At 73.4% G+C, this 56,823-nt stretch carries 54 protein-coding genes (2 of these 54 only partly in view); 29 read left to right on the top strand and 25 right to left on the bottom strand.

Annotated elements, in window-relative coordinates; translation table 11 throughout:
* The 5 genes from AB0J33_RS20005 to AB0J33_RS19985 all read right to left on the bottom strand — a co-directional run.
* Positions 1–874 carry the 5' portion of a bifunctional diguanylate cyclase/phosphodiesterase gene (locus tag AB0J33_RS20005; protein WP_363615576.1) on the bottom strand. Its footprint begins 785 nt before the window's first position, so the window shows 874 of its 1,659 coding nt (coding positions 1–874); the start codon lies at positions 872–874; the stop codon falls past the left edge of the window.
* A 79-nt stretch (positions 875–953) separates the two neighbouring features.
* Positions 954–1,763, bottom strand: coding sequence for an SAM-dependent methyltransferase (locus tag AB0J33_RS20000; RefSeq protein ID WP_363615494.1), 810 nt, complete (start codon positions 1,761–1,763; stop codon positions 954–956).
* Between the two features lie 186 nt (positions 1,764–1,949).
* Positions 1,950–2,618, bottom strand: coding sequence for a response regulator transcription factor (locus AB0J33_RS19995; protein ID WP_030337723.1), 669 nt, complete (start codon positions 2,616–2,618; stop codon positions 1,950–1,952).
* Between the two features lie 7 nt (positions 2,619–2,625).
* Positions 2,626–4,317: a GAF domain-containing sensor histidine kinase gene (locus tag AB0J33_RS19990; protein WP_363615493.1), complete on the bottom strand. Its 1,692-nt coding sequence runs from the start codon at positions 4,315–4,317 to the stop codon at positions 2,626–2,628.
* Positions 4,318–4,331: 14 nt separating this feature from the next.
* Positions 4,332–6,146, bottom strand: a complete 1,815-nt coding sequence (locus AB0J33_RS19985) for a long-chain fatty acid--CoA ligase (protein WP_363615492.1) — start codon at positions 6,144–6,146, stop codon at positions 4,332–4,334.
* Positions 6,147–6,271: 125 nt separating this feature from the next.
* Here AB0J33_RS19985 and AB0J33_RS19980 point away from each other — a divergent pair, with 125 nt between their 5' ends.
* The 6 genes from AB0J33_RS19980 (at position 6,272) to AB0J33_RS19955 (ending at position 11,575) form a co-directional block, all read left to right on the top strand.
* Positions 6,272–6,727, top strand: a complete 456-nt coding sequence (locus AB0J33_RS19980) for an SRPBCC family protein (RefSeq protein WP_363615491.1) — start codon at positions 6,272–6,274, stop codon at positions 6,725–6,727.
* 31 nt (positions 6,728–6,758) lie between these two features.
* Complete coding sequence (locus tag AB0J33_RS19975) at positions 6,759–7,463, top strand: hypothetical protein (protein WP_363615490.1); 705 nt, start codon at positions 6,759–6,761, stop codon at positions 7,461–7,463.
* 75 nt (positions 7,464–7,538) lie between these two features.
* Positions 7,539–8,486: an ROK family glucokinase gene (locus tag AB0J33_RS19970; protein WP_363615489.1), complete on the top strand. Its 948-nt coding sequence runs from the start codon at positions 7,539–7,541 to the stop codon at positions 8,484–8,486.
* Positions 8,483–9,190 carry an endonuclease/exonuclease/phosphatase family protein gene (locus AB0J33_RS19965; protein WP_363615575.1) on the top strand — a complete coding sequence of 236 codons (708 nt, stop codon included), beginning with the start codon at positions 8,483–8,485 and terminating at the stop codon, positions 9,188–9,190. The genes AB0J33_RS19970 and AB0J33_RS19965 overlap by 4 nt, the downstream gene beginning before the upstream one ends.
* Before the next feature lie 117 nt (positions 9,191–9,307).
* Entirely contained in the window at positions 9,308–10,714 is a 1,407-nt protein-coding gene (locus AB0J33_RS19960) for an NAD(P)-binding domain-containing protein (protein WP_363615488.1), read from the top strand.
* 66 nt (positions 10,715–10,780) lie between these two features.
* Positions 10,781–11,575, top strand: coding sequence for an alpha/beta fold hydrolase (locus AB0J33_RS19955; RefSeq protein ID WP_363615574.1), 795 nt, complete (start codon positions 10,781–10,783; stop codon positions 11,573–11,575).
* A gap of 23 nt (positions 11,576–11,598) precedes the next feature.
* Here AB0J33_RS19955 and AB0J33_RS19950 read toward each other — a convergent pair whose 3' ends face one another.
* Positions 11,599–13,095, bottom strand: a complete 1,497-nt coding sequence (locus tag AB0J33_RS19950; RefSeq protein ID WP_363615487.1) for a trehalose-6-phosphate synthase — start codon at positions 13,093–13,095, stop codon at positions 11,599–11,601.
* Between the two features lie 158 nt (positions 13,096–13,253).
* Complete coding sequence (locus AB0J33_RS19945) at positions 13,254–14,105, bottom strand: DUF308 domain-containing protein (protein WP_363615486.1); 852 nt, start codon at positions 14,103–14,105, stop codon at positions 13,254–13,256.
* 385 nt (positions 14,106–14,490) lie between these two features.
* On the opposite strand from AB0J33_RS19945, the gene AB0J33_RS19940 reads away from it, so the two are divergent.
* Positions 14,491–15,183, top strand: a complete 693-nt coding sequence (locus AB0J33_RS19940; protein WP_363615485.1) for a lysophospholipid acyltransferase family protein — start codon at positions 14,491–14,493, stop codon at positions 15,181–15,183.
* Between the two features lie 23 nt (positions 15,184–15,206).
* On the opposite strand, the gene AB0J33_RS19935 is transcribed toward AB0J33_RS19940, so the two are convergent.
* Positions 15,207–18,689: an adenylate/guanylate cyclase domain-containing protein gene (locus tag AB0J33_RS19935; RefSeq protein WP_363615573.1), complete on the bottom strand. Its 3,483-nt coding sequence runs from the start codon at positions 18,687–18,689 to the stop codon at positions 15,207–15,209.
* 137 nt (positions 18,690–18,826) lie between these two features.
* Here AB0J33_RS19935 and AB0J33_RS19930 point away from each other — a divergent pair, with 137 nt between their 5' ends.
* Positions 18,827–19,084 carry a hypothetical protein gene (locus AB0J33_RS19930; RefSeq protein WP_363615484.1) on the top strand — a complete coding sequence of 86 codons (258 nt, stop codon included), beginning with the start codon at positions 18,827–18,829 and terminating at the stop codon, positions 19,082–19,084.
* A gap of 188 nt (positions 19,085–19,272) precedes the next feature.
* Here AB0J33_RS19930 and AB0J33_RS19925 read toward each other — a convergent pair whose 3' ends face one another.
* The gene (locus AB0J33_RS19925) at positions 19,273–19,965 is read right to left on the bottom strand and encodes a Crp/Fnr family transcriptional regulator (RefSeq protein ID WP_091407574.1); all 693 of its coding nucleotides are present in this window, start codon (positions 19,963–19,965) and stop codon (positions 19,273–19,275) included.
* 266 nt (positions 19,966–20,231) lie between these two features.
* On the opposite strand from AB0J33_RS19925, the gene AB0J33_RS19920 reads away from it, so the two are divergent.
* The 5 genes from AB0J33_RS19920 (at position 20,232) to AB0J33_RS19900 (ending at position 23,789) form a co-directional block, all read left to right on the top strand.
* Positions 20,232–20,729: a polyadenylate-specific 3'-exoribonuclease AS gene (locus tag AB0J33_RS19920; protein ID WP_363615572.1), complete on the top strand. Its 498-nt coding sequence runs from the start codon at positions 20,232–20,234 to the stop codon at positions 20,727–20,729.
* A 77-nt stretch (positions 20,730–20,806) separates the two neighbouring features.
* Positions 20,807–21,310, top strand: coding sequence for a pyridoxamine 5'-phosphate oxidase family protein (locus AB0J33_RS19915; protein WP_363615483.1), 504 nt, complete (start codon positions 20,807–20,809; stop codon positions 21,308–21,310).
* 162 nt (positions 21,311–21,472) lie between these two features.
* Entirely contained in the window at positions 21,473–22,501 is a 1,029-nt protein-coding gene (locus tag AB0J33_RS19910) for a 6-phosphofructokinase (protein ID WP_110564192.1), read from the top strand.
* A 72-nt stretch (positions 22,502–22,573) separates the two neighbouring features.
* Complete coding sequence (gene proC / locus AB0J33_RS19905; RefSeq protein ID WP_363615482.1) at positions 22,574–23,392, top strand: pyrroline-5-carboxylate reductase; 819 nt, start codon at positions 22,574–22,576, stop codon at positions 23,390–23,392.
* Between the two features lie 46 nt (positions 23,393–23,438).
* Positions 23,439–23,789 carry a DUF2203 domain-containing protein gene (locus tag AB0J33_RS19900; protein WP_279518144.1) on the top strand — a complete coding sequence of 117 codons (351 nt, stop codon included), beginning with the start codon at positions 23,439–23,441 and terminating at the stop codon, positions 23,787–23,789.
* A 130-nt stretch (positions 23,790–23,919) separates the two neighbouring features.
* On the opposite strand, the gene AB0J33_RS19895 is transcribed toward AB0J33_RS19900, so the two are convergent.
* From AB0J33_RS19895 to AB0J33_RS19875, 5 genes are all read right to left on the bottom strand, one after another.
* Positions 23,920–24,597 carry a class F sortase gene (locus AB0J33_RS19895; protein ID WP_363615481.1) on the bottom strand — a complete coding sequence of 226 codons (678 nt, stop codon included), beginning with the start codon at positions 24,595–24,597 and terminating at the stop codon, positions 23,920–23,922.
* Complete coding sequence (locus AB0J33_RS19890; protein WP_363615480.1) at positions 24,594–25,463, bottom strand: DUF4397 domain-containing protein; 870 nt, start codon at positions 25,461–25,463, stop codon at positions 24,594–24,596. The genes AB0J33_RS19895 and AB0J33_RS19890 overlap by 4 nt, the downstream gene beginning before the upstream one ends.
* A 234-nt stretch (positions 25,464–25,697) precedes the next feature.
* Positions 25,698–26,372, bottom strand: coding sequence for an NADPH-dependent F420 reductase (locus tag AB0J33_RS19885; protein WP_363615479.1), 675 nt, complete (start codon positions 26,370–26,372; stop codon positions 25,698–25,700).
* Positions 26,373–26,433: 61 nt separating this feature from the next.
* Positions 26,434–26,664 carry a hypothetical protein gene (locus AB0J33_RS19880; RefSeq protein ID WP_363615478.1) on the bottom strand — a complete coding sequence of 77 codons (231 nt, stop codon included), beginning with the start codon at positions 26,662–26,664 and terminating at the stop codon, positions 26,434–26,436.
* A 128-nt stretch (positions 26,665–26,792) separates the two neighbouring features.
* Positions 26,793–27,287 (bottom strand): glutathione peroxidase, encoded by a 495-nt coding sequence (locus AB0J33_RS19875; RefSeq protein WP_363615477.1) that lies wholly within the window; start codon positions 27,285–27,287, stop codon positions 26,793–26,795.
* Between the two features lie 167 nt (positions 27,288–27,454).
* On the opposite strand from AB0J33_RS19875, the gene AB0J33_RS19870 reads away from it, so the two are divergent.
* From AB0J33_RS19870 to AB0J33_RS19855, 4 genes are all read left to right on the top strand, one after another.
* Positions 27,455–29,080, top strand: coding sequence for a glycosyl hydrolase family 18 protein (locus tag AB0J33_RS19870; RefSeq protein WP_363615476.1), 1,626 nt, complete (start codon positions 27,455–27,457; stop codon positions 29,078–29,080).
* 181 nt (positions 29,081–29,261) lie between these two features.
* Entirely contained in the window at positions 29,262–29,771 is a 510-nt protein-coding gene (locus AB0J33_RS19865) for a nuclear transport factor 2 family protein (protein WP_363615475.1), read from the top strand.
* A gap of 87 nt (positions 29,772–29,858) precedes the next feature.
* Entirely contained in the window at positions 29,859–31,265 is a 1,407-nt protein-coding gene (locus AB0J33_RS19860; protein WP_363615474.1) for a class II 3-deoxy-7-phosphoheptulonate synthase, read from the top strand.
* Between the two features lie 106 nt (positions 31,266–31,371).
* Positions 31,372–32,412 (top strand): GntG family PLP-dependent aldolase, encoded by a 1,041-nt coding sequence (locus AB0J33_RS19855; RefSeq protein WP_363615473.1) that lies wholly within the window; start codon positions 31,372–31,374, stop codon positions 32,410–32,412.
* A 53-nt stretch (positions 32,413–32,465) separates the two neighbouring features.
* Here AB0J33_RS19855 and AB0J33_RS19850 read toward each other — a convergent pair whose 3' ends face one another.
* Positions 32,466–33,335, bottom strand: coding sequence for a deoxyribonuclease IV (locus AB0J33_RS19850; protein WP_363615472.1), 870 nt, complete (start codon positions 33,333–33,335; stop codon positions 32,466–32,468).
* On the bottom strand, positions 33,335–35,323 hold the full coding sequence (gene pknB / locus AB0J33_RS19845) for a Stk1 family PASTA domain-containing Ser/Thr kinase (RefSeq protein ID WP_363615471.1): 1,989 nt from the start codon (positions 35,321–35,323) through the stop codon (positions 33,335–33,337). The genes AB0J33_RS19850 and pknB overlap by 1 nt, the downstream gene beginning before the upstream one ends.
* A gap of 188 nt (positions 35,324–35,511) precedes the next feature.
* Between pknB and AB0J33_RS19840 the strand changes: the two genes are divergently transcribed.
* Complete coding sequence (locus tag AB0J33_RS19840) at positions 35,512–35,901, top strand: Rv2175c family DNA-binding protein (RefSeq protein WP_363615470.1); 390 nt, start codon at positions 35,512–35,514, stop codon at positions 35,899–35,901.
* A 45-nt stretch (positions 35,902–35,946) separates the two neighbouring features.
* Here AB0J33_RS19840 and AB0J33_RS19835 read toward each other — a convergent pair whose 3' ends face one another.
* Together AB0J33_RS19835 and AB0J33_RS19830 are read right to left on the bottom strand one after the other, a co-directional pair.
* A complete protein-coding gene (locus AB0J33_RS19835; protein ID WP_363615469.1) occupies positions 35,947–37,029 on the bottom strand; it encodes a polyprenyl synthetase family protein in 1,083 nt (360 codons plus the stop codon).
* A 9-nt stretch (positions 37,030–37,038) separates the two neighbouring features.
* Positions 37,039–37,428 carry a helix-turn-helix transcriptional regulator gene (locus AB0J33_RS19830; protein ID WP_363615468.1) on the bottom strand — a complete coding sequence of 130 codons (390 nt, stop codon included), beginning with the start codon at positions 37,426–37,428 and terminating at the stop codon, positions 37,039–37,041.
* Between the two features lie 247 nt (positions 37,429–37,675).
* On the opposite strand from AB0J33_RS19830, the gene metF reads away from it, so the two are divergent.
* Together metF and AB0J33_RS19820 are read left to right on the top strand one after the other, a co-directional pair.
* Complete coding sequence (metF, locus tag AB0J33_RS19825) at positions 37,676–38,593, top strand: methylenetetrahydrofolate reductase [NAD(P)H] (protein WP_363615467.1); 918 nt, start codon at positions 37,676–37,678, stop codon at positions 38,591–38,593.
* A 44-nt stretch (positions 38,594–38,637) separates the two neighbouring features.
* Entirely contained in the window at positions 38,638–39,327 is a 690-nt protein-coding gene (locus AB0J33_RS19820; protein ID WP_363615466.1) for a CDP-alcohol phosphatidyltransferase family protein, read from the top strand.
* Positions 39,328–39,390: 63 nt separating this feature from the next.
* On the opposite strand, the gene crtI is transcribed toward AB0J33_RS19820, so the two are convergent.
* The 6 genes from crtI to AB0J33_RS19790 all read right to left on the bottom strand — a co-directional run bounded on the left by crtI (position 39,391) and on the right by AB0J33_RS19790 (position 44,708).
* Positions 39,391–40,878, bottom strand: a complete 1,488-nt coding sequence (gene crtI, locus AB0J33_RS19815) for a phytoene desaturase family protein (protein ID WP_363615465.1) — start codon at positions 40,876–40,878, stop codon at positions 39,391–39,393.
* A gap of 12 nt (positions 40,879–40,890) precedes the next feature.
* Positions 40,891–42,018, bottom strand: a complete 1,128-nt coding sequence (locus AB0J33_RS19810) for a glycosyltransferase (protein ID WP_363615464.1) — start codon at positions 42,016–42,018, stop codon at positions 40,891–40,893.
* Positions 42,015–42,872 (bottom strand): carotenoid biosynthesis protein, encoded by an 858-nt coding sequence (locus tag AB0J33_RS19805; RefSeq protein WP_363615463.1) that lies wholly within the window; start codon positions 42,870–42,872, stop codon positions 42,015–42,017. The genes AB0J33_RS19810 and AB0J33_RS19805 overlap by 4 nt, the downstream gene beginning before the upstream one ends.
* Positions 42,869–43,420, bottom strand: coding sequence for a GNAT family N-acetyltransferase (locus AB0J33_RS19800; RefSeq protein ID WP_363615462.1), 552 nt, complete (start codon positions 43,418–43,420; stop codon positions 42,869–42,871). Before AB0J33_RS19800 ends, AB0J33_RS19805 begins: the two co-directional genes overlap by 4 nt.
* Complete coding sequence (locus AB0J33_RS19795; RefSeq protein ID WP_363615571.1) at positions 43,417–44,136, bottom strand: monooxygenase; 720 nt, start codon at positions 44,134–44,136, stop codon at positions 43,417–43,419. Before AB0J33_RS19795 ends, AB0J33_RS19800 begins: the two co-directional genes overlap by 4 nt.
* 83 nt (positions 44,137–44,219) lie before the next feature.
* Positions 44,220–44,708, bottom strand: a complete 489-nt coding sequence (locus AB0J33_RS19790) for a YbaK/EbsC family protein (RefSeq protein ID WP_363615461.1) — start codon at positions 44,706–44,708, stop codon at positions 44,220–44,222.
* Between the two features lie 444 nt (positions 44,709–45,152).
* Between AB0J33_RS19790 and AB0J33_RS19785 the strand changes: the two genes are divergently transcribed.
* The 9 genes from AB0J33_RS19785 to AB0J33_RS19745 all read left to right on the top strand — a co-directional run bounded on the left by AB0J33_RS19785 (position 45,153) and on the right by AB0J33_RS19745 (position 55,576).
* Positions 45,153–45,602, top strand: coding sequence for an SAV_6107 family HEPN domain-containing protein (locus tag AB0J33_RS19785; RefSeq protein WP_007463070.1), 450 nt, complete (start codon positions 45,153–45,155; stop codon positions 45,600–45,602).
* 129 nt (positions 45,603–45,731) lie between these two features.
* Complete coding sequence (locus tag AB0J33_RS19780) at positions 45,732–46,457, top strand: hypothetical protein (RefSeq protein WP_363615460.1); 726 nt, start codon at positions 45,732–45,734, stop codon at positions 46,455–46,457.
* The gene (locus AB0J33_RS19775) at positions 46,454–48,016 is read left to right on the top strand and encodes a DNA polymerase Y family protein (RefSeq protein ID WP_363615459.1); all 1,563 of its coding nucleotides are present in this window, start codon (positions 46,454–46,456) and stop codon (positions 48,014–48,016) included. The genes AB0J33_RS19780 and AB0J33_RS19775 overlap by 4 nt, the downstream gene beginning before the upstream one ends.
* Positions 48,017–48,148: 132 nt before the next feature.
* The gene (locus tag AB0J33_RS19770; protein WP_363615458.1) at positions 48,149–51,535 is read left to right on the top strand and encodes an error-prone DNA polymerase; all 3,387 of its coding nucleotides are present in this window, start codon (positions 48,149–48,151) and stop codon (positions 51,533–51,535) included.
* Between the two features lie 92 nt (positions 51,536–51,627).
* On the top strand, positions 51,628–51,804 hold the full coding sequence (locus tag AB0J33_RS19765) for a hypothetical protein (RefSeq protein ID WP_363615457.1): 177 nt from the start codon (positions 51,628–51,630) through the stop codon (positions 51,802–51,804).
* Positions 51,801–52,571, top strand: a complete 771-nt coding sequence (locus tag AB0J33_RS19760) for a methyltransferase domain-containing protein (protein WP_363615570.1) — start codon at positions 51,801–51,803, stop codon at positions 52,569–52,571. Before AB0J33_RS19765 ends, AB0J33_RS19760 begins: the two co-directional genes overlap by 4 nt.
* Before the next feature lie 17 nt (positions 52,572–52,588).
* Positions 52,589–53,740, top strand: coding sequence for a nucleotide pyrophosphatase/phosphodiesterase family protein (locus AB0J33_RS19755; protein WP_363615456.1), 1,152 nt, complete (start codon positions 52,589–52,591; stop codon positions 53,738–53,740).
* A gap of 61 nt (positions 53,741–53,801) precedes the next feature.
* On the top strand, positions 53,802–55,061 hold the full coding sequence (locus AB0J33_RS19750) for a DNA polymerase IV (RefSeq protein ID WP_363615455.1): 1,260 nt from the start codon (positions 53,802–53,804) through the stop codon (positions 55,059–55,061).
* Between the two features lie 116 nt (positions 55,062–55,177).
* On the top strand, positions 55,178–55,576 hold the full coding sequence (locus AB0J33_RS19745; protein ID WP_238642524.1) for a DUF3040 domain-containing protein: 399 nt from the start codon (positions 55,178–55,180) through the stop codon (positions 55,574–55,576).
* A 175-nt stretch (positions 55,577–55,751) separates the two neighbouring features.
* On the opposite strand, the gene AB0J33_RS19740 is transcribed toward AB0J33_RS19745, so the two are convergent.
* A protein-coding gene (locus tag AB0J33_RS19740; protein ID WP_363615454.1) for a DUF3488 and transglutaminase-like domain-containing protein crosses the window boundary here: on the bottom strand, positions 55,752–56,823 show its 3' portion. The gene runs 1,403 nt beyond the window's last position; the window shows 1,072 of its 2,475 coding nt (coding positions 1,404–2,475); its start codon lies beyond the right edge, outside the window — the gene reads right to left on this strand; the stop codon is at positions 55,752–55,754.

The raw sequence follows: 56,823 nt of genomic DNA, 5'->3' as shown, positions 1-56,823 counted from the left end.
TGCGCTCAGCGTCGTAGAGCGCCCAACGCGCCCCACCGGCGGACTTCGCCCAGTGCAGGGTGCTGTCGGCGGCCCGCATCAGGTCCGTCGGGTTGGCCCCGGCCACCTGACGCTCGACGATGCCGATGCTCGCCGAGATCTGCAGCTCGTGCCCGTCGACCAGCGCCGGCGTCCGCACCGCCGCGAGCGCGGTCTCGGCCACCGCCACCATGTCGTCGGTGCCGCCGGTGCGCTCCACCAGGATGACGAACTCGTCGCCGCCGAGCCGGGCCACCAGGTGCTCACCCATGGCCTTGCGCAGCCGCTCGGCCACCGTAACCAGCAGCAGGTCACCGACCTGGTGCCCCAGAGTGTCGTTGACGACCTTGAACCGGTCCAGGTCCAGGAAGCACACCCCGACCCGTTGCGCCCCCCGGCCCGGCTCGTTCAGCGCGGCGGTGAGTCGCTCGGTGAACAGCGTCCGGTTGGGCAGCTCGGTCAGCGGGTCGTGGGTGGCCTGATGCCGGAACCGGGCCTCGCTGGCCCGCAGCGCCCGCTCGGCCTGTGTGCGGGCCCGCATCGCGGCCCGGCGGATCGACTCCTGCTCGTCGAGCGTCCGGTCGCGCAGCGCGCGGGCGTAACCGGTCGCCACGGCCGCCAGCAGGCGGGCCATCCGGTCCTCGACGTCCTCGGCCACCAACCCCAGGTCGCGCACCAACCGCAGCTGGATGACCTCGACGGTACGGCCCAGCCCCTCGGCGGAGGCGATGTGCGCGGCGACCAACTCGGCACCGACCCGGTGCCCGGCCCGCAGATCGAACGGGTCGGTGAGCAACGCGCCGGCCAGTTGCCCGGTGAGCCGGTCCAGCAGGGTCTCCAACTGGGCCTGGGTCATCGGCAGGTAACTGGTGCCGGAGACCGCCTTCGCCCAGGCCCGCGCGAACGTGCCCGGGTGGGAGGTCACCCCCGGCGGCTCAGTCACCGAGGCGCCCGACGCCGCCCATGAAGACCGCTTGCTCGGCGTTCTCGGCGCTCTCCGGAGTGTCCGGTCGCCACTCGGGCACCCAGACCACGCCGGGGTCGAGCAACTCGAAGCCGTCGAACAGGGCGGTCAGCTCGGCGCGGCTACGCACCCACAGCGGGTTGTCGGTGCGCCGGTAGACCCGCTCCGCCACCGCGCGCTCGTCCTCGCTGCGCCCGTCGTCGCTGGCCTGCGACAGCACCAGATAGCTGCCGGGAGCCAACGCGTCCCGCAGCGTCCGCAGCAGCTGCGCCGGTCGGTCGTCGTCGGAGACGAAGTGCAGGACGGCCACGACCATCACGGCCACCGGCTGGCTCAGGTCCAGCAGCTTGCGCACGTCCGGATGGGCCAGGATCGCCTCCGGGTGGCGCAGGTCCTCCTGCACCACGGCGGCCCGCTCGTTGCCGGCCAGGATCTCGCGACTGTGCGCCACCGCCACCGGGTCGACGTCCACATAGACCACCCGCGACTGCGGGTCGAGCCGCTGGGCGATCTCGTGCACGTTACCGACGGTCGGGATGCCCGAACCGATGTCCAGGAACTGCCGGATCCCGGCGTCGGCGAGGTGGTGCACGGCGCGGCGCAGGAACGCCCGGTTGGCCTGGGCCATCAGGGGCGCCTCGGGCACCGCCGCGACCATCGCCTGCGCCGCGGCCCGGTCGGCGGCGAAGTTGTGCGACCCACCGAGGTAGTAGTCGTACATCCGCGCGACGCTCGGGCGCTCGATGTCGATGGTGTCGGGTGCCCAGTCCGGCCGCTGCATGCGTTCACCCCTCGAGTCCGCGACGCGAGCTTCGGCGCCCGCGCGGGTATTGTGCACCCGCCAGGCACGCCAGACCATAGCGCGCCGAAGGTTGGCCGCCGACGTCGGTCGATACGCGGCGGCCCGCGCCGGCCGAAGCTGGCGCGGACCGTCAATCGCGTCGTCCCGCTCGACGAACGCGGCGGGTCAGAACTTCGGTGCGTCCGGTGCCTCGAGCAGGCCGAGCCGGAGCGCGGTCATCAGGGCCTGGGCCCGGTTGGCAGCGCCGAGCTTCTCGTAGAGCTTGGAAATGTGCGTCTTCGCCGTGGACTCGCTGACGAACAGCTGCTTGGCGATGCCGGCCACGCTCATCCCGTCGGCGAGCAGCCGCAGCACCTGCCCCTCCCGCGGGGACAACTGCGGGCCGGACGGGGCGAGCCGGCGCTTCATCGCCTCGGCCAGGTCGGCGGCGGTGAACGCGCTGGGGGAGGAGGCGGCGTGCCGTGCGGCGGCCACCACCTCGTCGGCCGGGGCGGTCTTCGGCACGAAGGCGCTCGCGCCGGCCTCCAGGGCGCCGAAGAGCTGGTCGTCGCCGGCATACATGGTCAGCACCACGATGCCCATCGAGGCGCTGGACTTGCGCAGCGCGCGGGTGGCCTCCAGGCCGCTGCCGTCGGGCAGCCGCAGATCCATGATCACCACGTCCGGCTGCAGGGCGCCGGCCTGGCGTACGCCCTCCGCCGCCGTGGCCGCCTCACCGACGACCTCGAACTGGCGGTCGCGCTCGAAGGCGTGCCGCAGGCCCTTGCGAATCAGGTCATGATCGTCAACAAGGAGGACCTTGGTGCGGGTGGCCGGTATCGGACTTGTGGTCATCCTCGGGTTACTCCCCTTCTGGTGCTGCGCTGCCGCGCACGTTATCGCGCCGGGCCGAGGTGCCGAGAACCACCGCCACGGTCGTGCCGCTGGGTTGCCGCGGCCTGATCTCCAACCGGCCCCGGATACGTTCCGCCCTCTCGGCCATGATCGCAAGACCGTACCGTCCGTCGGGGCGCTGGTCAGCCATCCCCTGACCGTCATCCGACACTTCTATTTGCGCGTACGGGGGGTCGACCTCACACGTGACCCACAAATTCGACGCCCCGGCGTGCTTGCGGGCGTTGGTCACCGCCTCCTGCGCGATGCGCAGCAACTCGGCCTCGGTGGCGGCCGGCAGCCGGGCGGTGGACTCGTCCAGCGAGAGATGCACCCGCAGCCCGCCGGACGCGCCGACCGTGCGCGCGTACTCGGCGATCGCCGCGGCCAACCCACCCTGCCGGTCCACCTCGCTGCGCAGCTCGAAGAGGCTCAGCCGCAGCTCCTGGATCACCCGGGTCACCTCGCCGCGCAGCGTACGCAGGGCCTCGGCGGTCTCGTCGGCGTCGTCGAAGACGGTGGCCATGGCGTTGTCGATGCCGTAGCCGACCATCACCAGCTCCTGCGCCACCCCGTCGTGGATCTCCCGGGCCAGCCGCTGCCGCTCCTCGTTGGTGGCCAGCGAGCGCACCTCGTCGAAGAGCAGCGCCGCCTCCAGTCGCAGCGCGGCCGGGCGGGTCAGCGCGGTCACCCGGGACACCACCGGCGGCGGGTACGCGTGCGCGGCGTCCGCCTCCAGCACCACCAGCCCCACCGTGCGCACCCCGGCGACCAGCGGAACGATCAGCGCGGACACGTCGCCGCCACGGTGTGAGCGGGACTGCGACCGGGCGGCCGTGGTGGCCTGCTGGGTGGCCCAGGCGTCGGCGATCGCCGAGTCGGCGTCCAGCGTCGTCTCCCAGTCCACCCGGTCGACGCCGGCCTGGGCGAGCACCACGAGTCGGCCCCCGCCGCTGGCCGACAGGACCGCGCCGCGGTCCGCGCGGGCCACCGTGCGCAGCTCCTCCAACAGGTGCTCGGAGATGCCGCCCGGGTCCAGTGTCGCCCCGGGCAGCTGCCGGGCGACCGTCCGCAGCTGGGTCAGCAGTCGGGTGGCCTCGGCGTACGGCTGGGGTTTGCCCTCACCGCGCACCGCCATCACCCGGTGCAGGGTGCCGGCGGCGTAGAGCCCCAGCGCCGCCAGGATCAGCCACTGCGCGCAGACCGCGAGGTAACCCGGCTGGCCGAGCTGCGGCCCCGCGCCGACCTGGGTCACCGCGCCGCTGACCAGCAGGGTGGCGGCGGTGACCGCGAGCAGGGCGGCGCCCTCGGCGAAGCGGCGGCGCAGCGCGGTGACGGTCACCGGGACCGCCAGGTAGGGCAGCACCGCCGAGGCACCCAGGCCGTCGACCGTGCCGCCGATGGACGCGACCGCGGCGACGTGACTCGCGGCCAACCCCAGCACCACCACCTCGGCCACCCGGCTCAGCGGGCCGATCAGCCGGTGCTGCGGCGCCAGCAGCGACGGCAGCCCGGCCACCGCCAGCAGCGCGATCCACCACAGCTGGGCGACGTCGCGGGTGGCGAACAGGGTCAGGATGGCGATCAGCGCCAGCATCACCAGGCGGGCGGCCGCGGCGAGGGGATGCGAGTGTGGTGCGGTGGCTGTGGATGCGGGCACGTGACGGATGGTAGTCAGCCTCGGTAGATATCGGCGATCTCTGCCGCGTACGTCTTCTGGACAACCTGACGTTTGACCTTGAGTGACGGGGTCAGTTCGCCGGTCGCCTCGGTGAAGTCGTGGGGCAGGACCCGGAACACCTTGATCGCTTCGGCCTTGGACACGGCCTGGTTCGCGTTGTCGATCGCGGCCTGGATCTCCTTGCGGAGTGCCTCGTGCTCACGCAGCTGCTCGATCGAGGTGTCGACGGGCATCCCGGCGCTCTCCAGCCAGTTCGGCAGCGCCTCCTCGTCGACGGTGACCAGGGCCGCGATGAACGGTTTCCGGTCACCGACCACCACACACTGGCTGATCAACGGGTGCGCCCGGACCAGGTCCTCCAGCACCGCCGGGGCGACGTTCTTGCCGCCGGCGGTGACGATCAGCTCCTTCTTGCGGCCGGTGATGCTCAGGTAGCCGTCGGAGTCGAGCTGGCCCAGGTCGCCGGTGCGGAACCAGCCGTCGGTGGTGATCGTCTCGGCCGTCGCGGTCTCGTTGCGCCAGTAACCCTGGAAGACCAAATCGCCGGAGATCAGGATCTCGCCGTCGTCCTCGATCCGCACGGTCACGCCCGGCAGCGGGCGGCCGACGCTGCCGATCCGGGTGCCGGTGGGCAGGTTGGCCGCGGCGGCGGGCGAGGTCTCGGTGAGGCCGTAGCCCTCCAGGACCGTCACGCCGACACCCCGGAAGAAGTGGCCGAGCCGGGCGCCGAGCGGCGCGCCGCCGGAGATCGCGTCCCGGCACCGCCCGCCGAGCGCGGCGCGTAGCTTGCGGTAGACCAGCCGGTCGAAGACCACGTGCTGGGCGCGCAGCGCCAGGCCCGGGCCGCCGGGGGTCTCCAGGGCCTCGCTGTACGCGATGGCGACCTGCTCGGCGCGGGCGAAGATGCCACTCTTGCCGTCCGCCTCGGCCTTCTGCTTGGCGGCGTTGTAGACCTTCTCGAACACCCGGGGTACGGAGAGCACGAACGTCGGCCGGAACGCCTGTAGCTCGGCGACCAGGTTCTTGGTGTCGGCGCAGTGCGCCATGGTGGCCCGCGCCTGCACCACGCCGATCTGGATGAGCCGGGCGAAGGCGTGCGCCAGCGGAAGGAAGAGCAGGGTGCTCGCGCCGGCGTTGAACAGGTTCGGCAGCACCGGCACCGCGTTGGCGATGTCGGCGTACATGTTGCGGTGGGTGAGCGCGCAGCCCTTGGGGCGGCCGGTGGTGCCGCTGGTGTAGATGATCGTGGCCAGGTCACCGGCGCGAACGGCCTTGCGCCGCCGCTCGACCTCGGCCAGCTCGACCGTCGCGCCGGCCGTGACCAGCTCGTCGACGCCGCCGCGTTCGAGCTGCCACACCTGGCCCAGCTCGGGCAGCCGGTGCCGGATGCCGGCGATCAGGGCGGCGTGCGCCTCGGTCTCCACGACCACGGCGACCGCGTTGGAGTCCTCGATGATCCAGGCGGCCTGCTCGGCGCTGGACGTCTCGTAGATCGGCACGGTCACCGCGCCGACGGCCCAGATGGCGTAGTCCAGCAGCGTCCACTCGTAGCGGGTACTGCTCATCAGGCCGACCCGGGAACCCGGCTCGATGCCCGCGGCGAGCAGCCCCCGGGCCACGGCGGCCACCTCGTCCCGGAACTGTAGGCAGGTCACGTCGGTCCAGGCGGTGACGGTGCCGTCGGCGCCCGGGGTGGGACGGGCGAACTGGACGGTGTCGGGCGCGACCTCCGCGTTGTCCCAGACCGGATCCGTGAGGTTGGCCGCGTCGCCGACGGTGACGATCGGCGGGACGGAGAACTCGCGCACCTGCACTCCTTCGTGCTCGCACTGGCCGGGACGGCCGCCGCCGTGGGCGTCGGCTGTGTCGAAACCTACCCGGCGGTCGGTCGGGGTGGGGCAGGCAGGAGGTACCCGCCGGGTAGCCTCCCCCCATGGCGGACTCTTCCACCCAGTCGATCATTATCGGCGCCGCACCGGATCGGGTGATGGCGGTCATCTCCGACTTCCCGCGCTACCCCGAGTGGACCGACGCGGTGCGGCGCGCCGAGGTCGTCGAGGAGTACGAGGACGGGTACGCCAGTCAGGTGCATTTCACCATCGACGCCGGGGTGATGGCCGACGACTACGTGCTCGCCTACGAGTACGCCGAGGACCTGTCCCGGATCGAGTGGCACCTGGTCGCCCCCTCGAAGATGCAGAAGGCCCAGCGCGGGTCGTACGACCTGGTGGGTAATCCGGACGGCAGCACCACGGTGACCTACACGCTGGAGGTCGACCTGTCGGTCGGCATGCTCGGGATGTTTCGGCGCAAAGCCGAGAAAATGATCATGGACACCGCGTTGAAGCAGCTCAAGCGCCGGGTAGAAGCAACCGGTGCGGCGCAGTGACGTGTCCGGTGGCACGGTAGAGGAGCCGACGATGGGCGGAACGGATCCGGGTTCGGCCCGGGAAGAGGCAGAGCGGCTGGTCGCCACCCTGCTCGCGGGGGCGCGACTGGCCTCCGCCGGCTCGGCGGGTGGTGCGTTCGGCTCGCTGGGCGGGATGCTGTCCGGTGTCCTCGGTCACAGCGCCGCTCCGGACGGGCGCTCCGGCGCGGGCGGTGCTTTCGCCACCGGTTCGGCCGAATGTTGCGTCTGCCCGGTCTGTCGGGGCATCGCCGCGTTGCGTGATCCGAGTCCGGAATTCGCCGAACGTCTCGCGACCGGCGCCGGAGACCTCGCCGCGGGCGTCGCCAGCCTGCTCCGCGCGTTCTCCCCGCCGGAACCGCCGGCGACGAGCCCGTCCGACCCGGTCTCCGCGCCGGGTGCCCGACCAGCGCCGGCACCCGGCGCGAGCACCGACGATGTGCTCCCGGAGCCGGCCCCGAGCACCGAGTCCCGCGCCACCGGCGACGACCACGTGTGGCGCGATGCCACCCGTACCGGGCATGATTCTCAGCCGGCACCGGAGCGGGAAGTCTGGTCGGTCGCCACCCGGACGGCGGACCCACTCGCCCCGGCCGCCGTACCACCCGTCGACGACGCCGGGCCGGCGACCGTTCCGGCACCGACCACCCGTCCCGTGGTGCCCGCCTCGCGGGTGCCCGATGGCACCGGCGCGGAAGCATCGGGCGACGGCGCCTGAGCGCGGGACATTCCGACCCGGACCGGCACTGGGCCGGCACGCGGGCGGACGGCACAGCAGAGGGGGGCGGCAGCGGTGACGCTGACCATCGGAGTCGACGTCGGTGGCACGAAGGTGGCCGGCGGTGTGGTGGACGACACCGGCACGGTCCTCGTGCAGACCCGACGGGACACCCCCGCCGATGACGTCGCCAAGACCCGCGACGTCATCATCGAACTGGTCGGCGAGCTGGCGGCCGGGCGGAGGATCGAGGCCGTCGGTATCGGCGCCGCCGGTTGGATCGACGCCAGCCGCTCGACGGTGCTCTTCGCCCCCAACCTGGCCTGGCGCGACGAACCGCTGCGCGAGTACGTCGGCGAGGCCGTCGGGCTCCCGGTGATCGTGGAGAACGACGGAAACGTCGCCGCCTGGGCCGAGTTCCGTTACGGCGCGGCCCGGGAAGCCGACGACTCGATGATCATGTTCACCATCGGCACCGGCGTGGGCGGCGGCGTCGTCCTCGGCGGCGAGCTGATGCGCGGGGCGCACGGCATCGCCGCCGAGCTGGGCCACATGCTGGCCGTGCCGGACGGACACCAGTGCGGCTGCGGTCGACTGGGCTGCATCGAGCAGTACGCCAGCGGCAGCGCCCTGGTCCGGTTCGCCCGCGCCGGCGCCCGGCAGGAGCCCAACCGGGCCACCGCCCTGCTGGACCTGGCCGGCGGCGAGGCCGAGGCGATCACCGGCCCGATGGTGACCGCCGCCGCGCAGGGCGGCGACCCGGTCTCCGCCGAGGCGTTCGCCCAGATCGGCCGGTGGCTGGGCACCAGCCTCGCCGACATGGCGCAGATCCTCGACCCGCAGACCCTGGTGGTCGGCGGCGGCGTGATCGACGCCGGTGACCTGCTGCTCGGCCCGACCCGCCGCTCGTACCTCGACGCGCTCGCCCAGCGTGGTCGCCTGCCGGTGGCCGAGGTGCTCCCGGCGCAGCTGGGCAACAGCGCCGGGGTGATCGGCGCCGCCGACCTGGCCCGCCGGATCTGAGGCGGTCCGGGATGAGCGTGCCGCTGCGGGTGGTCTCGTACAACATCCACAGCCAGCGTGACGACACCGCCGCGCTGGCTGCGGTGGTCCGGGCCGCGAAGCCGGACGTGGTGATCGTGCAGGAGGGGCCGCGCCGGTTCCGGTGGCGGCAGAAGTCCGCCACGCTGGCCGAGTCGTTCGGCCTGGTGGTCGCCGCCGGTGGGCTGCCCGCCCTGGGCAACCTGCTGTTGACCAGCCTGCGCGTCCAGGTGCGGGACACCCGCTGCCAGCGCTTCCCGCTGACCCCCGGCCGGCACCTGCGCGGTGCCGCGTACGCCGACTGCCGGGTCGGCGACGCCCGGTTCACCCTCGCCGGCTCGCACCTGTCCACCGACCCGGCCGAGCGGCCCGCCCAGGCCGCCGAGTTCAAGCGCGGCCTGGACGCGGCGACCAGCCCGGTGCTGGCCGGGGCGGACCTCAACGAGGGGCCGGACGGTCCCGCCTGGGCCACCGTGTCGCGCGGGTTGACCGACGCCGCGGTGGCGGCCGACCGGGCTGAGCGGCTCACCTACTCCTGCGCCGACCCGCGCCGCCGCATCGACGCCCTCTTCGTCGACCCGCGGATCACCGTGGCCGACTACGACGTGGTGGACACCCCGCAGACCCGCCGTGCCAGCGACCACTTCCCGGTCCTGGTCGACCTGCTGCTGCCCACCGACGGCTGACCCCCGACCCCGGCCCGCACGTCGAGTTGTCCGCCGCGGGACTGGACATCCGGCTCCGTTGTGGAGAGGATTTCGCGGCGACCGGCACGCCTGCCGTACCAAAAGGAGATCTCCCCGGTGTCCACCTCCACCGACCACGGCCGGCCCGACCCGGAGGCGACCTCGCCCGCGGCGAACAGCGACGGCCGCCCGGTCTCCGACCGGGGCGACACGGTCTGCGTCATCGGGGCCGGGGCCAGCGGCCTGACGGCCATCAAGAATCTGCGCGAGCACGGGTTCGGCGTGGACTGCTACGAGCGGGAGACGGGCGTCGGCGGCGCCTGGAACTGGCGGCACGACCGCAGCCCGGTGTACGCCAGCACCCACCTGATCTCGTCGAAGCCGTTCACCCAGTTCCCCGACTTCCCGATGCCGGACTCCTGGCCGGACTACCCGCACCACGGCCAACTGCTGTCGTACTTCGAGCGGTACGCCGACCACTTCGACCTGCGCTCGCACATCTGGTTCGGCACCGAGGTGATCCGGGTCGAGCCCGCCGCGGGGGACCGGTGGGACGTGACCACCCGCTCCACCGGCGGGTACGGCCCGGAACGCACCTCCCGCTACGCCGCCGTGGTGATCGCCAACGGCCACAACTGGTCGCCGAAGCTGCCCCGCTACGAGGGTCTCGAACAGTTCCGCGGCGAGATCATGCACGCCTCGTCCTACAAGGACCCGGCGCAGCTGCGCGGCAAGCGGGTGCTGGTCGTCGGCGCCGGCAACACCGGCTGCGACATCGCCGTCGAGGCCGCCCAGCAGGCGTCGCGTTGCTGGCACTCCACCCGGCGCGGCTACTGGTACGCCCCGAAGTACGTGCTCGGTCGTCCCGCCGACCAGGTCAACGACAGCCTGTTGGCGCTGCGGGTGCCGCTGCGGGTGCGTCAGTGGCTCTACCACTGGACGCTGCGGTTGACCGTCGGCGACCTGACCCGTTTCGGCCTGCCCAAGCCCGACCACCGGGTGTACGAGACGCACCCGATCGCGAACAGCCAGCTCGTCTACTACGTGGGCCACGGCGCGATCGGCCCGGTGCCGGACATCGCCCGGTTCCACCCGTACGCCGTGCAGCTGGCCGACGGCCGCGAGATCGACCCCGAGGTGGTCGTCTTCGCCACCGGCTACCTGCCGCGCTTCGAGTTCCTCGACGCGTCGGTGTTCGGCGACAGCGCGGGCGCGGGCCGACCCACGCTGTGGCTCAACGCGTTCACCCCCGGGCACCCGACGCTGGCGGTCGCCGGCCTGCTCCAGCCGGACTCCGGGCTGTTCACCCTGTCGCACTGGCAGACGGTGCTCTTCGCCCGACTGCTGCGGGCCCGCCGGGACCGGCCGGAGCGCGCCGCGGCGTTCGCGTCTCGGGTGCGGGACCGGGCCGGGGAGCGGTACTCCGGGCCGGTCAAGGAGAGCAGTCGGCACTGGTTCGAGGTCGGGCACGCCGACTACCTGCGCGCCGTCCAGCGCGCTCTGGTCGAGCTGGAGGGCAAGTGAGCAGGCCCGTGCGGGCGCGCGCCCTAGTTGCGAGCGAGAGGCAGATCGGTGACTGAGCTGCGGATCATGCGAGGCCGGGAGTGGTCCCGCCCGGTCCGGCCGGCCCGGCGGGAGGTGCTCAGCGCGGTCCCCGAACTGGAGGAGGGGCGTCCGCCGCTGCTCTTCGTTCCCGGCTTCGGGCACGGCGCGTGGGCGTTCGCCGAGCACTGGTTGGGTCACGCGGCGTCGCGGGGTTTCCCGGCGTACGCGGTGAGCCTGCGCGGGCACGGTGGCAGCGAGCCGGCGCCGGAGGCGACGCTGCGGGCGTACGCCCACGACGTGGTCCAGGTCGCGGCCAGCCTGCCGCGGCAGGCGGTGCTGGTGGGGCACGGCGCCGGGGCCCTGGTGGTGGCGCACGCGTTGGCCCGCTACCCGGCGCGGGGCGCGGTGCTGGTGGCACCGGTCTTCGGCGGCTGGGCAGTGTTGGGCGCGGCGCTGCGCCGCAACCCCGCGGGTACGCTGCCGGCGGTGTTCGGTGGGCCGTTGCGGCTCAACCGGGGGCAGTTGTTCAGCCGCGAGTTGCCCGACGAAGAGGCCCGGCGGCACGTGGCGCGTCTGGGCCGGGCGGGCCGGCGGGCGCAGTGGGCGCTGCTGGGTGCGCCGGCGGCCGAGCCGGCCGTGGGTGCGCCCCCGGTGCTGGTGCTGGGCAGCCCGGACGACCGGGTGGTGCCCGCGTCGACGTTGACCCGGGTGGCCCGCCGGTACGGTTCGGCGCCGCTGCTCTTCCCCGGGATGGGCCACGACCTGATGTTGGACGCCCGGTGGGCGGAGCCGATCGACGCGATCCTGGACTGGTTGGAGAAGGAGCCCGCGGCGCACTGAGCGCCCAGGCCGCCGACCGGCGGTCAGCCGCTGGCCTGGTGGGCGGCCGGGCTGCCGGTCGGGGTGGCCGGCCGGGGCACCAGAGCGGTGCCGTCGGGCCCGGTGTCGGCGCTGGTCAGGCGACTGACCAGCGCGCCGCCCTCGTCCAGCGCGCGGAGGTAGGAGCGGGCCCAGCCCCGGATGTCGTGCTGGTGCAGGTGGGCGCGCATGGCCCGCATCCGCTGGGTGGTGTCGGCGGGGTCGGCCCGCAGCGCCGCCCGGAGGCCCTGCTTGAGCCCCTCCAGGTCGTGCGGGTTGACCAGGTACGCCTGGGACAGCTCGGCGGCGGTGCCGGCGAACTCACTGAGCAGCAGAGCGCCCGTGTCGTCGACCCGCGCGGCCACGTACTCCTTGGCGACCAGGTTCATCCCGTCGCGTAGCGGGGTCACCGCCATCACGTCGGCGACCCGGTAGAGCGCGGCCAGCTCGGCCCGGTCGAAGGGCTGGGTGAGGTAGTGGATCGCCGGCTCGCCGACCCGGCCGAACTCGCCGTTGATCCGGCCAACCTCGCGCTCGATGCGTTCGCGCAGGATCTGGTACTGGCCGACGCGTTCCCGGCTCGGCATGGCGACCTGCACCAGCACGGTGTCGCGGACCTTGACGTCGCCGGTGGCGAGCAACTCGCTGTACGCCTTGAGGCGTTGCTCGATGCCCTTGGTGTAGTCCATCCGGTCCACGCTGAGGACGACCTGTCGGGGATTACCGAGATCCTGGCGGAGCCGGTGGGCCCGAGCGGCCACGTCCGGGCGGGCGGCCAGCGCGGCCATCTCGGCGGTGTCGATGGAGACCGGGAACGCGCCGATGCGCACCACCCGGTCGTCGATGCCGATCCGCCGGTCGGTGGCCGGCAGCTCCAGCACCCGCGTCACCAGCTGGGCGAAGTTGTGCGCCGCCTGCACGCGTTGGAAGCCGACCAGGTCGGCGCCGAGCATGCCGCGCAGCAGTTCGGCCCGGCGGGGCAGTTGCATGAACAGCTCGGGCGGTGGGAACGGCACGTGCAGGAAGAACCCGATGCGCAGGTCCGGGCGGAGCGCGCGCAGTTGACCGGGGACCAGTTGCAGGTGGTAATCCTGCACCCAGACCACCCCGCCCGGCTCGGCCACCTCGGCGGTCGCCTCGGCGAAGCGCTGGTTGACCCGCTGGTACGCCTCCCACCAGCGGCGGTGGTGCTGCGGCTGCTCGACGGAGTCGTGGTAGAGCGGCCAGAGGGTGGCGTTGGCGAACCCCTCGTAGTGGTCGCGCAGGTCTTCCGGGCTGAGCGCGACGGTGTGCATCCGTACGCCGTCCACGTCCGGCAGCGAGGGGGCCGGCCCGGTGCCGCCGGCCCAGCCGACCCAGGTCGCCGGGGTGTGCCGCAGCAGCGGGTGTAGCGCGCTGACCAGCCCACCTGGGCTGCGCCGCCATTCGCAGGCCCCGTCGGGCGCCTGATTGTCGTCGATGGGGAGGCGGTTGGCCACCACCACGAGAGAACTCTGTCGCATCTCGGGCATTCCGATCAGCAGAGGACTGACCGCCGCGAGCAAGGAAAAACCGGTCAGTCAGCGGGGGAAGTGACGTACAGCGGTATTCCTACTGACCGTAAGTTACACCACTGTTACGCCCCCGGCGGGGCGCTGCCGTCCCGGGATGCGGGCCGAACTCAGACGACGGCGCCGTTGTCCGGGTCGTCGTCGTCCTCGTCGCCGGGGCGCAGCCGCCAGATCAGCGTGACGAAACCGGCAAGGATGCCGGTGAACCCGAACAGGGTGACCGCCGAGCGGTCCACCGGGAGCAACCACGGGAAGAGGAACAGCACGAACCCGACGACCACGCCGAGCACGCCGATCACCGCGTACTTGCTGAACCGGGGCAGCGGCGGCGGCGGGGGCGGGTGGTAACCCTCGTCGTCCTCGTCGTCGGGCAGGTCGGCGCCGAAGGTGTCCAACCCGTCCAGCAGCGAGGGCTCGTCCGGCCGGGTGCCGCGCCCGACGGAGATCCCGGAGATGTCCGTTGCGGACGGTAGCCGGCGAACGTCGGTGGCCGTCGGACCGGCCTCGTCGGCCCCGGGACGGGTCAGCGGCCCGGCGGAGGGTTCGTCCCGGGTGTCGTGTTCGTCCACGTCCTCCGAGGCCGGCCACGGGTGCTCACCGGTCGTGGAGGTGGTGTGGAAGCCCGCCACGATCCGTGCCCACTCGGCGTCGATGTCCGGTTCGTCGCGGGCCGGCGGCTGCTCCGGGGTGGTCTCGTCGGCGAGCTGGGTGAGGTAGTCCCGTGCGGTGGTCAGGTGCGAGCGGTCGACGTAGAGCCGGTCGACCGGACGGGCCGGCACGGTGGTGGTGCGGGTGACCGGGTTGAGGTCCGCGGAGGGCTGGAGGTAGGCGGCGATCCCGCCGGCGGCCAGCACGTCGAGCAGGTGCTCACCGACGCGCGGATCGACGTCGCCGACGACGGCGTACTCGTTCGCGTCGAGCCCGTTGTCCCGCCGTCCCCGGCGGGCCCCACCCGCTGACACCCGGACATCCCCCTTAACGCGCCTTCCGGCGCGGCCACCTCTGCCCCTCGACGCCGGTCCGTACGCCGTGCTCTGAATCGTGACACGTCAGGGCATGGTTCCGGGAGTGCGTTGTGTCGCGTCTTCCAAAGTCCCGGCTGCTCCCGCAGGTCGCGGCGGGCCTCCTTTGTCCGTTCTTGCGCGACGAGTGCGATCTCGGTGGTCGTTGACAGCCGGCTCGTCCGACCCGTCGGGCGCCGCTTAGCCGACCGTGGCCGATCCGCTCCGACGGTGGGCGGGGGTTGTCGGCTGCGGCTTTCGTCCGTTGTGGTGACAGCGCGCGCTTCGTAGGCTCGTCGGCGACGACGGCTGGCGCTGTCGCCGGCACACCACGGAAAGGACGCCGGTGCTCTACTGGCTGCTGAAGTACGTTCTCCTCGGTCCGCTGCTCAAGCTGATCTTCCGCCCGCAGGTGGAGGGCCTGCGCAACGTGCCGGCGACCGGTCCGGTGATCCTGGCGAGCAACCACCTCTCCTTCTCCGACTCGATCTTCACGCCGTTGATCACCGCTCGGAGGGTCACCTTCGTCGCCAAGGCCGAATACTTCACCGGCAAGGGGATCAAGGGCTGGTTGACCAAGATGTTCTTCGTCGGCACCGGCACGATCCCGGTGGACCGCTCCGGTGGCCGGGCCGCCCGCGCCGCCCTGGACACCCAGTTGCAGGTGCTGCGCGCCGGGGGAGTGGCCGGCATCTACCCCGAGGGCACCCGCTCCCCGGACGGGCGGCTCTACCGGGGTAAGACCGGCGTGGCCCGACTCGCTCTGGAGAGTGGCGCGGTGGTGGTGCCGGTGGCGATGCTCAACGCCGACGAGATCCAGCCTCCCGGCAAGCTCATCCCCAAGATCGACCGGGTGCGGATCCGGTTCGGGGCGCCGCTGGACTTCTCCCGCTACGCCGGGCTGGCCGGCGACCGGTTCGTCGAGCGCGCGGTCACCGACGAGATCATGTACGAGTTGATGGAGCTCTCCGGTCGGGAGTACGTCGACGTCTACGCCCAGAAGCTCAAGGAGCCGGTTCCGGCGCCGCTGGCCGCCTAGCCACCTGACGGCGCGGTGCCCGGTCAGGGCAGGTGCAGCAGGGTGGGAGCGTGGTGGCGGGTGGCGAACTCGTGCAGGCGGGCGCGGGTCGCCGCGGCGGCGGGTGGGTCGGTCTCGGCCAGCGGGCCGATCGCCAGCGCCAGCGTGATGATCTCGTCGGTCACGTCGGCCAGCCGGGCGTAACTCGCCGCCGCCGAGCGCAGCAGCTCCGCGGCCGTCGAGGCGTCGCCGTCGTGCCGGGCCAGCGTGGCGTCGGCGACCTGACCGGCGGCGCGAGCCCACGGGGTCATCCGGGGCGCCCGGTCGAGCAGGTCCCGGACCAGCCGGGCCGCGTCCGCGCCGAGCACTCCGGCGACGTGCCCGACGGCCGGCACCCACTCCGCGAACGGGATCATCCGGGTCCGCCGCCAGTCCTCGTCCAGCTCGGTGAGCAGCGCCATCGCCTCGTCCCGGCGGCCCTGCACCGCGCGGCACAGGGCGGCGTGCGCCAGCGTGGAGCGCAACACCCGGTGGAACCCGCTGCGCCGCGCCGCGACCAGCGCCTGCTCGACCAGGTCCGCACCCGGCCCCGCGCTCCCGTCCGGCCCCGCCAACCCGGCCGTCCCGGCTCCGGACAGCCCGCGCATCCACCCGGAGACGGCCACGATGTGCAGATCCCACTCCGCGGTCGGCCGCCGGGTGGACTCCGCCGCCATCGCCAGCGCGGCCGTCCAGTCGCCCGCGTAGTACGACCGCGCCCACTGGTCGGCGAAGCTGGTGGCCAGGCTGTGCTCGCCGCCCAGGTCGAGGGTGAGCTGCTCGTCGACCAACCGGGCCGAGCCGGCCAGGTCGCCCTCCTCCTGCAACGCCCAGGCCAGGTTCTGCACCGCCCGGCGTCGACTGGTCAGCCGCTCCACCCGGCAGTGCTCGGTGACCTCGGCCAGCTCCGGGAACGCCGAGGCGGAGCCGGCCAGGTAGCGGGCGACCGCGAGGGTGATCCGGGCGTTGGCCTGGACCTCCCGCAGCTGCAGCCGCTCGGCGAGCGACGCCGCCGCCCGGGCCGCGGTGCACGCCGGGTCGGTCTCCGCGTTCAGCATGTGCACCCGGGCCAGCTCCAGCAGGGCGCCCGCCTTCTCCTGGCTGTCCGGTAGGTCGCTGTAGATGCCGATCGCCTGGTCCAGGCAGCGCAGGGTCGCCGAACGGTCGGCCCGACTCCACGCGGCGGTGGCGAGCAGCGTCCAGGCCCGCGCCGCACCCGTCCGGTCGCCGCCGCTGGTGAGCCGCTCGGCCAGCTGGGCGAGGGTGTCGGTGCCCCCCGCCACCAGGAAGGCGTCCCCGTCCCGATAGAACGCCAGCTCGGCGTCGAACAGCTCCAGCGCCGCGTCCGGCCCGACGTCCAGGGCCAGCGCCCGGCCGACCAGCGCGGCGGCGGTGTCCAACGCGTGCAGCTCGTACGCCCGGCGGGCCGCCCGGTGCAGCGCGGCCCGCGCCGCCGGGGCGTACGGGGCGGTGTCCAGCCCGACGGTCCGGGCGATCTCGTGTGCCGCCCAGCGGTGGTTGGCCAGCACCTCGGCCAGGTCGTACTGCCGGCCGTCGGTGAGCTGCGCCATCCAGTCGGCGGTGCGTTGGTGGCGCAGCACCCGCTCGGCCCGGGGCAGCCGCTGGTAGCAGACGTCCCGGACCAGGATGTGCCGGAAGCGGTACTCGGACTGCCCGGGCATCGTCGACGTGCTCTGCTCGTACACCAGGTCACGACGTTGCAGCCGGTCCAGCGCGCGCTCCACCCACTCCACCGGTCGCCCCAGCGCCGTCGCCACCGGCGCGGCCCAGAACTGCACGCCGACCACCGCGGCGGCCTGGAGCACCGCCCGGTCGGCCGGGTCCAACAGATCGAGCCGGTTGGCGATGACCGCCTGCACCGTCCGGGGCATCTCCGCGGCGGCGTCGAAGCCGAGGCGGGGAGCCGAACCGACCGCGTCGAGCAGGCCGCCGTCCAGCAGCATCCGGGCGTACTCCTGGGCGTAGAGCGGGTTGCCGTCGGCGAACTCGATCAGCGGGGTACGCGAGCCGGTGGGCAGCGTGGCCTGCCCGAGGAGCAGCGAGTACAGCGTGTCGATGTCGGTGTCGTGCATCGGCGGCACCGAGATGGACATCGCGCCGCTGATCGTGCCGGTCCACGCCGGGTGCCGCTCCCGCAGCTCCGGGCGGGCGGTCGCGACGACCAGCAGGGGTACGCCGCGCGCCGTCGCGCCCAACTGCTCGACGAAGGCCAGCATCGCCTGGTCCGCCCAGTGCATGTCCTCGAAGGCCAACACGGTCGGGCCGGTGGCGGCCAGGGCGAGCAGGAACCGCCGCCAGGCCGCCTCGGTCTCGCCGGGCGTGAGCCGTTCGCCCGGTACGCCGATCAGCGGACCGAGCGCCTCGGTCAACCGGGTCGCGTGCGGGTCGGCGAGCTGCCCGAGACGGGCCCGCAGCCGCTCGCGCAGCGCGGCCGGGTCGTCGACCTCCGGCACGCCCACCCAGGTCTTCACGATGTCCGACAAGGCGGCCCAGGTGACGTTCTCGCCGAACGGGGGGCACTGGCCGACGAGCCAGGTGATCGGCGGGCCGGGCAGGCTGCCGGCGTGGCGGGCCAGCTCGCGCAGCAGCCGGCTCTTGCCGACGCCGGCCGGGCCGAACACCGTGACCAACTGGGAGGTTCGCTCGGTCACCATCCGGTGCAGCGCGTTGACCAGCAGGCCGCGCTCGTGCTCGCGGTCCACCATCGGGGTCAGCTCGGCGGCGCGCGGGTCCCGATGGGGCCGGACCTGCACGGCCAGCCAGATCCGGCTCACCGCGGACCGGCCGCGCAGGGTGACCGGTGGTTGGTCGGCGTACTCCATCTCGTGCCGGGTGGCCGACCAGGTGCTCTCGTCGACGACGACACCGCCCGGCGGGGCGAACGACTGCAACCGGGAGGCCGTGTTGACCACGTCCCCGGTGACGAAGGCCTGCCCGCCGTCCCGGGTGGCCGAGAGGTCGACCAGGGCCTCGCCGGTCGCGATGCCGACCCGGAAGCCGAGCGGCGGCTGCGGGCCGGCGGGCTGACGGGCCAGGTTGCGTTGCAGCTCCAGGCCGGCGCGGACACACCGCAACGCGTCGTTGTCGGTGGCCACCGGCGCGCCGAACAACGCCATGGCCGCGTCGCCGATGTACTTCTCGACCACCCCGCCGTACTGGTGCACGATCCGGCGCACCGTGGCGAAGTAGGTCTGCTGGAGACTGCGGGCCTGCTCCGGGTCGGCCCGCTCGGCGTACCGGGTGAAGTCCACGATGTCGACGAAGAGCACGCTGACCTGACGCCGGTCCTCCTGCACCACGGCGACGTGGTCCCGCAGCGGTTGGCCGCAGCTGGTGCAGAAGTTGACCTCGGTGCTGTTGGCGTGTCCGCAGTGCGCGCAGTTCACCGTGAGCGGCTGGCCGCACCCGCCGCAGAAGCGGTCGTCCGGCCCGGCCGCGCGTGCGCAGTGTCCACACTTGAGGTCGATGTTCAGCTCCGTGGGCGAAAGAGGTCAGTATCGCGTCCGGCCTTACCAGTCGGGTACCCGACGTGCGGACGGGCAACGCCATCGATCGGTCGGGGTTAGTGTTCCGTACCAGGAAGTTTCATGTCAGGGAGAGTGCCGTGCAGGTACGACTGTCCACCTCGTGGACCGACCCGGGTGGCACGCTGTGGGCTCCGGGGGACACGATCGACGTCGATGCGGTCACTCTCGCCGAACTGGAGGAGCAGGGCATGGTGGAAGAGCCTGAGGGCCAGTCGGGCGGGTCGGGGGAGACCACGACCACCTCGTCGAGCACGTCCACGGCCGGTAAGCCGACCGACCCGAAGAAGATCGGCCCGGGGCCGGGCGCGCCGCCGGCCGACACCACGAAGAACTGATCGCCCCGGGTGCGGCTGGCGGGCCGGCGGGCCCGCCGACCGCACCCGTTTGGTGTGCGACATCGTTGACGCCGGCTGCGCGTGGCGGCCGGCGTCAGTCGTGGGTGCGGGCGGGGACGGTGGCCGGCGGCGGGTGACGGGCGTCCACATAGCTCTGGTCGACGACGAACCCGGGGCGGGTCGATCGGTCAGCGGTCGGCCATGCCGGCGCGGCGGCGCAGCGCGGCCACGTCGGTCACCACGATCCGGCGGCCCTCGGTGCGCAGCCAGCCACGACTCGCGAACGAGCCGATCGCCTGGTTGACGCTCTGCCGGGAACCACCGGCCATCTCGGCCAGCTGACTCTGGTTGAGCTCGATCGTGATCATCGGCGCCTGGCTCTCGCCGGCCAGCCGGACCAGCGTCTTGGCCACCCGACCGGGCAGGTCGAGGAAGACGTGGTCGGCGTTCTGCTCGGTGAGCCGGCGGATCAGCCCGCCCAGCGAGCGCATCACCGCGTCCAGGATGCGCGGGTTGGAGTGCACCAGCTCCATGAACGCCCCCCGGGAGAGCGCGAGCGCCGCGCAGTCCTCGATGGCCTCCGCCGAGGCGGACCGGGTGGACGCGTCGAGCAGGGAGACCTCGCCGAGCACGTCCGGCGGACGGATAACCGACAGCACGGCCCGTTCGCCGGTGGGTGCGGTGCGGAACACGGCCACCGCGCCCCGGCGCAGCACGATCAGCGACTCACCGGGGTCGTTCTCCACGAAGAGCAGCTGGCCCTTGCGGTAGGTACGCGGAACGGCGGCGGCGATGACGCGCTGCCGCACCTCGGGCTCCAGCCCAGCGAACATCTCCACACCCGTGAGCGCGTCACCCGGCTCTGGCAGGCGAACCTCCACGGCCCAACCCCTCCCCATGGACCACAACTCGCTCACCGGGCGAACCTGATGGGCCCCGACAAGGTGAACTGACACCGATTCGGCGTCCGGTAGCGGTACACATCAGATCATGACGGTCCGGTCGCTTGCTGTACACCCCTCGAAGCACTTCCGTGACCGTCACCAGCAGCGGCGTACCGTTTTCGGAGGGGTCGATGCGGTTCGGCCCGCGTTCGCTGCGGGCCCCGCCGGGAACGGTCGCCCGGGGGTGGGCGAAGATGGCCGGAATGGTCTACCGCTACTTCTACGACTGCGAATTCATCGAGGACGGCACGACCGTCGACCTCGTCTCGATCGGTGTCGTCGACGAGTACGGCCGCGAGTTCTACGCGGTCTCCACCGAGTTCGACGACTCCCGCGCCGTGCCCTGGGTCCGCCGCAACGTGCTGGACAAGTTGCCCTCCCCGGCGGACCGGGCCTGGCGGTCGCGGGAGCGCATCCGCGACGACCTGTACGACTTCCTCGTCGAGCCGATCCGGGACCGGCCGGGCGAGCAGCTGGAGCTGTGGGCCTGGTTCGCCGCGTACGACCATGTGGTGCTCGCCCAGCTGTGGGGGGCGATGCCGGCGCTGCCCCGGGAGATACCCCGGTACACCAAGGAACTGCGGCAGCTCTGGGACGATCGGGGCAGGCCGCCCCTGCCGGACGCGGACGCGGCCCGGCACGATGCTCTGGTCGATGCCCGACACAACCTGGCCCGGTGGCGGGCGATGACCACCCGCTGAGGGTGGCCGTACCGCCGTAGGTTTGACCGGTTCTGTCCCGGGCAACGGTTCGACCAGCCGAGCCGAGGGAGATTGCCATGAGCGACCAGCCGACCAGCGCCGCGCAGGCACGCGCCCGGGTCACCGAGCTGGCCCGGGCCGCGCGGATCTGCATGCTCACCACCACCGCTCTGGACGGGCGGCTGGTGAGCCGCCCGATGGGGCTCCAGGAGGCCGAGTTCGACGGCGACCTGTGGTTCTTCGCCTACGCGGACTCGGCCAAGGTCCGCCAGATCCGGGTCAACCCGGAGGTCAACGTCGCCTTCTCCGACCAGGGTCACCACGCGTGGGTGTCGATCTCCGGCACCGCCACCGAGGGCTTCGACCGGGTCAGGGCCGAGCAGCTGTGGAGCCCGCTGCTCAAGGCGTGGTTCCCCGACGGGCTGGACACCCCCGGCGTCACGCTGATCAAGGTGCACACCAGCTCCGCCGAGTACTGGGACTCGCCGAGCAGCACGGTGGTGAACCTGCTCGGCTACGCGAAGGCCGCGGTCACCGGCCGGCCGCCGAAGGTCGGCGAGAACCACGAGGTGACCTACTGACCGGGGGCGGGTGCCCGGGGCGCGCTGTCGCCGTACCGGCGGGCCGACTACAGTGCGCAGTGACGGCCCGCCCCGGGCCGGCAACGGCGCCGATGGTCTGACCTGACACATATCCTGGGGCATATCGGGCTTTACCTGATGCTCCAGGAGGATGAGCGGATCATGCGTATCGGCGTGCTCACCGGCGGCGGCGACTGCCCCGGTCTCAACGCGGTCATCCGGGCGGTGGTCCGCAAGGGCGTCGCCACTTACGGTCACGAGTTCGTGGGCTTCCGGGACGGCTGGAAGGGCCCGCTCGAGGGTCTGTCCCGGCCCCTGGGTATCGCCGACGTCCGCGGCATCCTGCCCCGCGGCGGCACCATCCTCGGCTCGTCCCGGACCAACCCGTTCAAGATCGAGAACGGCGTCGAGCGGATCAAGGACAACCTCGCCGCGCAGGGCGTGGACGCCCTGATCGCGATCGGCGGCGAGGACACCCTCGGCGTGGCCACCAAGCTCTACGAGCTGGGCGTACACGTCGTCGGCGTGCCGAAGACGATCGACAACGACCTCGGCGCCACCGACTACACCTTCGGCTTCGACACCGCGGTCAACATCGCGATGGAGGCCATCGACCGCCTGCACACCACCGCGGAGAGCCACCACCGCACCCTGGTCGTCGAGGTGATGGGCCGGCACGCCGGCTGGATCGCCCTGCACGCCGGCCTGGCCGGCGGCGCCAACGTGATCCTGCTGCCCGAGCGGCAGTTCGACGTCGACCAGGTGGCCGGCTACGTCGAGAAGCGCTTCCAGCACCAGTACGCGCCGATCGTCGTGGTCGCCGAGGGCGCCCAGCCGCTCGACGGCCAGATGGTCCTCGCCAACCAGGAGCTCGACTCGTTCGGCCACGTCCGCCTCGGCGGCATCGGCCAGTGGCTCGCCGAGCAGCTGGAGGCCAAGACCGGCAAGGAGGCCCGCACCGTCGTGCTGGGCCACATCCAGCGCGGTGGCACCCCGACCGCCTTCGACCGGGTGCTCGCCACCCGCCTGGGCCTGCAGGCCATCGACGCCGTCAACGACGGCGACTGGGGCAAGATGGTCGCGATGCAGAGCACCGACATCGTCCGGGTGCCCCTCGCGGAGGCCACCCGCGAGCTGAAGACCGTGCCGCTGGAGCGGTACGCCGAGGCCGAGGTCTTCTTCGGCAGCTGATCGACGGTCGACGGCGCGGCGGGCCTGCGGGTCCGCCGCGCCGCGACCCAGGGCGAGGGGGTACGGGTCGACATGTCAGCCGGGGTGCACACGGTCGCGGTGATCGGCGCGGGCAAGATCGGTGAGCTGATGCTCTCCGGGCTGCTGCGCTCGGGATGGCCGGTGGACCGGCTACTGGCCACCGCCCGCCGACCCGCCCGCGCGGAGGAGCTGACCGCCCGCTACGGCGTACGGGTGGTCGACAACCTGACCGCGGTGGACGAGGCGGCGGTGCTCGCGGTCTCGGTGAAACCGCAGGACGCCGCCGCGTTGCTGGACGAGATCGGCCCCAAGGTGCCGGCCGACAAGCTCGTCATCTCGCTCTGCGCCGGTCTGCCCACCAGCTTCTTCAGCCGCCGGCTGCCCGAGGGCACCCCGGTGGTGCGGGTGATGACCAACACCCCGGCGCTGGTCGACGAGGCGATGACCGCGATCTCCGCCGGCGCGTACGCCACCGGGGCGCACCTGACCCTGGCCGAGGAGATGTTCAAGCCGCTGGGCCAGACGATCCGGGTGCCCGAGTCGCAGCAGGACGCGGTCACCGCGCTCTCCGGCTCCGGCCCGGCCTACTTCTACCTGCTGGTCGAAGCCATGATCGACGCGGGGATCCTGCTCGGGCTGCCCCGCCAGGTGGCGCACGAGTTGATCGTGCAGACCGCGATCGGGTCGGCGGTGATGCTGCGCGACTCCGGTGAGCACCCGGTCAAGCTGCGCGAGGCGGTCACCTCGCCGGCCGGCACCACCATCTCCGCGATTCGTGAGCTGGAGAAGCACGGCGTACGGGCGGCGCTGCTGGCCGCGTTGGAGGCTGCCCGCGACCGAGCCCGCGAGCTGGCGGCGCAGGCCGACTGAGCGTTCGGGGCACGTCACGGGGCGGTGCGTGCCGCATACTGGCCCGGTGTTCACACTTGCCCAGGCCCGGCACCTGGTGGCCACCCTGCAGCCGCGTGTCAACGAGTTGATCCGGGTCCGGGCCGACCTGGCCGAGTTGCGCGCCGACCTGGCCGACCACGGCGTCAGCGCGCTCGGCGGGCTGGCCGAGGTGAAGGCGCTGGAGGCCCGGCTGCACGCCGTCGTCGACGAGCTGCACCAGCACGACATCCAGGTCAAGGGCATCGCCCCGGTGCTGCTCGACTTTCCCGGCGAGCGAGCCGGCCGCGCCGTGCTCTGGTGCTGGCTGGAGGGCGACTCCGACGTGCGCTGGTACCACCGGGCCGAGTGCGGTTTCGCCGGCCGCCGCCCCCTCTGACCCAGCCCACTCGCGCCGTCGCCCCCTTCCCGCACCGCAGTCCCCATTGATCCACTCGGTTTCATGGAAACTGCGGTGTCCGCTTGCGTCGGATGCCGCGATTTCCTGCAACCCGAGTGGATCAAACCCCTCAGCCCGCCGCGGACGTCGGCAGGACCGGCCCGGGGGCGTCGGTGACCGCGAACACCACCACGTTGTCGACGTAGTGGCCCCGGCGCCGGTCGAAGTCACCCCCGCAGGTGACCAGGCGCAGCTCCGCGTTGGGCGTCGGCCCGTAGACGACGGCCGTCGGAAATCGGTCCTTGCGGGTACGCAGCGACCCGGTCACCCGGAACGACAGCCGCTGCCCGCCGCGCCACACCTCCACCTGGTCGCCGGGTCGTAGCTCGCCGAGGCGGGCGAAGACCGCCGGGCCGCGCCGTGAGTCCAGGTGCCCGGCGAGCACGGCGGGGCCGGTGTCGCCCGGGGCCGGGCCGCCGCCGTACCAGCCAGCGGTGTGGAAGTCGGTCGGCGGGATCAGCGCGCCGGCGCGGTCCAGGCCCAGCACGGTGAGCGGCGAGTCGACGCCGATGCGCGGTACGCGTACCCGGGTGGGTGGACCCTGCGGCGCGGGCGCGGCGGCCACCGACGGACAGGCGTCGGCGCAGCCGGGGTGCCACCTGGCCACCGGCGGCGGTGGGCCGGTGGTGGCCAGCCCGACGCCGGTGCCGGCGGCCAGGCAGACCGCCGCGCCGGCCGCGACCACCGCGGCCAGCGGCATCCGGCGGTCCCGATGCCGCCGGATCGACGGGTCCGGCCCGGCGCTCACCAGGTGGTGCGCCGCCGCCGACGCCAGAGCACCAGGGCCACCGCGCCGGCCGCCGCGGCCAGGGCGCCGGCAACCAGGGGGTACGCGTCGAACCCGCCGCCCGCGGTGCCACCGGCTCCGGTGTCCACCCCGCCGGCCGGGACGACGGTGCCGCCCTCGGCGTCGCGACGCAGCTCGGTGGTGAGCCCGCCCTGCTTCGCGTCGAGCACCAGCAGCGAGTAGACCGCCCCACCGGTGAGCCGCACCTCGGCGTCGGTGCTCGGCCCGCTCGCACCCGTCAGCTTGAGCCGCCAACTGCCCGGCTCGACCTGCTGGTATTCGGTCGTGGTGGCGAACTGCACCCCGGCGGCGAGCACCGGGCCGTCGGCGGCGGCCACGTCGAGCACCGGAGTCCGCACGGACGCCTGCACGACCCGGACCTTCGCACGACCGGCGCTGGGGGCGCTGAGATCGTCGTTGAGCACCCGCAGGCCGAGGTCCGCGTGCCGACCGACCCCGGCCACCGTGTAGGCGTCGCCGCTGGTCACCGCGACCTCGGTGGTGAGCACCGGAGGATCGCTGGCGGGGGCGCCCGCCTCGCGCATGGCCACCGCGTACCGGCCCGGAGGCAGCTCCAGGTAGTCGGAGACCACGCCGTAGCCCACCCCGGGGAACACCTGCGGCTCGGTGGCGTCCGGTGCGGCGAGGTAGACGTCCACCGCCGGGGTGTCCGGGGAGAGGTGCGCGAGCCGGACGTATCCGACCGTGTCCGCGCCGGTCGCGGCACCGGCCGGCACCGGGATCGCGGCGGCGGCGAGGGCGGTGCTGAGCAGGAGCGCGCCGGAGCCGGCCAGCAGCCGGCGGGGCACGGTACGGAGCGTGTGCATGTCGCCTCCGAAGGCACGTTCGGTGAGCGGGCGGCAACCCAGAGAACAGAGTCTCGTGTACGAGACTGTGACGCAAGTTGCCCGAAGCGGTGTTTCTTGTGCCCGTCCCGGTCGTTACGTGCCTGCGCGCCGCCCGTTCGAGTTGCCGCGCAGCGCGCAGGGAGGCGGTGATCCTCACGCCGCACTCCCCGCGACCACCCGATTGGGCGATCACGGGGAGCGCGGCGGGAGGGCTCAGCGGGTGGCGGAGGCCAGGGCGGCGCGCAACTTCTCCGCGTCGGCCGGGGCCGGGTGCTCCCAGTCGGTCGGGCTGGCGGAGTAGAGAGTGCCGTACGCCGGGCTGTCCGGCTGGTAGCGCCACCCCTCGGCCAGCGGGCCGACGTCCACCGCGTCGTACCCGATCCGGTCCAGGAAGGCGGTCACCTCGGCCTTCGCGGCGGCGTCGTCACCGGCGATCGCGAGAGCGCTGCGGTCGGCGGCACCGGACGGTCGGTGCAGCGCGGCCAGGCCCTTGAAGTAGATGTTGTTGAAGACCTTGACCACCCGCGACTCCGGCAGGTGTCGCTGGAGCAGCTCGCTGCTGGTGGTCTCGCCCGAGTCCAGCTCGGGGAAGGTGCCATCGCGCTGCGGGTAGTAGTTGTTGGTGTCGATGACGACCTTGCCGGCCAGCGGTTGCACCGGCACCGCGCGGTACGCCTTCAGCGGCACACTGACCACCACCAGGTCACCCACCTGCGCCGCGTCCTGCGTGGTGCCGGCGCTGGCATGCGCGCCCAGGCTCTCCACCAGGTCGGTGAGGGTCTCCGGGCCGCGCGAGTTGCTCAGCACCACGTCGTAGCCGGCGTCGACGGCCAGCCGGGCCACGGTGCCACCGATGTTGCCGCTGCCGATCAGTCCCACAGTTGTCATGCCCGTTCCCAACTCCGTCCACCCACGACGCATTCCCGACCAGCTTGGTGGGTAATGTCGGTCACCGCCGCCCGGCGGCTGCGCGGAGCGCCTCCGTCGCGTCGAGGACCTCGCGACCTTCGCCGTCCCCGGCGCTGCCCGGTTGCGCCGCGAGCACGTCCCGCCCAACGTACTGCTCACGGTGGTCGCCGACCGTCTCTCCGGTGACCTGCCACTCTCCGGTGACGAGCGGTCCGTCCGGGTTGGCCCGTCCAGCCAGCCCTCCCGCCCCGGCCCTGAGCCGGTCGATCATGGAGTTGTGGTGGGGGATAGATCCGTCAAATGGCCTTAGGTCACCCACCACAAGTCCATGATCGACGAGGGCGAGGGCGAGGGCGGGGCGGGGCGGGGCGGGGCGAGGGCGGGTGGGGTGGGGGTGGTTTAGGCGGGGGTGGGGAGGGTTTTTTCGATGGCGGCGCGGAGGTTGTCGGAGCTGGGCTCGACCGTGGGGGCGAAACGGGCGGCGACCGAGCCGTCCGGGGCCACCAGGAACTTCTCGAAGTTCCAGCGCACGTCACCGGTGTGCCCGTCCGCGTCCGGGGTGTTCACGAGTGCGGCGTAGAGCGGGTGCCGGTCGGGGCCGTTGACGTCGACCTTCTCGGTCAGCGGGAAGGTGACCCCGTAGTTGACCTGGCAGAAGTCGCTGATCTCGGCGGCGCTGCCCGGCTCCTGCCCGGCGAACTGGTTGCACGGCACCCCGAGCACCACGAGGCCCCGGTCGGCGTACGAGTCCGCGAGGGTCTGGAGGCCGGCGTACTGGGGGGTGAGGCCGCAGCGGGAGGCCACGTTGACGACCAGCAGTGCCTTGCCGCGGTAGCGGGTCAGGTCGGCGGGGCCGCCGTCGAGGGCGTCGATCGGGATGTCGAAGACGGTCATGGCCCGAGGTTACGCGCCATCCCGGGCCGGGGCCGGGGTGGGCGCAGCGTACGCACTCCGTGCACCAGGAGAAATCGAAACATGCGCATCTTGACGAACTGATAACGCTGTGAGTACCGTCTCACCAACTCTTTTGGAAAGTTTCCTAACAGTTCGGGAGACGCCTCATGAAAAGATCGCTCCGCCGGGCCCTCTGGGCCGGTGCCGTGGTCGCCGTGACCGTCGCAGCGGTGCCGGTGACCACCGCGTTCGGCGCCGGCACGGTCACCACCACCTTCACCAAGGCGCAGGACTGGGGGACCGGTCACGAGACGAGGGTGACCGTCACCAACGGTTCCAGCGCCACGGTCACCACCTGGCGCATCGAGTTCGACCTGCCGTCGGGCACCACCATCAGCAGCGCGTGGGACGCCGACGTCACCAGCAGCGGCAACCACTACGTCGCGGTCAAGAAGAGCTGGGCCGGCGGCATCGCCCCCGGCGCCTCGTTCAGCTGGGGCTACAACGGCAGCGGCGCCTACAAGGCGCCGCTGAACTGCACCATCAACGGTGCCGCCTGCGGCGGCGGAACCACCCCGCCGACCACGACTCCGCCGACCACCACCCCACCCACGACGACGCCGCCCACCACCCCTCCGCCCACCACGCCACCGCCGACCACCAACCCGCCGAACCCGGGTGGCAAGAAGGTCGTCGGCTACTTCGCCGAGTGGGGCGTCTACGGGCGCAACTACCACGTCAAGAACATCCAGACCAGCGGCTCGGCCGCCAAGCTGACCCACATCCTGTACGCCTTCGGCAACACCACCGGCGGTCGTTGCGCCATCGGTGACAGCTACGCCGACTACGAGAAGGCGTACACCGCGGCGGACAGCGTGGACGGCGTCGCCGACACGTGGGACCAGCCGCTGCGCGGCAGCTTCAACCAGCTGCGCAAGCTCAAGCAGATGAACCCGCACCTCAAGGTGATCTGGTCGTTCGGTGGCTGGACCTGGTCCGGTGGCTTCACCCAGGCCGCGCAGAACCCGGCCGCGTTCGCCGAGAGCTGCTACAACCTGGTCGAGGACCCGCGCTGGGCGGACGTCTTCGACGGCATCGACGTCGACTGGGAGTACCCCAACGCCTGCGGTCTGACCTGTGACACCAGCGGCCCGAACGCGTTCAAGAACGTGATCAGCGCGTTGCGGTCCAGGTTCGGATCCAGCGCCCTGGTCACCGCCGCCATCACCGCGGACGGCAGCAACGGCGGCAAGATCGACGCCACCGACTATGCCGGTGCCATCGGTAACCTCAACTGGCTGATGCCGATGACGTACGACTACTTCGGCGCCTTCAACGCCCAGGGCCCGACGGCGCCGCACTCGCCGCTCACCTCGTACACCGGCATCCCGCAGCAGGGCTTCAACTCCGACGCGGCGATCCAGAAGCTCAAGAGCAAGGGCGTTCCGGCCAACAAGCTGCTGCTCGGCATCGGCTTCTACGGTCGGGGCTGGACCGGTGTCACCCAGGCCGCTCCGGGTGGTAGTGCCACCGGCGCGGCGCCGGGCACCTACGAGGCCGGCATCGAGGACTACAAGGTCCTCAAGAACACCTGCCCGGCCACCGGCACGATCGCCGGCACCGCGTACGCCAAGTGCGGCAGCAACTGGTGGAGCTACGACACCCCGTCGACCATCAACGGCAAGATGACGTACGCGAACAACCAGGGCCTCGGTGGCGCGTTCTTCTGGGAGCTCTCCGGTGACACCAGCAACGGCGAGCTGATCGGCGCCATCAAGGGCGGTCTCGGCTGAGCCGAGGGCCGACGCACCACCCACACGGCGGGAAGGGGCCCGCACCGTCCCTTCCCGCCCGTGACACAGCGGCCCGGCCGACGCCCAGCGTCGGCCGGGCCGCCGCCGTTGGGTTCGGCCAGCCCGATGTGGCAGACTCGCGGCTCGGCACGTCTCGATCTCACCGTCGACGGAGGTGATCATGCGCCCGACCTACCGCAGGCTGGCGGCGACCGCAGCCGGGCTGGTGCTGCTCCCGATCGCCCTGGTCGGCTGCGGGATCGGCGGTGGGGACACCGACGAACCGGCGAAGCCGGCACGCGCCCCCGCCGAGGAGGCCACCGCCCGCTCCCGCGAGCGCGTGCAGGCGTACCTCGACGCGATGGCCGCCAAGGACGTGGCGGCCGGCCGCAGCCAGCTCTGCGCCCTGCTGCACGAGGGCTTCGACCTGGGCGCCACCGGCCCCAACGGTGACTTCGCCGATCACTTCCAGGTGCCCGAGGCGGCCATCACCGACATCCGGTCCGGTCCGCTCGGGCAGGAGGTCAGCGTCTCGGTCTCGGTCGCGATCGGCAAGCGCACCGTCGCCCGGCCGCTGGTGTTCACCGTCACCCGGGACGGAAGTGACTGGTGCATCGCCGGGGAGGCGCCGGGCGGCGCCGTGGTCGCCAACCCGACGCCGGACGGTCTCGTACCCTCGCCCGCGTCCTGACCAGCGTCCGGCGGATTGATCTCCCATCTGCCGGAACCGTCCCCCTCGCCGCCCAGGCATCCCGACGGTCGCCGTACGCTTCTTGTCATGCGCCATGAGTGGCATCAGCTGAGCCATCCCGCGGTGGGCAGCCCGGGCCTGCAGACCAGCCGACCGACCGTCGACTCCGCCGAGGACGCCGCGCTCGGCCTGGACCGGTGGCGGGAGCTGCCCCGCGAGCAGGTCCCTCCGTGGTCCGACCCCGCCGCGGTGGCCGAGGTCTGCAAGGTCCTCGACACCGTGCCCTCGGTCGTCGCACCCTACGAGGTGGACCAGCTCCGGCAGAAGCTCGCCCTGGTCTGCGAGGGCAAGGCGTTCCTGTTGCAGGGCGGCGACTGCGCCGAGACGTTCGTGGACAACACCGAGAGCCACCTGCTGGCCAACGCCCGCACCCTGCTCCAGATGGCGATCGTGCTCACCTATGGCGCGTCGCTGCCGGTGGTCAAGGTGGCCCGGGTCGCCGGGCAGTACACCAAGCCCCGGTCGCTGCCCACCGACGCCCGCGGCCTGCCCGCCTACCGCGGTGACATGATCAATTCGCTGGAGGCCGACCCGACCGCCCGGGTCGCCGACCCGCAGCGCATGATCCGCGCGTACGCCAACTCGGCGGCGGCGATGAACATGCTCCGGGCGTACCTCGCCGGTGGGCTCGCCGACCTGCACGCCGTGCACGACTGGAACAAGGGCTTCGTGAAGAACTCCCCGGCCGGGGAGCGCTACGAGGCGATCGCCCGGGAGATCGACCGGGCCCTGGCCTTCATCCGGGCCTGCGGGATGACCGACGACGAGGCGCTGCGCACCGTCACGCTCTACTGCTCCCACGAGGCTCTCGCCCTGGAGTACGACCGGGCGCTCACCCGGGTCTCCGACCGTCGGGCGTACGGGCTCTCCGGGCACTTCCTCTGGATCGGCGAGCGCACCCGACAGATCGACGGCGCGCACATCGACTTCATCTCCCGGATCGCCAACCCGATCGGGGTCAAGCTCGGCCCGACGACCTCCCCGGACGAGGCGATCGAGCTGTGCGAGAAGCTCAACCCGGACAACATCCCCGGCCGGCTCACCCTGATCAGCCGGATGGGCAACCACCGGGTGCGCGACGCCCTGCCGCCGATCGTCGCCAAGGTCACCGCCGCCGGCGCGAAGGTGGTCTGGCAGTGCGACCCGATGCACGGCAACACGCACGAGTCGTCAAACGGCTACAAGACCCGGCACTTCGACCGGATCGTCGACGAGGTGCTCGGCTACTTCGAGGTGCACCGCGGGCTGGACACCCACCCCGGCGGCCTGCACGTCGAGTTGACCGGCGAGGACGTCACCGAGTGCCTCGGCGGCGCCCAGGGCATCGAGGATCTCGACCTGCCCGACCGGTACGAAACCGCCTGCGACCCGCGACTGAACACCCAGCAGTCGCTGGAGTTGGCGTTCCTGGTAGCGGAGATGCTCCGTGGCTGACGCGCGGAGTGCGCTCGCGCGCCCCCGTGGTCGCCAGCCGAAGGGATGACAGCGGCTGAGCCTGCGCGACCCGCAGCCGCCAGCCGAAAGCATGCCAGCCGAGAGGATGACAGTGACTGACCTGTTCGTGGACCTGCGCTCCGACACGGTGACCCGACCCACCGCCGGGATGCGCGAGGCGATGGCCACCGCCGAGGTCGGTGACGACGTCTACGGCGAGGACCCGACCGTCAACGCGCTGGAGGCGGAGGTCGCCACGCTCTTCGGGCACGAGGCTGCGCTGTTCGCCCCGAGCGGGTCGATGGCGAACCAGATCGCCCTGCAACTGCTGGTCTCGCCCGGCGACGAGTTGCTCTGCGACGCCGACGCGCACGTGGTCACGTACGAAATTGGTGCCGCGGCCGCGTACGGCGGGATCTCCTCGCGGACCTGGCCCGCCGTCGGCGCGGACATCGACCCGGAGGTCGTGGCCGGGATGATCCGGCCGGACGGCTACTTCGCCGTCCCCACCCGCGCGATCGCCGTCGAGCAGACCCACAACCGCGGCGGTGGCGGAGTGATTCCGCTGGCGACGCTGCGGGATCTGCGCGGGATCGCCGACGAGGCGGGTGTCGCGTTGCACTGCGACGGCGCCCGGATCTGGCACGCGCACGTCGCCGACGGGGTGCCGCTGATCGAGTACGGCCGGCTCTTCGACACGCTGTCGGTGTGCCTCTCCAAGGGGCTCGGCGCGCCGGTGGGTTCGCTGGTGGTGGGCAGCGCGGAGAAGATCGAACGGGCCCGGATGATCCGTAAGCGGATGGGCGGTGGCATGCGCCAGGCCGGCGTTCTCGCCGCCGCCGGTCGGTACGCGCTCGCGCACCACGTCGAGCGGCTGGCCGACGACCACGCCAGGGCGGCTCGGCTCGCCGAGGCGGTCGCGCCGTTCGGCGTGTTGGCCACCACGGTCCGTACCAACCTGGTCGCACTGGACCTCACCAAGCACACCCTGGACGCGCGTGCCCTGGCCGCCGCCGCGCGGGCCGAGGGCGTGCTGATCTCGGTGCTCGGCCCCCGCACCGCCCGCCTGGTCACCCACCTGGGCCTCAACGACGCGGACATCGACCGCGCCCTCGCCGCCCTACCCCGAATCCTCGCCGCGGCCTGACCCCGACCCGACCCGACTCCCGCCGGGCCGCCCGCGCCCCGGGTCGGGTGGGGTCAGGGGTGGGACAGGCGGGTGAGGGTCTCGATGTCGGCGGCGTGGCCCAGCTGCTTCTCGCTGGGGGTCTCCACGACGATCGGGACGCCAGCCGTTGCCGGGTGCGCCATCAGCTCGGCGAAGGCCGGTTCGCCGATGGTGCCCTTCCCGATGTTCTCGTGCCGATCGCGGGTGGAGCCGCACAGATCCTTCGAGTCGTTGGCGTGGACCAGCCGCAGTCGGTCCGCACCGACCGTGGCCACCAGGGTGTCGAGGGTCGCCGTCATGCCGCCCTCGGCCGCCAGGTCGTGCCCGGCGGCCCAGGCGTGGCAGGTGTCGAAGCAGACCCCGAGCATGGGGTGCCGGTCCACCGCGTCCAGGTAGGGCCCGAGCTGCTCCACCCGGGAGGCGAGTGACCGGCCTCCGCCCGCGCTCGGCTCGACCAGCAACATCGGCCCACCGGCGTCGGCGGCCCAGTCGAGCAACGGCAGCAACTCCTGGCGAACCTGTCGCATCGCCGCCTCGGCGTGCCCCTCGTCGACCGAACTGCCCGCGTGGAACACCACCGCCCGGGCGCCGATCGCCACCCCCCGACGCAGCGCGTGCGCCAGCGTCTGGGCCGACTTCTCGACCGTGGCCGGGGTGGGCGAGCCGAGGTTGACCAGCAGCGAGGCGTGGATGAACGCCGGAATGCCGCGTTCGGCGCAACCGTCGCGGAACAGGGCGTCCTGCGCGGGGTCACCGCTGGGCAGTGCCCAGCCTCGCGAGTTGGAGACGTAGACCTGCACCACCCGCGCACCGGTCGCGTCGGCGTACGGAAGGGCAGCCTTCGCCAGCCCACCCGAGGTCGGAGTGTGCGCGCCCACCGCCCGCGTGGAGATCGTCGGCATCAGAAGCACGTGATGACGACCGGGGTGCCCGGCGGCACCTGCGAATTCTCGCCCGGGACCTGGATCCGGGCGACCGCGTTGGCGTTGAGCGCGACCGTCGTCGGCAGCCCCTGGCTCTCCAACACCTGCTTGGCCTGCAAACAGGGCAGGTCGATCACCCCGGGCACGACGACCAGCGGCGGGCCCTTGCTGACGTCCAGCTTGACCTGGGCGCCCTTCTCCACGCCGGTGCCGTCGGCCGGGCTCTGGCCGAGGACCTCGTCCTTCGGCTTGTCCGAATCCTTGTAGGTCTCCACCAGCACCAGTTCGAGTTTGGCCAGGGCCGTCCGGGCGTCGGTCAGACTCTTGCCGACCAGGTTCGGAACCGTCACCGGCGCCCTGCCCCGGCTCAGAATGAGGGTGATCTTCGCACCCGGCTTGACCTCGGTGCCCACCTTCGGGGAGCTCTCCACCACGACCCCGGCCGGCAGGCTGTCGTCGTAGCGGGCGGTGCCCTTGGCCACCACCAGCTTCGCGTTGACCAGGTCCGCCTCGGCCAGCTCGAACTCCTTGCCGATGACGTCCGGAACGGGGAAACGCTCCGGGCCCAGGGAGAGGGTCAGGGTGATCGTGCCACCCTTGACGATCTTGGTTGCGGACGCCGGACTCTGCCCCAGCACGCTGTCCTTCGGGGCCTTCTCGTCGAAGCGCGGCTCCGCGAACTTGAGGACGAGCCCGGCGCGGTCGGCCCGTGTCTGCGCGTCGGCCTTGCTCAGGCTCACCAGCTGCGGAGCCTCCGTGTAGCGGCCGACGCCGAACCACCAACCCCCGATCGCGGCCACCAGGCCCAGCGTCACCACCACGGCCGCGACGGCCAGCCGGCCACGGGGGTTGCTCAGCACCATGCCGCGCAGCGCGGCGAGGCGGGCACCCAGGCCCTCCGCCGGCTCCGGAGCCGCCCGACGCCGGCCCGGCCCCTGGCTGCTGGCGCCCTCGGGCAGCCGGGCCCAGGCCGGGCGGCTGGGCGGCTGAACCGTCGCGACCATCATGGTCGGCTGGGAGAGCGGCACCTCATCGGTGACCGGGCGGAGAACGGCGGTGTGACTGTTGGCGTCGCCGAGACGATCCCGGGCGACCTGCACCTCGGCCAGGAGCGCGCCGGCGTCGGCGGGCCGGGCGCCGGGATCACGCCGGGTGGCCCGCTGCACCAGCTCGTCGAGCACCGACGGCAGGCCGGGCACCAGCGTCGAGGGAGCCGGAACGTCCCGGTCGACGTGCTGCCAGGCGACGTCCACCGGGCGGTCACCGTCGTACGGCACCCGGCCGGTGAGCATCTCGAACAGCACGATGCCGGCCGAGTAGACGTCGGTGCGCGGATCGGCGCGGCCCTCGGTGACCAGCTCCGGGGCGACGTACGCCACGGTGGCCATCAGCTGGTTGCCCTGCTCCTCGTCGGCGCTCGCCTCGACCGCCCGGGCCAGCCCGAAGTCGGCCACCTTCACGACGCTGTCGACCAGATTGGCGACGCCACCGGTGGGTGCCTCGGCGACCAGCACGTTCTCCGGTTTGACGTCGCGGTGCACGAGACCGGCCCGGTGCGCGGCGGCGATCGCGGCGAGCATCTGCTCGGTGATGGCCAGCGCCTCGTCCGGATTGAGCCGGCGTCGCTCGGCCAGCACGTCGCGCAGCGTGCGGCCCCGGACGTACTCCATCACCAGGTACGGCAGACCGGCGTGCGTGCCCTGGTCGTAGACCGCCACCACGTTCGGGTGGGTCAGTCGGGCGATGGTCTTGGCCTCGTCGGTGAACCGGGCCACGAAGTTGGCGATCCGCGCCCGTGCCTCGCTCGCCTGGGTCGGATGAATGATCTTGACAGCGACGGTGCGCTCGAGGCGCTCGTCGGTGGCGGTGTACACGGTCGCCATGCCACCACGGGCCACGCGACCGCGAATGCGGTAGCGCCCGTCGATCAGCGAGCCCAGCAACGTGTCGGCGACCTGTGTGTCCATCGGCAGGCAGTCTATGTGTCCAGGGGGCGAAGGTTGAACAGGATGCTACAGCCGTACGCCGAACCGGTCCGTCCCGCCGCGCTCGCCGTCCCTTACTGGCTGGTCAGCGACGGTGGAGAGAGTGGGCGCGGACGGGTCGCCCGGGGTGCCGGTGGCTCGTCGCGGTGGCGGCGTGGCAGGGTGGTCGGGTGACCGAACCCGTACCCGACCAGGCCGCGCCCGGCCTGGAGCTCGCCGGCCCCACCGACCCGGCCGGCTGGTTGACCCTGCCCGACGTCGCCGAACGCCTCGACGTGTCGATCAGCAAGGTGCACCAGATGATCCGTGACCGGGAGTTGCTGGCGGTCCGCCGCGACGGCGTCCGCCGGATCCCCGCGGACCTGGTGGCCAACCAGACCGTACTCAAGCACCTGCCCGGCGTGCTCAACCTGCTCTCCGACAACGGCTACGACGACGAGGCCGCCCTGCGCTGGCTCTACGAGCCGGACGACACCCTCCCCGGCGCCACCCCGGCCGCCGCCCTCTCTGGCGACCAGGCCCGCGAGGTGAAACGCCGAGCCCAAGCCCTCGGCTTCTAACCCCACCCGCCCCCCGGCGTCCCCGCGGGCGCGGGGGGACGGGGGTTAGTCGGCTCGGCGGGTTGCGGCTATGGCCAGGTCTACCAGGGCTTGGCGGGCTTCGGTGTCCAGGTCGACGGCGGTCAGCGCGGCCAGGGCGGCGTCGGTGAGGGTGACGATCCGCTGCTCGGTACGGGCCAGTGCCCCGCTCTCCGAGATCACCTCGCGGAGCCGGGTCACCCCCTGCTCGTCAAGCTCCGGGTCGCCGAGCCGGCCGAGCAGCAGCTCACGGCCTGCGTCGTCGGTGGCCTCCACGGCCGCCGCCACCAGGTAGGTGCGCTTGCCCTCACGCAGGTCGTCGCCGGCCGGCTTGCCGGTCAGCGCCGGGTCACCGAAGACCCCGAGCACGTCGTCCCGGAGCTGGAACGCCTCGCCCAGCGGCAGCCCGTACGCCGAGTAGGCCGTCCGCACGTCGTCCGTCGCGTCGGCCAGCGCGGCGCCGAACAGCAGCGGACGCTCGACCGTGTACTTCGCGGACTTGTACCGGGCGACCTTGCTGGCCCGTTCCACCGAGGTGTCCCCGGTGACCTGGGTCAGCACGTCGAGATACTGCCCGACGGTGACCTCGGTGCGCATCTCGTCGAAGACCGGTCGGGCGCGGGCCAGCGACCACAGGTCCAGGCCCGCGGAGTGCAGCAGCTCGTCGGACCAGACCAGGCACAGGTCACCGAGCAGGATCGCCGCGGCGTCGCCGAAACCGTCCGGGTCGCCGCCCCAGCCGGCCTCGCGGTGCCGGGTGGCGAACCGCCGGTGCACCGCCGGCTCGCCGCGACGGGTGTCGGAGCGGTCCATCAGGTCGTCGTGGATCAGGGCGCTGGCCTGGACGAACTCCAGTGCGGCGAGGGCGGTGGGCACCTGGTCGCCGTCCACCCCGCCGGCGCCCCGGAACCCCCAGTAGGCGAATGCGGGACGCAGCCGCTTGCCCCCGCCGAGCACGAACGCCTCGATCGCCTCGGCCACCGGACCCAGGGCGTCGTCCACGGCGGCGAGTCGGACCCGTTGGCCGGCCAGGAACTCGGTGAGCGCCTTGTCGACCCGCTGTCGCAGGTCGGCGCGGTCGACGGGAGACACGGGGGCAGCGTGGGTCACGCCCCGACGCTAGCGGGTCGCCGTGGACCGTGCTCCACCGCCACGCATCGTGCCGCCGGTGCGGCCGGGGCCCGTTCGCCCGGTCGGTCGCGCGCCGGACACCGCGGCGCGGCCCGGCCCGGTGGCCCGCGCCGCGCCGGCTCGACGGGTGGCCGCGGCGGCCTCGGCGAGCGCCACCAGCGGCACGTCCAGGACGACGGCGAGCCAGCCGAGCCAGAAGCCGCCCGGCACGCGACGCTGTCGTTCCCACCGGGAGACCTCGTGCCGACTCAACGTCGGCACCCCGGAGGCGGCACACAACTCGGCGGCGGTGCGTTGCTGGCTCCAGCCACGGGCCAGCCGGTGCCGGGCCAGCAGCGGCCCGAGCTGCGCGGGGCGCGGCGATGCGGGCGGAATCATGGGTCCTCCTGGCGGCGTCGGTGCGGTGACGACCACCCGCCCGACCGGACGGACCGGCGTCACCGCTCGGTTGTTGACCCCCGCGCGGGGACCCCGGGGCCGCCCCGGCCGCCCCTCCCGCACCGCCCATTCCTACCTCGGAGGTACGACGCCTTTGCGCCGCACCGGTCGGAGCGCGCCGGTGCGACTCCAGCCGCTGGGTGGGAAGGGCCTGGGTCCTGGTGACATCGACCGCTAGAGTCGGGTCGTGGCGCTCGGTCTTCCCTCGGTACTCCCCAATCCGCAGCCGGCGATCGGGGAGCTCATCCGTGAGCACCAGCCGACCTTTTCGTTCGAGTTCTTCCCGCCCAAGACCGAGGCGGGTGAGCAGCTGCTCTGGCAGGCCATCCGCGAGCTGGAGTCGCTGCGCCCGTCGTTCGTGTCGATCACGTACGGCGCCGGCGGGTCGACGCGGGACACCACCGTGGCGGTGACCGAGCGGATCGCCACCGAGACCACGCTGCTCCCGATGGCCCACCTGACCGCGGTCAATCACTCCGTCGCCGAGCTGCGCCACGTGGTCGGCCGGCTCGCCGGGGTGGGCGTGCGCAACGTGCTGGCCGTTCGTGGCGACCCTCCGGGTAACCCGGGCGGCGAGTGGATCCGCCACCCCGAGGGCGTGGACTACGCCGAGGACCTGGTCCGCCTGGTGCGGGACGCCGGTGACTTCAGCGTCGGTGTGGCGGCCTTCCCGTACAAGCACCCGCGCTCGCCCGACGTGGCCAGCGACACCGCCCAGTTCGTCCGCAAATGTCGGGCCGGCGCGGAGTTCGCGGTCACCCAGATGTTCTTCGACGCCGACGACTACCTGCGACTCCGCGACCGGGTGGCCGCCGCCGGCTGTGACACCCCGATCCTGGCCGGGGTGATGCCGGTGACCCAGATCGGCACCATCGAGCGGTCCGTGCAGCTGTCCGGCGCGCCGTTCCCGGCGGCGCTGGCGGCCCGCTTCGAACGCGTCGCCGACGACCCGGAGGCGGTCCGCCGGCTCGGCATCGAGCAGGCCAGCGAGATGTGCCGACGACTGCTCGACGAGGGTGTGCCCGGAATCCACTTCATCACCCTCAACCGGTCCACCGCGACCCGCGAGGTCTGGCAGAACCTGAAGGCCGGCGCGCGCGTGTGAACGACGCACCTGCGACACCTGTTGCCCGACACAACGGTTGATCCGTGGTGGGCACACAGCTGAACTGGGACCAGTACGCCACGGCGTGGGCGCGGTTGCACGGCGGGTTCGACCCCCGGGTCGCCGCGCCGGTGGTGCGCGCCTGGCTGCGATTCGCGTACCACGTCGGGTACGTGCTGGGTCGGCTTCGGGTCAGCCCCACCGCGGTCACCGTGGTCGGGGTGCTGCTCTGCTTCTGCGTACCGCTGCTGGTGACCCGGCCCGGCAACGGGCTGTTCCTCGGGGCGCTGTTCGTGCTGCTGGCCGCCGTGGCGGACAGCGTGGACGGCGCGGTGGCGGTCGCCACCGGCCGCACCACCCGGCTCGGCTACGTCTACGACTCGGTCGCCGACCGGCTCGGGGAGGTGGCCTGGCTGCTGGCGTTCTGGCTGGTGGGCGCGCCCGGTGCGTTGGTCGTCGCGGGCGGCGCGCTGTCCTGGCTGCACGAGTACGTCCGAGCGCGGGCGGTCGCCGCCGGGATGCGCGAGATCGGCGCGGTGACCGTCGGTGAACGCCCCACCCGGGTCTCGGTGGCGCTGGCCGGCTTGCTGGTCGCCGGGTTGGCCGGCCTGATCGAGCCGGACCTGGCCGCCGGCACCATCACCATGGCGACCGCGGTCTGGGTGCTGCTGGCCGGCTTCGGCCTGGGGCAGCTGCTCTCCAGCATCCGTCGTGCCCTCATCGAGGCCGGCTGAGCGGCGGGCCGGGCTGGCGCCGCCGGCTGAGCGGCGGGCCGGGCTGGCGCCGCCGGCCCGCGACTACCAGGCGGGGCCAATCTCGTCGGCGACGATCTGCGCGGAGAGGGTCACCATCGGCAGCCCGCCGCCCGGGTGGGCGGAGCCGCCCACCAGCCACAGCCCGTTCGCCGGGCCCCGGTTGGCCGGGCGGAGCAGCCCGCCTGCGGTGCCGTAGATCGAGCCACCGGGCGCGCCGGTCGCCACGTCCAGGTCGGCGGGGGTGCGGATCTCCCGGAACAGCAGCCGGTCGCGCACGTCCACGCCGCGCCGCGCCAGCACCTCCAGAATCCGATCGGCGTACGCGTCGGCCAGCCCCGGGCGGCGCCAGTCCACCGCGCCCGCCGCGCTGCCCTGCCGGGGCGCGTTGACCAGTACGAACCACGCCTCGTGTCCGGCCGGTCGGACCATCGGGTCGTCGGCCACGGTGACGAACACCGCCGGGTCGGCGGCAGGTCGGGCCGGTACGCCCCGACCGGGGTCACCGAAGACCGCGTCGAACTCGGCGTCGTAGTCGTGCGGGAAGAAGACGTTGTGGTGGGCCAGCCCGGTGCTGCCGGAGACACCCAGCAGCAGCACGAAGCCGGCGAGGCTGCGGTCGGTCAGCCCGGCCAGCCGACGTGGGTGCGGCAGCAGGTCACGGTAGACGGTCAGCGCGTCCACGTTGGCCACCACCACGTCGGCGGGCACCGGGGCGCTGGCACCGGCGAGGCGTACCCCGTGCACCCGACCACCGGTGGCGTCGATCCGGGTGACCGTGGCACCGGTCTGCACGACCACGCCGAGGTCCAGGCAGCGGGTCAGCAGCGCGTCGGCGAGCGTGCCCAGCCCGCCGCGCAGGTACCAGCCGCCGAAGGCCAGCTCGGCGTAGGGCACCGCGACCAACGCCGCCGGTGCCCGACGTGGGTCGGCGCCGGTGTAGGTGGCGTACCGGTCCAGCAGCATCCGCAGTCGCGGGTCGGACAGGTGCCGGCGGCCCAGGCCGCGCAGACTGCGACCGGGGGCGATGGCGGCCAGGTCGCCGACCCGCCAGGCCAGCGACGCGAGGTCGCGGGGAGAGTCGACGGTACGACGCAGGATGTCCCGCGAGGAGGCGTGCCACACCCGCGCCGCCCGGCGCCACAGCCGCTGCCAGTCCGCTGCCGCCCGGTCCCCGAGGGCGGCCCCGATCCGGGCGGTGAACTCCACCGGGTCGGCGCACGAGTCCAGGGTCGGGCCACCGCCCGGGAAGACGTGCCGGACGATCGGGTCCAGCGGGACCAGGTCCAGATATTCGTCGAGCTTCGCGCCGGTCGCCTCGAACAGGTCGTGGAAGACCTCGGGCAGGGTGAGCAGGCTCGGCCCGGTGTCGAAGTGGAACGACCCGGCCGGGGTGTCGTGCGCGTACCGGCCGAGCTTGCCACCGACCGTGTCGGCGGCCTCGAAGACGGTCACCTGGTGCCCGGTGGCGGCCAGCCGGGCGGCGGTGGCGAGGCCACCCACCCCGGCGCCGACGACCACGATCCGCGCCATGCCGCGCCCTCCCTAGCTGACCGGGCGGCCCCGCCAGGTCAGGCGGTGTCGCTTTCGCAGATGGTACGACCGCAGGGTCAGCCAACCGAGGACCACGACCGACACGGGGTGTGCGAGCGCGTCGGGCCACCACCGGCCGCCGGTCGCGCGGGCGGTGAGCACCCGCCCGGCCACCCCGAGCAGGTAACCGACCAGGCCCACGGCGACCACCCCGGGCGCGCCTGCCGCCGCGCCCGCCAGCGCGATCAGCGGTGGGGCGGTGTAGAGCAGCAGCAGCGCCGCCACCACGGCCGCCGCCGCACCCGGATGCCCGAGCGACGCCCAGAGCGACTTCGAGTACCCGTCGCGCAGTTGTGGCCAGTCGTCGTACATCCGGCAGGTGGCCAGCCGGGAGCCGTCGGCCAGGGCGATCCGCCCGCCGGCCCGCTTGACCGCCCGGGCCAGCTCGACGTCCTCCAGGATCTTGTCGGCGACCGCGGCGTGCCCGCCGGCCGCGGTGTAGCCGGCCCGGTCCACCACCAGGAACTGCCCGCCCGCCGCGGCCAGCGACGGCCGCGGCGAGCGTTCCATCGCGCGCAGCGGCAGGAAGGTCAGCCAGAGCCACTGCAACAGCGGCTGCACCAACCGGTCGGCCGCCGTCGCCACCACGATCCGGGGGTACGGCGACAGCAGCGTCACGCGGGCGGCGCGCAACTCGGTGACGGCCGCGGCCACGGCGTGCGGGGCGAGCACCACGTCGGCGTCGACGAAGACCAGCGCGGTGGCGTCCGGGTCGGTCCGGGTGGCCAGCTGCCAGCAGGCGTGCGGCTTGCCCAGCCAGCCCGGCGGCGGGGTGACCCCGGTGAGCAGCGTGACCCGGGGGTCGTCGCCGGCCACCGCGCGGACCACGTCGGCGGTGCCGTCGGTGGACCCGTCGTCGAGGACCACGACGCGCAGCCCGGGTACGCCACGCTGGGCGAGCAGGGCGTGCAGGCAGGGCGTGACGCGGGCGGCCTCGTCGCGCAGCGGCAGCAGCACGGCGACCGGCTCGTCGACCTCGTCGGGCCGTTCGGTGGGCCGACGCAACCAGGCGGCGGCGTTGAGCCAGGTGTGCCCGGTCAACGCGGCGACGGCGATCAGCAGGGCGAGCAGGGCGGTCATCGGGTCGCGTCGACGCCGGGGCGGTGCGGCTGGTGGTCCGCCGGCCGGATGCGTCGGCCGGGTCGGGCCCGCAGCAGGGTCACCGCCAGGGGTACGGCGGTCACCGACATGCCGGCGGCGCCCCAGAGCGCCGAGGCGGGCAGGTCGAGGAAGACGGCGTGGGCCAGGACGCTGGAGAAGTACGTCCACAGGTAGAGCGCGATCATCGGGTGGTCCCGCCGATCGGTGTGCGCGGCGGCCGGCCCGGCCAGCGGGCGCAGCGCGCTCATCAGCAGCACCGCGAAGAGCAGCCAGCCCAGGTAGTTGCTGACGGGGATGCCGGCCAGGCCGGGCAGGGCCGGGGTGGCGTCGCGCCAGACCCAGTAGCCCTCGGCCACCATCTGCGGGTCGAGGAAGAGATCCCAGGCCGCCAGCCCCACCGTGGCCAGCGCGATCCGCCCCACCCATCGACCGGCTGTCGGCCCGCCGCCGCCGGCCGTGGTGGTGCCGCCGGCGGTCAGTCGGACCGCGGCCAGCCAGGCCGGCCAGGCCATCCAGGTCCAGGCCAGCGGAATTATCAGCGGTACGCCGGCCAGTTTGGGGCCCAGCTCGCCGGAGTAGTCGTAGCTGCCGAACGGCACGCCGGTGGCCACCCCGATCGCCTCGATCGCGAACCCGCCGCCGGTGGCCACCGCGACCAGCGCCGCCGCCACCCGTGGGCCCCGACTGAGCAGGGCGTGGCCGACCGAGAGCAGCCAACCGAGCACGACGGTGGCAACGGTGAGCCCGGCCCGGGTGGCGCCGGTGGTGAGCGGATAGCAGATCTGGGCGAGCACCAGGACGGCGAGCAGCGTCCAGGAGATCCGCCGGGTCATGACGCCGGTGGCTCGAGTGGCAGATCCCGACCGAGCACGCCGAACGGTCGTTCGTCGCCGGGGAAGTGGAAGTCGCGCAGCACGTCGACGAAGCCGAAGCGCCGGTACAGCCGCCAGGCCCGCGAGGTCTTCTCGTCGGCCTCCGGGGTGGACAGCAGTGTGGTCTCGCCCTCGGCCATGCCGAGCAGCGCGCGCAGCTGGCCGGCGCCCAGGCCGTGCCCCTGCGCGGGTGGCCGGACGTGCAGCTCGACCACCTCGAAGCAGTGGGTGAGCCAGCGGGTACGGGTCGGGGCGTCCAGCGCCCGGTGCACCTGGTCGTGCCACCACTGGCCGGACGCGCCCAGGTAGCCGTAGCCGAAGCCGGCGAGGTGACCCTCGCTGGTCAGGCTGGCTACCGCCCGGAAACCCGGTCGGCGGACGTGGGTGGCGATGTAGCCGCGCCGAGCCTCCAACAGGTCGGTGCGGTATCCCATCGCCTCGCCGTAGACGGCCACCACGTCGTCCAGCCGCCGGACGAGATCGTCCGGCGTCCAGCGCACCAACCTCATGCCCGTCCACCCTTCGCCGTTTCCGGGCCGCGGTCGGCGACCCACCCGAGCACCGACCGGTCGCCGACCACGTCGCGCACCTCGAACCGGGCGAACAGTTCTTCGGCGTACCAGCCCGCGGTGGGGGTTCGCATGATCGCCGCCCGGTGCTCCGGGTGACGGTACGCGAACGCCACCAGGTCCGTCGGGTCGCGCCACACGCTCACCGTGCCCTGCCAACCCAACGGTGCCTCCCCGACCCCGAACCGGGCCAGCAGACCGGGCGCGTCGCGCAGGGCGGCGGCCACCGGCGGGATCGCCCGCCAGAAGGTGGCGGCCCGGCGGGCCCGCAGCCGGGCCCGGGTCAGTGCCAGCACCGGGCCGGTGACCCGGCCGCCGGACGGATCGCCGAACGGCCGCTGACCGGACCACTCGCCCCGGCTGGTCAGCGGGCGCAGGTCGATCCGGGCCCGGGCCTGGGCGATGCGCGCCCAGGCGCGCCCCACCGACGAGTCGTCGAAGTCGGCCGCGGCGGCGGGGGAGTCCCAGACGGTCAGCGCGGCCCACCGGGTCAGGTCGGCGTCCCTCGGCCCGAAGTCGGTGCCGGTCCCGGTGCCCAGCACCTTGCCGAACCGGGCGCCCGGAAGGGCGCGCAACCGGCGTGGGTCCACCGCCATCCGGGTCAACGCCCGGGGCAGCGCGCCTCGGGAGATCCGCCACACGTGCAGCGTGACCAGCTCCGGAGCCGTGCTCGCGCCTCCGCTCGGCGGCGGTGCGGGCGCGTCGCCGCGGTGCCTGCTGGTTCGCTCGCTCAGCCCGCTCACGCCACCTCGGCCGGGGTGCCGGCGGTGACCCGTAGCAGTTCGGTGTAAGTGGTCGGGAAGACCGCCTGGGGTACGCCACCCGCGGCCCAGATCTCCGGGTACGCCGCCAGCGCCGTGTCCACCAGGGTGCGCAGCGGGTGCGGGTGCCCGAGGGGGGCGACCCCGCCGATCGGCTGGCCGGTGTGGGCCCGGACGAACTCCGGGGTAGCCCGGCGCAGTCGGGTGACACCGATCGATGCGGCCAGGCCGGCGGTGTCGACGCGGTGCGCGCCGGAGGTGAGCACGAGCAGCGGTACGTCGTCCGCGTCGAAGATCAGTGAGTTGGCGATCTGGCCGACCTCGACGCCGAGCGCCGCGGCGGCCAACGCGGCGGTGTGCACCGCGTCGGGCAGCAGGCGGACCGTGCTGGGCTCACCGGCTCCGTCGCGCGTGCCGGCGGCGGTGAGCGCGTCCTGCACCGCTCGTACGTTCGGGTGTGGCTGCATGTCGTCATTCTTCCCGGTTCGCCGGTGTGGGTTCACCCGGCCGGCACGTCCAGCGCGTCACACGTTGCATTTTCGTCGGAGGGGAGGTGTACTGTCAGCAGCAGTTAGAACGAGTGTTCGATTGCCTCGAACGCTCGTTCCAACCAGCCGGAGCGCGGCGTTTCGCGGCGCCACCTCCGGGCGGTGCGGCTCCGCGGGCCGCACCTGGGGTTCCGGGCAGTCGCGAGCCTGGTCCCAACAGGCAGGAGCGTCGCCCGCCGCCCACGACCCCCGGGCGGCGGGCGACGCACCCGCCGGTCCGCCGGCCGGGTGTGGTGTGGGGAAGCATCCACACCCGGCCGGCCGCACCCGGTGCGTCTTCCTCCGCACCACCCGACCTCGGCGTCTCGTCGGCGGCATCAGCCCACCGGAGCGACGCCTCGGCCACGTGGAGGAGAGACATCCATGCCGACCAACCCGGCTCAGGCACCGACGGTGCCGGCGCACGTGCTGCCACACCGCACCCCCGCCCAGCTCCTCACGTTGGCCCGCCGTGGGCTGGTCGAGGCCGGCCAGACCCGACCTGACGGCCTGCGCTACGCGGCTGCCCACCTGGCGGCCCTGCGCGCGGCCGCCGCCCTGCTCGCGGCCCGGGCCCGACCCGCCCCGAGTCGACGCAACCGGATCACCAGCGTCTGGGTCCTCCTCTGCGCCGTCGCTCCGGAGCTCGACGAGTGGTCCCGGTTCTTCGCCGCCGGGGCCAGCAAGCGTGCCGCCGCCGAGGCCGGCATCCCCCGGGTGGTCAGCGCCCGGGAGGCCGACGATCTGCTCCGCGCCGCCGAACAGTTCGTCACGGTGGTGGAGACCGCGCTCGGTGTCGCCCACCAACCGGCCCTGGACGGCCTTGCCGCCTGATCCCGCCGTGCCACCGGCCGCCCCTCGGGGAGCCGGGCGGCCGGCGGCGCGGTGCCGCTGGACGAGCGGCTCAAGCGACGGCGTGCCGGTCCTGATCTGATCCACAGCAACGACGGGGGAGTTGGTCCAATGGCGGGCCGCATGGTGGTCGGTTCCGCCGCACTGGCCGATCTGGTGCGCCCGGCGAGCGCACCCGACCCGGTCGGCGGCCACCGGGTGCTGCCGGTGGTGCCCGAGCTGACCGGTCTGCTGCCCAACCGGGGCCTGCGCCGGGGCAGCACCATCGCGGTCGCCGCCGGCCAGCCCCGCCGCAGCGGTGGCACCTCACTGATGCTGGCCCTGCTCGCCGAGGCGTCCCGGGCCGGCTCGTGGTGCGCCGTGGTCGGTGTGCCGACGTTCGGCGCGGGCGCCGCCGCCGAGCTGGGCATCGCCCTGGACCGGCTGGCCCTGGTGCCGAACCCCGGCCCCGAGTGGGCCACCGTGGTCGCCGCGCTGATCGACGGGGTGGACGTCGTGGTCACCACCGTGCCGGCCACGGTCTCCGCCTCGGTGGCCACCCGGTTGGCCGCCCGGGCCCGCCAGCGCGGCAGCGTGCTCGTCCCGTACGGCCGGTGGGACGGCGCCGACGTGACGCTGCAGGTGGTCCGGGGGGTCTGGGAAGGGCTCGGGCGGGGCCGGGGGCGGCTGCGCCGCCGGGAGATCACCGTCTCGGCGCGCGGGCGCGGGGCGGCCGCCCGACCCAAGGAGATCAAGGTCTGGCTCCCGGGTGACGAGCTGACCCGGGTGATCCCTCGTACGCTGCCGTCGCCGGTGGGCCGATCGGCCGCGCCACTCGCCCTGGTCGGTCGGGGGTGACCGGCTCGCCGGCACGCACCCTGCTGCTGTGGTGCCCGGACTGGCCGGTGCTCGCCGCCGAGATCGTCGACGGGGTGCCGGCGACCGGCCCGGTCGCCGTGCTGCACGCCAACCGGGTGGTCGCCTGCTCCGAACGGGCCCGTGCCGAGGGGGTGCGTCGAGGGCTGCGCAAGCGGGAGGCGCAGGGTCGCTGCCCGCAGCTCACCGTGGTGGAGTACGACCCGGGCCGGGACGCCCGGGCGTTCGAGCCGGTGGTCGCCGCGGTGGAGGAGTTGGTCGCCGGCGTCGAGGTGGTCCGTCCGGGCGCCTGCGCGGTGGCCGCCCGGGGGCCGGGCCGCTACCTCGGCGGTGAGGAGGCGGCCGCCGAGCGGATCATCGAGCACGTCGCCCAGTCGTGCCTGGTGGAGAGCCAGGTCGGCATCGCCGACGGGGTGTTCGCGGCCGGGTTGGCCGCTCGCGCCGGCCGGGTGGTGGCACCGGGCGCGACACCGGAGTTCCTGGCCGGGTTGCCGGTCGAGGCGCTCGGCCGCTCGGCGCTGGCCGACCTGCTGCGCCGGCTGGGGGTGCGGACCCTCGGCGACTTCGCCGCCCTGCCGGCCGGCGACGTGCTGGCCCGGTTCGGGTTCGACGGTGCGCTGGCCCATCGACTGGCCGCCGGGCGGGACCACCGCCCACTCGCCGTCCGGCAGCCGCCGGCCGACCTGACGGTGACCGCAGAGCACGACGACCCGATCGACCGGGTCGACGCGGCGGCGTTCGTGGCTCGGGCGCTGGCCGAGCAGCTGCACGAGCGGCTGGCCGGGCACGGGCTGGCCTGCACCCGGCTCGGCATCGAGGCGGTCACCGAGCACGGGCAGGAGCTGCACCGGGTGTGGCGGCACGACGGCCTGCTCACCGCCGCGGCCATCGCGGATCGGGTGCGTTGGCAGCTCGACGGTTGGCTCTCCGGCAGCAACGGTCGGGCCGGTGCCCGACCGGCCCGACCGACGGCCGGCATCATCCGGCTGCGACTGATCCCGGACGGGGTGATCGCCCAGGCCGGTCTGCAGGCCGGCCTCTGGGGGGAGACCGGCGAGGAGCGGGAACGCGCGCACCGGGCGCTGAGTCGGGTGCAGGGCATCCTCGGCCCGGAGGCGGTGGTCACCGCGGTGCTCGGCGGTGGGCGTTCCCCGGCCGACCAGGTGCGACTGGTGCCGTGGGGCGACGAACGCCTGCCCGCCCGCCCGCCCGCTCCACCGTGGCCGGGCCGGCTGCCGGCACCCGCGCCGGCGGTGGTGCTGCCCAGCCCGCTCGCGGCGACCGTGCACGACGCCGCCGGCGAGCCGGTGGTGATCAGCGCGCGGTTGGCGGTGAGCGCCCCACCGGCCCGGCTGGTGGTCGGCGCCGGCCAGCCGGCGGAGATCGTGGGCTGGGCCGGCCCGTGGCCGGTGGACGAGCGCTGGTGGGCGCCGGCCGAGGCCCGTCGCCGAGCCCGGTTCCAGGTCAGCCTGGCCGATGGTGCCGCCCTGTTGCTTGCCGTCGAGGCCGGGCAGTGGCTGGTGGAGGCGATCTATGACTGAGCCGGTGCTTTCCCGGCCGGAGGCGGATGCCCCGACGAGCGATATGACTGTCAGGCATATTCATGCCTCTGAGGCATATCGCTCGCCGGCGGATCCGGCCGCCGTGGTCCGGCCACCCGTGAGGGCACCTCGATGAGTTTCCACAACCCGAAGATGCCCTGGTCGGAGCTGGAGCGGGTGCTCTCCGGGCGGGCCGGCGGCGGCAGCGGCAGGTCGGGCGGCGGGCGGTCGCGCGAGGAGCGGCACCTGCACGTCGTGGACCCGCTCGCCGTGGACGCCGACGGTGGCGACTCCCCGGCCTGGAGTCGCCACCGCGAGCAGTACCAGCCGCCGGAGCTGACCCGCCCCGACGACGTGGTGCCCTACGCGGAGCTGCACGCGCACACCAACTTCAGCTTCCTCGACGGTGCCAGCCACCCGGAGGAGTTGGCCGAGGAGGCGGCCCGGCTGGGGCTCACCGCGCTCGCCGTCACCGACCACGACGGCTTCTACGGGGTGGTCCGCTTCGCCGAGGCGGCTCGTACGCTGGGCCTGCCGACCATCTTCGGCGCGGAGCTCTCCCTCGGGCTGCCCGGTCCGCAGAACGGCGAACCCGACCCGCACGGCGCGCACCTGCTGGTGCTCGCGCACGGTCACGAGGGGTACGCCCGGCTGGCCACCACGATCGCCCGCGCCCAGCTACGCGGCGGGGAGAAGGGCCGCCCGGTCTACGGGGAGCTGGAGGAGGTCGCCGCCGAGCTGCGTGACCACGTGCTGGTGCTGACCGGCTGCCGCAAGGGGCACGTGCCGGGGGCGTTGCTCACCGACGGGGTGGAGGCGGCGGCCCGCGAGTTGGACCGGTTGACCGCGCTCTTCGGCGCGGAGACGGTGGCGGTGGAGCTGACCGACCACGGTCATCCCGTCGACGCCGACCGCAACGACGCGCTCGCCGAGCTGGCCGCCGCTGCCGGGCTGCCGACCGTGGCCAGCAACAACGTGCACTACGCCAGCCCCGGCCGGCGTCGGCTGGCCACCACGGTCGCCGCGGTCCGGGCCCGACGCAGCCTGGACGAGATCGACGGCTGGTTGCCCGCCGCGGCCACCGCCCACCTGCGCAGCGGCGCGGAGATGGCGGCCCGGTTCGCCGCGTACCCGGGCGCGGTGGCGCGGGCCGCCGAGTTCGGCGCCGAGCTGGCGTTCGACCTTCAGCTCGTCGCGCCGCAGCTGCCGGCGTACCCGGTGCCGCCGGGGCACACCGAGATGAGCTGGCTGCGGAAGCTGACCGCCGACGGGGCACACGAGCGCTACGGGCCGCCGCAGGCACACCCGACGGCGTACGCGCAGCTCGACCACGAACTGAACATGATCGAGGAGCTGGGTTTTCCCGGCTACTTCCTGGTTGTCTACGACATCGTCACGTTCTGCCGGGAGCAGGACATCTACTGCCAGGGCCGGGGTTCGGCGGCCAACTCGGCGGTCTGCTACGCGTTGCGGATCACCAATGTGGACGCGGTCCGACACCAGCTGCTCTTCGAGCGGTTCCTCGCCCCGGAACGGGACGGCCCACCGGACATCGACGTGGACATCGAGTCCGACCGCCGGGAGGAGGTGATCCAGCACGTCTACACCCGCTACGGCCGGGAGCACGCCGCCCAGGTCGCCAACGTCATCTCCTACCGGCCCCGCTCGGCCGTGCGGGACGTGGCCAAGGCGTTCGGCTACTCGCCGGGGCAGCAGGACGCCTGGAGCAAGCAGATCGACAGGTGGGGCTCGGTCGCCACGGTCGATGTGGAGAACATCCCCGAGCAGGTGGTGGAGTACGCCAACGAGTTGCAGACGTTCCCTCGGCACCTGGGCATCCACTCCGGAGGCATGGTGATCTGCGACCGGCCGGTGATCGAGGTCTGCCCGGTGGAGTGGGGGCGGATGCCCGGACGCAGCGTCCTGCAGTGGGACAAGGACGACTGCGCGGCGGTGGGCCTGGTCAAGTTCGACCTGCTCGGCCTGGGCATGCTCTCCGCCCTGCACTACGGCTACGACATGATCGGGTCCCGGCTCGACCTGGGCGACATGACCCTGGACGACCCGGAGGTCTACGACATGCTCTGCCGGGCCGACTCGGTCGGGGTGTTCCAGGTGGAGAGCCGCGCCCAGATGGCCACCCTGCCCCGGCTCAAGCCCCGCGAGTTCTACGACCTGGTGGTCGAGGTGGCGCTGATCCGACCCGGCCCGATCCAGGGTGGCTCGGTGCACCCGTTCATCCGGCGCAAGAACGGCCAGGAGCCGGTGACCTTCGCGCATCCGCTGATGCGCAACGCCCTGGAGAAGACCCTCGGGGTGCCGCTGTTCCAGGAGCAGCTGATGCAGCTCGCCATCGACCTGGCCGGCTTCGACGCGGCCGAGGCCGACCAGCTGCGCCGGGCGATGGGCGCCAAACGGTCGGTCGAGCGGATGACCCGGATCGCCGACCGGCTCTACGCCGGAATGGCCGAGCGGGGCATCACCGGCGAGCTGGCCGACGACGTCTACCGCAAGCTCACCGCGTTCGCCAGCTACGGCTTCCCGGAGAGCCACGCGATGAGCTTCGCCTACCTGGTCTACGCCAGCTCCTGGCTCAAGCGTTACCACCCGGCGCCGTTCCTGGCCGCGCTGCTCAACGCCCAACCGATGGGCTTCTACTCGCCGCAGACCCTGGTCGACGACGCCCGCCGGCACGGAGTGGAGGTCCGTCGTCCGGACATCAACGCCAGCGGGGCGCTGGCGGTGCTGGAATCCACCCCGGACACCCGGTGGGGCAGCGGGCCGGGGGAGCCGCCGCACGCCTGGGGGCTGGGTGGGCCGGCGGTCCGGCTCGGTCTGTCCAGCGTGCGGACCCTCGGCGCCGACGTGGCCGAACGGATCGAGGCCGAACGGGTCGCCGATGGACCGTACCGGGACATGCCGGACCTGGCCCGGCGACTCGGTCTCACCGCCGCGCAGTTGGAGGCGCTGGCCACCGCGGACGCCTTCGCCTGTTTCGGGCTGACCCGGCGGCAGGCGCTGTGGGCCGCCGGCGCGGCGGCCCAGGACCGGCCGGGCCGGCTGCCCGGCACGGTGACCGGTGCGGCGGCGCCCACGCTGCCCGGGATGGAGGCGGTGGACCGGCTGGTCGCCGACGTGTGGGCCACCGGGTTGTCGCCGGAGAGCCATCCCGCCCGGTTCATCCGGGGTCAGCTCGACGTGCTCGGCGCGGTGCCGATCGCCCGGCTCGGCCGGGTGGAGCCGGGGCAACGGATCCGGGTCGGCGGCATCGTCACCCACCGGCAACGTCCGGCGACCGCGGGCGGGGTCACCTTCCTCAACCTGGAGGACGAGACGGGGATGCTCAACGTCACCTGTTCGCCGGGGCTGTGGCAGCGCTACCGGCGGGTGGCGCGGACCAGCGCCGCGCTGGTGGTCCGGGGGCGGTTGCAGCGGCACGAGGGGGTGACCAACCTGGTCGCCGACCGGCTGGACGCCATCGAGCCACCGGTCAGCCCCGCCTCCCGTGACTTCCGTTGATTCAGTGATCCACATTACGGTTTCCCGGGCCGTCGAGCGGGAGACTCGTCCCGAGCGGGCAGAGCGGCCCGTGATCCGTGAGGGGGACGACAGTGACGGGTAATCACGCGTACACCGGTGGAATCGCCAACGCCCGGCGGACCAGACTGGGCGCCGGCTGGGTGCCGTCGCACCTCGCCGACCCCCGCGAGTACGAGGTGACCAACGGTCCGGTGGCCAACGAGCGCCGGTCCCGGGCGGAGGACGAGGTCGAGGGCGCCGAGTCCTGACCACTAGGCTCGGCCGGGTGGAGCAGACCCGAGGCCGGTTCGCCGAGCCGCCGTTGACACCTCGCACCGCCGTGATCTGGTCGGTGCTCCGCGCCGAGCTGGACCGGCGCGGCGACGCCGAGCTCACCGTGCTGGACGTGGGCGGCGGCACCGGCGGTTTCGCCGTTCCGCTGGCCCGCGCCGGGCATCGGGTCACCGTCGTCGACGCCAGCCCCGACGCGCTCGCCGCGCTCACCCGCCGCGCCGCCGAGGCCGGGGTGGCCGGCCGGATCGCCGCGGTGCAGGGCGACGGTGACGCCCTCGCCGGGCTGGTCGAGCCGGCCGGGGTCGACCTGGTGCTCTGCCACGCCGTCCTGGAGGTGGTCGACGACCCCACGCCGGTGGTGGCCGCGCTGGCCACCGCGCTGCGTCCGGGTGGCGCGGCCAGTGTGCTGGTGGCCGGCCGGGCCGCCGCCGTGCTGGGCCGTGCCATGAACGGGCACCTGGACGTCGCGACCGCCCTGGCCGCCGACCCGGCCGGCACCGCGGGGCCGCGCGACACGCTGCGCCGACGCTACGACGCCCCCGGCGCCGCCGCGCTGCTCGGCGCCGCCGGGCTGGTGGTCGAGGAGATCCACGGGGTACGCGTACTGGCCGACCTGTTGCCGGCCGCGGTCGCCGACGGGCAGTCCGCCGCCCTGGTCGAGTTGGAACGCGTGCTGGCCGCCCAACCGCCGTACCGCGACCTGGCCGCCCAACTGCACCTCTTCGCCCGCCGGCCGGCATGATCGCCGAGTCGGGGAGGATGCCGGCGCCGCTGGAGATCCTCGGGCCGGACCACGGCGGTGGCCGTCTCGCCGATGTGCTGCCCAGCGCGCTGGCCGTGCTGGGTGTGCCCGGCTCGACCGACCCGCTCGGGCTCGTCCCCGCGTTGGCCGGGGTACGCCGGGTCGCCGTGCTGCTGGTCGACGGGCTCGGGTGGTACCAGCTGCCGACCGCCGCGCCGTACGCGCCGACCCTCGCCGGGCTGGCCGCGACGGTGGCCCGGCCGCTCGTCGCCGGGTTCCCGTCCACGACCCCGACCAGTTTGGTGTCGCTGGGCACCGGTGTCGCGGCCGGCGCGCACGGGGTGCTCGGCTTCACCGTCCGGGTGCCCGGCACCGATCGGGTGCTCACCCACACCGACTGGACCGCCGACCCGTCGCCGCTGGCCTGGCAGCCGGTGCCCACCCAGCTGGAGCGGGCCCGCGCCGCCGGCGTGACGACGACCGTGGTGAGTCGGCCGGAGTTCGGCGGCAGCGGGTTGACACTGGCCGCCAACCGGGGCGGCGACTTCCGCGGCGCCGCCGGCGGGGACGCGGTGGCCGCCGCCATGCTGGCCGCGCTGGCCGCCGGCACCGGGCCCACCCTGGTCTCCGGCTACCACGCCGACCTGGACCGGCACGGCCACCTCAGCGGCGTCGACTCGGCGCCCTGGCGAATCGCCGCCACCGAGGTGGACGCGCTGGTCGCCCGGTTGGTCGACGGGCTGCCGCCGGACGCGGCGCTGCTGGTGACCGCCGACCACGGGCAGCTCGACATTCCGGCCGCGCATCGCTTCGACCTGGACACCGATCCGCGACTGCGGGCCGGTGTGCGGCTGGTCGCCGGCGAGGCGCGGGTGCGCTACCTGCACGTCGAGCCGGGCGCGGTCGACGACGTGCTGGCCGCCTGGTCGGAGGTGCTGGGCGCCGCGGCCCGGGTCCGTACCCGCGCGGAGATGGTGGCCACCGGCTGGTTCGGGCCGGTGCCCGAGGAGCACCTGGGACGGATCGGCGACGTGGTGGTGACCTGCGACGACACGTACGCGGTGATGGCCAGCCGTACCGAGCGGCCGATGGCGTCGAAGTTGGTGGCGTACCACGGGTCGGACACCGCCGCCGAGCTGACCGTCCCGTTGCTGGTCGTCCGGGGCTGACCGGGGACGGTCCGGCCCGCTGGTCGCTGGTGGTGTCGTACCTCCGGGTTAACCTGCCGGGATGGGCCGCAGTCAGTCGTTGCCCCGGGGCGACGATCCGCGCTTCGGGCCGGATGCCGACGACTCCGGCAGCCCGATCCTGCACGTCGACATGGATGCCTTCTTCGCCGCCGTCGAGGTGCGCCGCCGGCCCGAGCTGCGCGGCCGCCCGGTGGTCGTCGGCGGTGTCGGGCCGCGGGGGGTGGTCAGCTCGGCCAGCTACGAGGCCCGCCGGTACGGCGTCCGCAGCGCGATGCCGACCAGTCAGGCCCGGGCCCGCTGCCCCCAGGCGGTCTACCTGCCCCCGGACTTCACCGCCTACACGGCCGCCTCCCGGGCCGTCATGCAGATCTTTCGGGACGTCACGCCGCTGGTCGAGCCGCTCTCGCTCGACGAGGCGTTCCTCGACGTGACCGGCGCCCGTCGGCTCTTCGGCTCCCCGGCCGCCATCGCCCGGCTGATCCGTCGCCGGGTCGCCGACGAGCAGGCGTTGACCTGTTCGGTCGGGGTGGCGCCGAGCAAGTTCGTGGCCAAGCTGGGTTCCACCCGGGCCAAGCCGGACGGGCTGCTGGTCGTGCCGCCCGGGCAGGTGCTCGACTTCCTGCACCCGCTGCCGGTGGACGCGCTGTGGGGGGTGGGGGAGCGTGCCGCCGAGTCGTTGCGCCGGCTCGGCCTGGCCACCGTCGGCGACCTCGCCGAGGCGCCGGTGGGCATGCTCCGCCGGGCGGTCGGTGCCGCCTCGGCGTCACACCTGCACGAGTTGGCCTGGGGGCGCGACCCGCGTCGGGTCAGCCCCGAGCACATCGACAAGTCGATCGGCGCCGAGGTGACCTTCGACGTCGACGTGGTCGACCCGCTGGAGATCCGCCGGGCGTTGCTCGCGCTCAGCGCGAAGGTCGGCGTCCGGTTGCGCGGTTCCGGGCAGGTCGGGCGCACCGTCGCCCTCAAGGTTCGGCTGGCCGACTTCCGCACCGTCAGCCGGTCTCGCACCCTCGACGTTCCCACCGACACCGCCCGCGAGATGTTCGACACGGTCTGGGCGCTCTACACCGCGTTGGACCCGGGCGAGCCGATCCGACTGGTCGGTGTCCGGGTGGAAGGGCTCGCCCCGGCGCAGGGCGCTGCGCGGCAACTCACCCTCGGCGCGCCCGAGCGCGGCTGGCGTGAGGCGGAAGCTGCCGCGGACGCCGCCGCTGCCCGTTTCGGGCGGTCCGTCATAGGTCCGGCCAGTCTGATGGGCGACCGTGATCCCCGTCGAAACGAAAATCCACCCCGCCCGTAGGTCGTCCCGCTTTCCGACGCGCGAGCCCCCTCGTAGACTTGCGGGTAAGCAGCCGGTTGGCTGCCACGGTCTGTCGGCCCGACCGGGCCCGACCAACGTGACCGGGGAGGAGTGCCGTGCCGCTCTCGGAGCACGAGCAGCGGCTGTTCGAGCAGATCGAGCGGTCGCTTGCCGAGGACCCCAAATTCGCCTCGGCCGTGCGCGCCAGCGATCCGCGCTTCCACGCGCGGCGTCGCCTGCTCGTCGCCGCCGGCGTCATCATCGCTGGCTTGGCTCTACTGGTCTATGGCGCGGTGATCAAGACTCCACCACTGGCGGTGGCGGGCTTCGTCGTCATGCTGGCGTCGGCCGCGTTCGCGGTGCAGTCGCACCGGCGGGCGCAGTCACCCGACCTGCACGTGGTGGGCGGCACGACGAGTCGTCGTCGTCCCCGCGGTGGCCGATCCGGTCGCAAGTCGTCACTCCTGGACCGCATGGAGGACAGGTGGCGGCAGCGCCCGGAGGGGCACCGCTGAGCCGGTCCCGCCGCTGAGGCGGGCCGTACACCGCGACGAGCGGTCGCCGGGCACAGCCCCCGGCGACCTCCGTCGCATCCGCGCGTCCTTCCCCGCTCCAGCCCCTCGGATGGCCACCCCACGGGTGGGTCTCGGTCAACCTCCGGACCGAGACCACCCCAGCGGTGGCTCCCGGTCAGCGGGCCGCCCGGTCGGCCAGCAGCCGTCGAGGGTTCCAGCGCAGCAGTCGATACCGGGCCCGCCCGGTGAGCGCCACCATTCGCCCGGACCGGTCCGCCATGGCGGTACGCCAGCGCAGCAGCACCGACGGCGGCAGCACGGCGGCGAGCAGCCGGGTCCGCCGGTCCGCCCGAGCGGTGAGCGCCGTGCGGACCGCCCGCAGCGCCGGCAGCAACCGCTCACCGGTCAGCGGATCCCGCGCGTAGCGGGCCCGCTCCTCCGCCCGGCCGAGCAGCCGCGCCGCCCCGACCGCCGCGGAATCGTCGTCGAGAGCGTCCCGGACCAGCCGGTCCGCGGTCGCCCGGGGCGTCTCGGTCGGATCGACCCGGACCCGGAAGTCCACAAGCGTGTCGAGCAGCTCCGCCCAGGCGGCGTGCGCGTCCGCGCGGGCCTGGTTGGCGTCCGCGCCGATCACCACCGGTCGCATTCCCGGCTCGCCGGCCTCGTCGACGCCGGCGGGGACCATCGTCGCGCTCACCGCTCGGCCACCCCGTCGGCGGCGCAACGCCATCCGGAGCACAGCGGGCACCGCGAGGAGTGCCAGCAGGGCCAGCAGACCCCCAGCCCACCAGGGCCAGACCGGCGGCTGCTCGTTCGGCGTCGTCCCGCCGAGGGCCAGCCCGTCGTCGATGTCCCGATCGGCGTTGTCCGGCCCGGCCGGCCCGGCCGACGCCTCGGGGCCCGTCGGGGTGTCCGTGACTCCACTGCCCGGGGTGGACGGCTCCGGCGCGTCGGTGTCCGGCGCCCAGGCCGACCGGGTGGAGCCCGGCACCCCGTACGCCGGGGTGGCGTCGAACGGCACCCAACCGGCCCCGTCGAAGTAGACCTCGGTCCAGGCGTGCAGGTTGAGGTTGGTCAGCGTGAACGTGTCGCCGTCACGATTGCTGCCGTTGGTGAACCCGAACGCCACCCGGGCCGGGATGCCGGCCGAGCGGACCAGCCAGGCCATCGCGGCGGCGTACTGCTGGCAGTAGCCGACCTTGTTGGTCAGGAAGTTGACGATGTCCTGACCGCTGCTGCCGCTCTCG

It is taken from the genome of Micromonospora sp. NPDC049645 (assembly GCF_040675155.1).
GTDB lineage: Bacteria > Actinomycetota > Actinomycetes > Mycobacteriales > Micromonosporaceae > Micromonospora.
This window is presented reverse-complemented; position numbering and strand designations above follow the sequence as displayed.

Coding starts and splice junctions, on each gene's coding strand:
- AB0J33_RS19955 (WP_363615574.1), top strand. CDS start 10,781: ATGCGAGGCCGGGAGTGGTCCCGCCCGGTCCGGCCGGCCCGGCGGGAG.
- AB0J33_RS19975 (WP_363615490.1), top strand. CDS start 6,759: ATGGGCGGAACGGATCCGGGTTCGGCCCGGGAAGAGGCAGAGCGGCTG.
- AB0J33_RS19865 (WP_363615475.1), top strand. CDS start 29,262: ATGCGCCCGACCTACCGCAGGCTGGCGGCGACCGCAGCCGGGCTGGTG.
- AB0J33_RS19830 (WP_363615468.1), bottom strand. CDS start 37,428: ATGATTCCGCCCGCATCGCCGCGCCCCGCGCAGCTCGGGCCGCTGCTG.
- AB0J33_RS19770 (WP_363615458.1), top strand. CDS start 48,149: ATGAGTTTCCACAACCCGAAGATGCCCTGGTCGGAGCTGGAGCGGGTG.
- AB0J33_RS19850 (WP_363615472.1), bottom strand. CDS start 33,335: ATGCCGACGATCTCCACGCGGGCGGTGGGCGCGCACACTCCGACCTCG.
- AB0J33_RS19870 (WP_363615476.1), top strand. CDS start 27,455: ATGAAAAGATCGCTCCGCCGGGCCCTCTGGGCCGGTGCCGTGGTCGCC.
- pknB (WP_363615471.1), bottom strand. CDS start 35,323: ATGGACACACAGGTCGCCGACACGTTGCTGGGCTCGCTGATCGACGGG.
- AB0J33_RS19805 (WP_363615463.1), bottom strand. CDS start 42,872: ATGACCCGGCGGATCTCCTGGACGCTGCTCGCCGTCCTGGTGCTCGCC.
- AB0J33_RS19980 (WP_363615491.1), top strand. CDS start 6,272: ATGGCGGACTCTTCCACCCAGTCGATCATTATCGGCGCCGCACCGGAT.
- AB0J33_RS19810 (WP_363615464.1), bottom strand. CDS start 42,018: ATGACCGCCCTGCTCGCCCTGCTGATCGCCGTCGCCGCGTTGACCGGG.
- AB0J33_RS19950 (WP_363615487.1), bottom strand. CDS start 13,095: ATGCGACAGAGTTCTCTCGTGGTGGTGGCCAACCGCCTCCCCATCGAC.
- AB0J33_RS19885 (WP_363615479.1), bottom strand. CDS start 26,372: ATGACAACTGTGGGACTGATCGGCAGCGGCAACATCGGTGGCACCGTG.
- AB0J33_RS19800 (WP_363615462.1), bottom strand. CDS start 43,420: ATGAGGTTGGTGCGCTGGACGCCGGACGATCTCGTCCGGCGGCTGGAC.
- AB0J33_RS19880 (WP_363615478.1), bottom strand. CDS start 26,664: ATGATCGACCGGCTCAGGGCCGGGGCGGGAGGGCTGGCTGGACGGGCC.
- AB0J33_RS19910 (WP_110564192.1), top strand. CDS start 21,473: ATGCGTATCGGCGTGCTCACCGGCGGCGGCGACTGCCCCGGTCTCAAC.
- AB0J33_RS19785 (WP_007463070.1), top strand. CDS start 45,153: ATGCCGACCAACCCGGCTCAGGCACCGACGGTGCCGGCGCACGTGCTG.
- crtI (WP_363615465.1), bottom strand. CDS start 40,878: ATGGCGCGGATCGTGGTCGTCGGCGCCGGGGTGGGTGGCCTCGCCACC.
- AB0J33_RS19890 (WP_363615480.1), bottom strand. CDS start 25,463: ATGCACACGCTCCGTACCGTGCCCCGCCGGCTGCTGGCCGGCTCCGGC.
- AB0J33_RS19790 (WP_363615461.1), bottom strand. CDS start 44,708: ATGCAGCCACACCCGAACGTACGAGCGGTGCAGGACGCGCTCACCGCC.
- AB0J33_RS19750 (WP_363615455.1), top strand. CDS start 53,802: ATGGGCCGCAGTCAGTCGTTGCCCCGGGGCGACGATCCGCGCTTCGGG.
- AB0J33_RS19875 (WP_363615477.1), bottom strand. CDS start 27,287: ATGACCGTCTTCGACATCCCGATCGACGCCCTCGACGGCGGCCCCGCC.
- AB0J33_RS19860 (WP_363615474.1), top strand. CDS start 29,859: ATGCGCCATGAGTGGCATCAGCTGAGCCATCCCGCGGTGGGCAGCCCG.
- AB0J33_RS19755 (WP_363615456.1), top strand. CDS start 52,589: ATGCCGGCGCCGCTGGAGATCCTCGGGCCGGACCACGGCGGTGGCCGT.
- AB0J33_RS19920 (WP_363615572.1), top strand. CDS start 20,232: ATGGTCTACCGCTACTTCTACGACTGCGAATTCATCGAGGACGGCACG.
- AB0J33_RS19915 (WP_363615483.1), top strand. CDS start 20,807: ATGAGCGACCAGCCGACCAGCGCCGCGCAGGCACGCGCCCGGGTCACC.
- proC (WP_363615482.1), top strand. CDS start 22,574: ATGTCAGCCGGGGTGCACACGGTCGCGGTGATCGGCGCGGGCAAGATC.
- AB0J33_RS19855 (WP_363615473.1), top strand. CDS start 31,372: ATGACAGTGACTGACCTGTTCGTGGACCTGCGCTCCGACACGGTGACC.
- AB0J33_RS19780 (WP_363615460.1), top strand. CDS start 45,732: ATGGCGGGCCGCATGGTGGTCGGTTCCGCCGCACTGGCCGATCTGGTG.
- AB0J33_RS19995 (WP_030337723.1), bottom strand. CDS start 2,618: ATGACCACAAGTCCGATACCGGCCACCCGCACCAAGGTCCTCCTTGTT.
- AB0J33_RS20000 (WP_363615494.1), bottom strand. CDS start 1,763: ATGCAGCGGCCGGACTGGGCACCCGACACCATCGACATCGAGCGCCCG.